The organism is Kitasatospora sp. NPDC050543, assembly GCF_044457565.1.
Classification (GTDB): domain Bacteria; phylum Actinomycetota; class Actinomycetes; order Streptomycetales; family Streptomycetaceae; genus Kitasatospora.
The window spans coordinates 234,659-285,476 of the sequence record NZ_JBITGZ010000009.1 but is presented as its reverse complement, the minus strand read 5'-3'; the positions used below and the strand labels follow the sequence as shown (position 1 = coordinate 285,476).

Sequence of the window (50,818 nt, the reverse complement as noted above, 5' to 3'; positions counted from 1 at the left end):
CCCGGACCGAACGGTCCAGGCCGGGGATGTCAACATATCTGGCGTTGACTTTTGGCACGCTGTTGAGTTCTCAAGGAACGGACACTTCCTTCGAGCCACTCTCGTGAACTCTCCGGGCGCTTCGCTCTTTCGTGTCCTCAGCCTATCAGATCCGTTTACCCGGTCTTAACCAGAGCTTTGCGTTTCCGACATTCGGAGTTCACCATCACCTCGCGGCGACCTGAGCAACGATAGCCCGTCCTGGGCGTTGCGCCTAATCGAGCCGCACCGGGGTCACCCACTCGGGCCAGCGGTGAGTCGGTTCGACCCCTCCGCACGATGGTCCCGGCTCGCCCGGATGCCGTAGAGTTCGGCGCGTCGACCAAGAGGACTAGACCACTTGCGACCGAAGGGCAGTCGCACCGCCGCTCCGACGACTCGGCACGGGCAGTTGCGGGGCCGCCGGCTTCGTGCGCTGGTATGTCAGCAGATGTCCGGAGTTGACATAATTTAGGCTTCAGCCGATGCCTGCCGCTCCCTGCGGCCGCACGGTGTACTGCGCATTTGGGAGGCTCCAACCATGACCACTGTGACGTCGCCGCTGGCCGGCCGCGCCGTTGGGCTCGCCGCCGTGCCCGACCCCGTCTTCTCCGACGCCATGGTCGGTCCCGGCACCGCGATCGACCCTGTGCGTCAGCCCACCGAGGCCGTCGCTCCGGTGGACGGTGTTGTCGTCTCCATGCACCCCCACGCGTTCGTCGTGGTGGACGCCGACGGTCACGGTGTACTGACGCACCTCGGGATCGACACGGTGCAGCTGAACGGTGAGGGCTTCGAACTCCTGGTCAACAAGGGGGACACCGTCACCCGTGGCCAGGCCGTCATCAAGTGGGACCCGGCCGCGGTCGAGGCGGCGGGCAAATCCCCGATCTCGCCGATCGTCGCGCTCGAGGCCACCGCCGACGCGCTCGGCGATGTCCGGGAGGACGGGGATGTCGCCGCCGGCGACGCCCTGTTCAGCTGGAGCTGACCGCAGCACCCCGCCAGGAGCGGCCATCACCTGCCCCGCCTGGGCGGTGACGTGACTCCTCGCCCTCCGCCCAGGCGGGCATCTCACCCGGCCGTTGTACAGATCCCATGACGGACAAGCCCCCTGCCCGGCACTCAAGGACAGACGGAACGTAGTGGTCCGCCAAGAGTCGGGTGAAAGGAATCGGAAGATGGAGAAGACTCTGCGCGGCGTCGGCGTGAGCCACGGGGTCGCGATCGGCCAGGTACGGCACATGGGGACGGCTGTCCTGGAGCCGCCGGCCACGCAGATTCCGACTGCGGACGCGCCTCGCGAGCAGGCCCGGGCCCAGGCCGCGGTGGACGCGGTGGCCGCCGACCTGATCGCGCGCGGCAACCTCGCCGGCGGCGAGGCACAGGCCGTCCTCGAGGCGCAGGCGCTGATGGCCCAGGACCCCGAGCTGATGGCCGACGTCCAACGCCGGATCACCGTCGGCAGCAGTGCCGAGCGGGGCGTCTACGACGCGTTCGCCGCGTACCGGGCACTGCTGGCATCGGCCGGTGACTACCTGGCCGGGCGGGTCGCGGACCTGGACGACGTGCGCAACCGGATCGTCGCGCGGCTGCTGGGCGTGCCGATGCCGGGTGTGCCGGACAGCGACGAACCGTACGTGCTGTTCGCCCGGGATCTCGCGCCGGCCGACACCGCGCTGCTCGACCCGACCCTGGTGCTCGGCTTCGTGACCGAGGAGGGCGGGCCGACCAGCCACAGCGCCATCCTGGCCCGGGCGATGGGTGTGCCGGCCGTGGTCGCGCTGCCGGGTGCCACGGGGGTGGCCGAGGGTGTCGTGGTGGCCGTGGACGGCAGCACCGGCGACGTGCTGGTGGAGCCGTCGCAGGAGAAGCAGGACAAGCTGCGCCGGGTCGCCGCCGAGCGCCGGGCGGCGCTGGCCTCCTCGTCCGGGCCGGGGCAGACCTCGGACGGGCACCGGGTGCCGCTGCTGGCCAACGTGGGTGGTCCGGCGGACCTGCCGGCCGCGCTGGAGAACGGTGCGGAGGGCGTAGGGCTGTTCCGTACCGAGTTCCTCTTCCTCGACGACTCGGCGAAGGCGCCGAGTGAGGAGAAGCAGGTCGAGGCGTACCGCAAGGTGCTGGAGGCGTTCCCCGAGGGCCGGGTCGTGGTCCGGGCGCTGGACGCGGGTGCCGACAAGCCGCTGGACTTCCTGACTCCGGCGGACGAGCCCAACCCCGCGCTCGGTGTGCGCGGGCTGCGGACGCTGCTGGAGAACCCCGGCGTGATGCAGACCCAGCTGCGGGCGCTGGCGAAGGCCGCCGAGGGGCTGCCGGTGCACCTTGAGGTGATGGCCCCCATGGTGGCCGACCGGCAGGACGCCAAGGCCTTCGCGGACGCCTGCCGCCAGGCGGGGTTGCAGGCGAAGTTCGGGGCGATGGTCGAGATCCCGTCGGCCGCGCTGCGGGCCCGCGCGATCCTCCAGGAGGTGGAGTTCCTGTCGCTGGGGACCAACGACCTGGCGCAGTACACCTTCGCTGCCGACCGCCAGGTCGGTGCGCTGGCGCGGCTGCAGGACCCTTGGCAGCCGGCGCTGCTGGACCTGATCGCGTTCTCCGCCGAGGCCGCCCGGGCTCTGGGCAAGAGCTGCGGCGTCTGCGGTGAAGCCGCCGCCGACCCGCTGCTCGCGTGTGTGCTGACGGGTCTGGGTGTCACCAGCCTGTCGATGGGCTCGGCGTCGATCCCCTACGTCCGCTCGGCGCTGGCCAAGTACACGCTGGCGCAGTGCCGACGGGCCGCCGAGGCCGCGCGGGCGACGGACAGCGCCGCCGAGGCGCGGGCCGCCGCGCAGCAGGTGCTCTCGGGCGAGTAGTCGCCCGGCGGGACGGGTGAGGCCGAAGGGTCTGCAGTGGAGGGGTGCTCCCACCGAGGGTTTCGGGAGCATCCCTCCTCTGTTGTGCCGGGGGTCAGCCGCGGCGGTCGCGGCCGAGCTGCTCGAAGAAGCGCAGGTGGTCGAGATTGTCGACGGAGCCCGGGTTGACGGCCTGCTCCAGCGGGGTGCCGGAGAGCAGACGCTTGACCGGGACCTCGATGCGCTTACCCGTCAGGGTGTGCGGCAGGCCGGTGACGGCGATGACCTCGTCGGGGACGTGGCGGGGGGAGAGCTGTTCGCGCAGCGAGGTGCGGATGCGGGCGCGGAGGTCGTCGTCCAGCTTCGCACCGGGGGCGAGGACGACGAAGAGCGGCATCCAGTAGCCGCCCTCGGCCTCCTCCAGGCCGATGACCAGTGATTCGGCGATCTCGGGGAGCCGCTCGACCACCTCGTAGATGTCGGAGGAGCCCATCCGGACGCCCTGACGGTTCAGCGTGGAGTCGGAACGGCCGTGGATGATCACCGTGCCGCGCTCGGTCACGGTGATCCAGTCGCCGTGGCGCCAGGTGCCCGGGTACATCTCGAAGTAGCTGTCACGGTAGCGCGCGCCGTCGGGGTCGTTCCAGAAGCCGATTGGCATGGACGGGAGCGGCTTGGTGACGACCAGCTCGCCGACCGCCTCGACCAGCGGGCGGCCCTGGACGTCCCAGGACTCGACGGCCGCGCCCAGGCAGGGGGCCTGGATCTCGCCGAGGTACACCGGGAGGGTCGGGACGCCGCCGACGAAGCAGCTGCAGACGTCCGTGCCGCCGCTGACGGAGGCGAGCCAGACGTCCTCCTTGACCTCGTCGTAGATCCAGCGGAAGCCGTCGGGTGGCAGCGGCGAGCCGGTGGTGCCGATGCAGCGGACGGCGGAGAGGTCGAGGTCGCGGCCGGGGTGGAGCTCGGCCTTGCGACTGGCGATGACGTACGCGGCGGAGGTGCCGAGCACGGTGGCGCCGGTGCGGGCGGCGACGGACCACAGGGCGCCGGTGTCGGGGTGGCCGGGGCTGCCGTCGTAGGTGACGATCGTGGATCCCACCAGGAGGCCGGCGATGAGGAAGTTCCACATCATCCAGCCGGTGGAGGTGTACCAGAGGAAGCGGTCCGCGGGGCCGAGGTCAAGGTGCAGGCCAGCCTGCTTGAGGTGCTCCAGCAGGATGCCGCCCTGGCTCTGGACGATCGCCTTGGGCAGGCCGGTGGTGCCGGACGAGTAGAGCACCCAGAGCGGGTGGTCGAAGGGCACCTGCTCGAAGACCGGCTCGACGTCGGCGGCGATGAGGTCGTCCCAGTGCAGCGCGCCGTCGGGCGCGGGCGCGCCGAGCAGCGGGACGTGGACGACGGTCCGCAGCGAGGGGAGCTCGCGGCGCAGTTCGGCGACCACGTCGGTGCGGTCGTGGTCCTTGCCGCCGTAGTGGTAGCCGTCGACGGCGAACAGGACGACCGGTTCGATCTGCTGGAGACGGTCGAGGACACTGCGGGCGCCGAAGTCGGGGGCGCAGGATGTCCAGACGGCGCCGACGGCGGCGGTGGCGAGCAGGGCGACGGCGGCCTGCGGGATGTTGGGCAGGTAGGCGCCGACGCGGTCGCCGGGGCCGACTCCCTGGGCGCGCAGGGCGGCGGCGAGGGAGCCGACCTGGCGGCGCAGCTCGGCCCAGGTGAGGGTGACCGGGCGGTCGGTGGTCTCGTCCAGGTGCAGGATGGCGGGCTGGTCGGCGTGGGGGCTCGGCGCGCCGTCGGGGGCGGGCTCGCCGTGCCGCAGGGCGTGCTCGGCGTAGTTGAGGCGGGCGCCGGGGAACCAGCGGGCGCCGGGCATGGCCTGGTCGGCGAGGACGGCCTCGGGTGCGGTGGAGAAGCGGATGTCGAACCACTCGGTGACGGCGGTCCAGAAGCGGTCGAGGTCCTCGGTGGACCAGGTGTGCAGGGCCGCGTAGCGGGCGGCGGCCTGGTCGTCGCCGGTGGTGGGCGCGAGGGGGGCGGCCGGGGCGCCGTGGTGCTCGACGGCCCAGGCCTGGAAGGCCGTGATCTGGGCGGCCGCGGCGGTGGCGGGGTGGGGCCGCCAGAGCGGCTGGTCCTGGGGTGGGGTGCTCACGTTGGTGGTCTCCCGGCCGAAGGATGGGGACGGGGAGTGCTGGTGGCGGGCCCGTCCGAGTGGCGCTGACGGTGCAGACCCTGCCATGTGATCGTCCCGTGCGCCAGGGTCTGCCTCGCGCGCGGCGTCGGTGGCGGGGTGGAGGGGGGCGGGTGCGCGGCGGGTCAGAGGTGGGCGAACTCGCCGGAGGACCATGAGCGCAGGACGCGGGCGTGGGAGGGGAAGACGAGCGGGGTCGCGGCGTCGGCGAGCTGCCAGCCGTCGGTCTCCTCGGTGGGCTCGGACGGGGGCAGGTCCGCGAGGGCGCGGGCGGGGAGGAGAGCGAAGAGGAAGAGGAAGCGACCGGCGGGGTCGGAGTCGATGGCGGCCAGGGTGACGTCGGCGGGGTCGGCGAGGATGCCCGTCTCCTCGCGCAGTTCGCGTACGGCGCCCTGCTGCCAGCTCTCGCCGTAGTCGACGTAGCCGCCGGGCATGGCGAGTTCGCCGTAGCCGGGCTCGATGGTGCGGCGGATGACGACGAGCTTCTGGCCGCCCTCGGGGAGGTCGACGGGGAGCACGGTGACCGCGACGGGCAGCGGATTGCGGTAGCTGATCTCGGCACAGCCGGGGCAGGTGCGCGGCCAGGCGACGGTGCCCGGCGGGTAGGCCGTACCGCACCAGTGGCAGTGGGAGTTCGGCCGGTTGGCCGCTCTGTCGGGCGCGTCGGTGGTCATGGGGTGGATGGTAGCGAGTTCGGGGCCGGCGGAGGGGAGCTCGGCGTTCAACGGATCTCGTCCTCGCGGGTGGGGCGCAGCAGGGCGGGGTGGAGCTGGTGGGCGTCACCGGCGCGGTAGTTGCGGGCGCGCGGGCCGCCGCGGCTGCCGCCGCGTTCGGTGGTGGTGCCGGTGCTCTCGACGAAGCCTGGGACGGAGAGGACCTTGCGGTGGAAGTTGCCGGGGTGGAGCTTCTCGTCCCAGACCGCTTCGTAGACGGCGCGCAGCTCGGGGATGGTGAAGTCGTGGCCGAGGAAGGCGGTGGCCAGCGGGCTGTACTCGATCTTGGCGCGGGCGCGGTCGAGCCCGTCGGCGAGGATGCGGGCGTGGTCGAAGGCGACTGGTGTGGGCGTGCGGGCCGCTTGGGCTCTCTCGGCGCCGTCGCCGTGGAAGCCCGGGGTGCCGGCGGCGGTGTCAGCGTCGCCAGCGTCGGCGGTGGGGTGGGCGCCGGCGCGCCCGTCGAAGCCACCCCCGTGGGTCTCGGCGGGCGCGCCGGCTGGTTCGGTGGGCCTGGGCAGGCCGTCGAGCGTGGCGACCGGGTGCCAGGCGGCCGCTGCGGCGTCGCTGCCGGCCTGCGGGTCGGGCAGGTCAGGTGCGAAGGCCAGGTAGGCGACGGAGACGACGTGCATCCTGGGGTCGCGCTCCGGGGCTCCGTAGCTGCCGAGCTGCTCCAGGTGCACCCGGCTGAGGGTGGCCTCGGCGTCGGCGGTGCCGTGCAGGCCCGTCTCTTCGGCCAGCTCGCGGGCGGCGGCCTCGTCCAGGCTCTCCTGCCCGGCGCGCAGGAATCCGCCGGGCAGGGCCCAGTACCCCTGGTATGGCGGGGCGGCCCGCTCGACGAGCAGGACGTGCAGGCTGCCGTGGCGAAGGGTCAGGGCGACCACGTCGACGGTGACCGCGACGGGTGCGTAGGCGTGCGGGTCGTACGAGGCGAGCCACTCCTGCTCGGCCGTGCTGTCCGGCGGCTGCTGCGGTGCCATGGCCCGGCTCCTCTCCATCGCTCCGTACTGCCCGCCCGGTCCGGTTCTTCTCGGGTTGAGTGCAACCTAGTACACGCCGGTGACAGCCCGCCAACGGTTTTCCGCCCGGGCCCCGGGAGGGGCGGCCGGAGGTTCTGCGGGTGCGGCGGCGGCGGACGTAGGGTGCGGCCAGACGTGATTCCCGAGGAGGCCCGATGTCCGTCGCTCCCCCGCCCGGTGGCCCGTCCGCCCGACCGGCGGACTTCGCCGCGGCGCTGGCCGCCGGGCCGCTGGTGCTGGACGGCGGCCTGTCCAACCAGCTCGCCGCGGCGGGGCACGATCTGTCGGACGAGCTCTGGTCGGCCAGGTTGCTGGCGGACGAGCCGGAGGCGCTCACGCGGGCGCATCTGGCGTACTTCGAGGCGGGCGCGCGGGTGGCGATCACCGCGAGCTATCAGGCGAGCTTCGCGGGGTTCGCCCACCGGGGCGTGGGCCGGGCGGGGGCTGCGCGGCTGTTGGGGCTGAGCGTGGAGCTGGCGCGGGAGGCCGCCGCAAGGGCGGCCGGGCCGGGGCCGCTGTGGGTGGCGGCCTCGGTGGGTCCGTACGGGGCGGTGCTGGCGGACGGCTCTGAGTACCGGGGGCGGTACGGGCTGAGCGTGGCCGAGCTGGAGGCCTTCCACCGGCCCCGGTTGGAGGCGCTGGTGGCGGCCGGCCCGGACGTGCTGGCGCTGGAGACGGTGCCGGACGCCGACGAGGGGCGGGCCCTGCTGCGGGCGGTGCGGGGTCTGGGGGTGCCGGCCTGGCTGTCGTTCAGCGTCGAGGGCGGGCGGACCCGGGCGGGGCAGCCGCTGGAGGAGGCGTTCGGGCCGGCGGCCGATGTGCCGGAGGTGCTGGCGGTCGGGGTGAACTGCTGCACGCCGGCGGATGCGGACTTGGCGGTGGCGGTGGCGGCGCGGGTGACGGGCAAGGCGGTGGTGGTGTACCCGAACAGCGGCGAGCGGTGGGATGCGCGGGCTCGCGACTGGGCCGGCGGGTCGACGTTCCGGCCGGAGCGGGTGCGCGGCTGGCTGGCGGACGGCGCCCGGCTGGTCGGCGGCTGCTGCCGGGTCGGCCCGGCCGAGATCGCCGAGCTGGCCGCCGAGGTGGCGGGCGCGCGCAGGTCGGGTGGCGCGGGCGGCGGGTCGGGTGTGGCGGGCGGCGGGTCGGGTGTGGCGGATACGGCCGGCACAAGGGGGGCATAGGGGGCGCGCGGGAGGGGTGTCCGGGGTGCGCGGGGGCACCTGAGGGGCGCACCGGGGGCGGTTCAGTGAGGGGGGAAGGTGCACACGGCCGCTCCGGCCTGGCAGACTCATGCCGTTACCACTGCGGTCGACAATGTCGACCGCCTGTCCGTGGAGGTATCCAATGCCCGGCCCGATCCAGTCGCTCTCCCGGGCCGCCGCGATCATGCGCCTGCTGGCCGGCGGTGAGCGCCGGCTGGGCCTGTCGGAGGTCGCGACGGCGCTGGACCTCGCCAAGGGCACCGCGCACGGGATCCTGCGCACGCTCCAGCAGGAGGGCTTCGTCGAGCAGGATCCGGAGAGCGGCAAGTACCAGCTGGGCGCCGAGCTGCTACGGCTGGGGCAGAGCTATCTGGACGTGCACGAGCTGCGCGCGCGGGCGCTGGTGTGGGCCGACGACCTGGCCAGGGCGTCGGGCGAGACGGTCTATCTGGGCGTGCTGCACCAGCGGGGCGTGCTGATCGTGCATCACGTCTTCCGCCCGGACGACACCCGCCAGGTGCTGGAGGTCGGCTCGATGCAGCCGCTGCACAGCACGGCGCTGGGCAAGGTGCTGCTGGCGTACGACCCGGTGGCACGCGGCGAGCTGGGCGAGGAGCCGCTGGAGGCGTACACCTCGCGCACGCTGACCGAGCTGGCGGACGTCGACGCCGAGGCGGCGCTGACCCGTGAGCGCGGCTGGGCCGGGGCGATCGAGGAGACCTGGGAGGGGGTCGCCTCGATCGGCGCGCTGATCCAGGACCGGCGGCGCAACCCGGTGGGTGCGGTGTGCATCAGCGGCGCGGTCGAGCGGGTCTGCGAGGACGGCTTCGTACGGCCCTCGCTGGTGGTCTCGGTGCGCAGCGCCGCCCGCGCGATCTCCCGCGACCTGGGCGCCGGGCGCTTCTGACGGGCCCTGCGGCCCCTGTTCCACCCTCAGTTCCCGGCGTCCGGCGCGGACAGGCGATCGCCTGTCCGCGCTTGGCGTTTTGCCCGAATTTGAGGCCATTCGGGTGCTACTTTCGCGGGAAGTTCATGATCCTCGCGAGTCATCGGTCACAGGAGTATCACCGGCCTTGACGCGGGACCGACGGGAGGGGGAAGCTTCCGCATGGCGGTCGACATTGTCGAACGGTGGCCGATAAGAATCGGTCTCCATCGCCAGGCCGCGTCCCCGGGACGGGAGGCGGCCGGCCCGTCCCGGTGTCCCCCCACCGCGACAGCACCCCCTCCCCCACCTGCTCCGGGCCATACGGACAAAGGAGTCTTTGTGTCCGCGTTCTCCAACGGCGACATCTTCGTCGGCGAAACCCTCGGCACCGCCGCCCTGATACTCCTCGGCGGTGGCGTCTGCGCCGCCGTCACGCTCAAGAAGTCCAAGGCGATCAACGCCGGCTGGCTCGCGATCACCTTCGGCTGGGGCTTCGCGGTCATGATCGCCGCCTACATGTCGGCCTCGAAGTCCGGCGCGCACCTCAACCCGGCCGTCACCCTGGCCATCGCCGTCAAGAGCGGCGAGTGGGGCAACGTCCCCCTCTACCTCGGCTCCCAGATGCTCGGCGCGATGATCGGCGCCGTCCTCGTCTGGCTCACCTACCTCGGCCAGTTCCAGGCCAACGAGGAGCCGACCCTGGGCATCTTCTCGACCGGTCCCGAGATCCGGAACCCGATCCAGAACCTGCTCACCGAGATCATCGGCACCCTGGTGCTGTGCCTGGCGATCCTCACCCAGGGCCTGAACGCCGACCTCGGCACCTCGGGCCTGGGCATCCTGATCGTCGCCTTCACGGTCGTCGGCATCGGCCTCTCGCTCGGCGGCCCGACCGGCTACGCCATCAACCCGGTCCGCGACCTGGGCCCGCGCATCGTGCACTCGCTGCTGCCGATCCCGAACAAGGGCGGCTCCGACTGGAGCTACGCCTGGATCCCGGTCGCCGGCCCCGTCATCGGCGGCCTGCTGGCCGGCGGGATCTACAACCTCGCCTTCTGAGCCCGCCACCCCGGGTTTGCCCGACGCCTGAGTGCGGGGACTGACCGAGCGTCAGGCCCGCTTCCCCACCGAATCCCTCATTCCGAGCCGAGGACCTCATGACCACGACTGGCACCGCCGCCGAGTCCACTGGCAACTACATCGCCGCGATCGACCAGGGCACCACCTCCAGCCGCTGCATCATCTTCGGTGCGGACGGCCGGATCGTCGCCGTCGACCAGCAGGAGCACAGCCAGATCTTCCCCCAGCCCGGCTGGGTCGAGCACGACGCCGCCGAGATCTGGACCCGTGTCCAGTCCGTGGTGCGCGGCGCGCTGGAGAAGGCCGGCCTGACCAAGGACGACATCCGCGCGATCGGTATCACCAACCAGCGCGAGACCACCGTCCTGTGGGACAAGAACACCGGTGAGCCCGTCCACAACGCGCTGGTGTGGCAGGACACCCGCACCGAGGGCCTGTGCCGCGAGCTCGGCCGCAACGTCGGCCAGGACCGCTTCCGCCGCGAGACCGGCCTCCCGCTGGCCAGCTACTTCGCCGGTCCGAAGATCCGCTGGCTGCTGGACAACGTCGAGGGCCTGCGCGAGCGCGCCGACGCCGGCGACATCCTCTTCGGCACCATGGACACCTGGGTCATCTGGAACCTCACCGGTGGTGTCAACGGCGGCAAGCACGTCACGGACGTCACCAACGCCAGCCGCACCATGCTGATGAACCTGCACACCCTCGCCTGGGACGAGAAGATCGCCGAATCGATGCAGGTCCCGCTGACGGTCCTGCCGGAGATCCGCTCCTCCGCCGAGGTCTACGGCACCGCCGTCGGCGACCTGGAGGGCGTGCCCGTCGCCTCCGCGCTGGGCGACCAGCAGGCGGCGCTGTTCGGCCAGACCTGCTTCAGCGAGGGCGAGGCCAAGTCCACCTACGGCACCGGCACCTTCCTGCTGCTGAACACCGGCGAGAAGGTCGTCAACTCCTACCACGGCCTGCTGACCACCGTCGGCTACCGGATCGGCGACCAGGCCCCCGTCTACGCCCTGGAAGGCTCGATCGCCGTCACCGGCTCGCTCGTGCAGTGGCTGCGCGACCAGCTCGGCATCATCTCCACCGCCGCCGAGATCGAGACCCTCGCCTCCACCGTCGAGGACAACGGCGGCGCCTACTTCGTCCCGGCGTTCTCCGGCCTCTTCGCCCCGTACTGGCGCTCCGACGCCCGCGGTGTGATCGCCGGCCTGACCCGGTACGTCACCAAGGGCCACCTGGCCCGCGCCGTTCTGGAGGCCACCGCCTGGCAGACCCGCGAGGTCGTCGACGCCATGCAGAAGGACTCCGGCGTCGAGCTGACGGCCCTCAAGGTCGACGGAGGCATGACCTCCAACAACCTGCTGATGCAGAACATCGCGGACGTCCTGGACGCCCCGGTCGAGCGGCCCTACGTGGCCGAGACGACCGCCCTCGGTGCGGCCTACGCGGCCGGCCTCGCGGTCGGATTCTGGCCGGACCTGGACACCCTGCGGGCCAACTGGCACCGCGCCGCCGAGTGGACGCCGCGCATGGACGACGCCACCCGGGAGCGCGAGTACAAGAAGTGGCTCAAGGCCGTGGAGCGCACCATGGGCTGGGTGGAGGAAGACGAGGAGAGCTGACCGTACAGCCGGTCGGGGCCAGCAGCGGCCCCGACCGGCCAGCGCTGTTTCCGGGCCCGGACCAGGGCCCGCCCGGCCCCTGACGGGGCCGTACCGCACAACCCGAGAGGAGACACGGCGCACCGCCCGCACCGGCCGCCGTAAACACACCATGGCAACCATCCCGACCCTGGGCGCCGAGCGCACCGCCGGCCGCACCGCCTCCCGTGCCGAGACCCGCGAGCTGCTGGGCAAGGCCACCTACGACCTGTTGGTGATCGGGGGCGGCATCCTCGGAACGGCCGTCGCCTGGACCGCCTCCCAGGCGGGCCTCAAGGTCGCCATGGTCGACGCGGGCGACTTCGCCGGCGCCACCTCCAGCGCCTCCTCCAAGCTGGTCCACGGCGGGCTGCGCTACCTGCAGACCGGCGCCGTGAAGCTGGTCGCGGAGAACCACAAGGAGCGCCGTGTGCTGGCCACCGACGTGGCCCCGCACCTGGTCAACCCGCTGACCTTCTTCGTCCCGGTCTACAAGGGCGGCCCGCACGGCGCCACCAAGCTCGGCGCCGGTGTCTTCCTCTACTCCGCGCTCTCCGCCTTCCGCGACGGCATGGGCCGGGTCTCCACCGCCGCCCACGCCGCCCAGCAGGTCCCCGCGCTGCGCACCGAGGGCCTGCGCTCGGTCGCCGTCTACGGCGACCACCAGATGAACGACTCCCGGGTCGCCGTGATGACCGTGCGCGCGGCCGTCGACGCCGGCGCCGTGGTGCTCAACCACGCCGAGGTCACCGGCCTGCGCTTCACCGGACGCCGGGTCACCGGTGCCGACCTCAAGGACCGCCTGGACGGCACCGAGTTCGGCGTCAACGCCCGCCTGGTACTCAACGCCACCGGCCCGTGGGTGGACCACCTGCGCCGGATGGAGGACGCCGGCGCGGCGCCCAGCATCCGCCTCTCCAAGGGCGCGCACGTCGTCGTCAAGCGCCGCTCGCCGTGGCGCGCGGCCCTGACCATCCCGATCGACAAGTACCGCGTCTCCTTCGCCATCCCGTGGGAGGACCACGTCCTGCTCGGCACCACGGACGAGGAGTACACCGGCGACCCGCAGGACGTACGCGCCACCGAGGCCGACATCGACCAGATCATGGGCGAGGCCGGCCACGCGATCCGCGACGAGCACCTCGACCGCGACCTGATCACCTACGCCTTCGCCGGCCTGCGGGTGCTGCCCGGCGGCCCCGGCGACACCTCGGCCGCCAAGCGCGAGACCGTCGTCACCGAGGGCCGCGGCGGCATGCTGTCGGTCGCCGGCGGCAAGTGGACCACCTACCGCCACATCGGCCGCACCGTGCTGGAGAAGCTCGCGCACGTGCCCGGCACCAGCCTCGGCGAGGACATGTCGCCGATCGCCGCCACCGTGCCGCTGCCGGGCGTCGGGGCGCCGAACGCCGTCGCGCACCGCCTGCTGATCGACCGTGAGCCGGGCTCCCGGATGGAGCCGCTGGTCGCCAAGCACCTGGCCAGCCACTACGGCACGCTCTCCTTCGAGATCGCCCGCATGATCGCCGAGCACCCCGAGCTGGGCGAGCCGATCCACGCCGACGGCCCGGACGTCTGGGCCCAGGTCGCCTACGCCGCCGACAGCGAGTGGGCGTACACCACGGACGACGTGCTGCGCCGCCGCACCACGATGACCGTGCGCGGCCTGGACACGCCGGAGATCCGCCAGCAGGTCGAGGACTTCCTCGCCGAGCGGGCGAAGAAGTAGCGGTAACAGAGGTAGCAGAAGCGGGCCGCGGTGACGCGGAGCTGACGGCCCGTGGGCTGTCGGGCCGAGGGGCGGGCACCCGGGTGGGGTTGCCCGCCCCTCGGCGTACCCGTGCCCGAGGAGCCCGCGTGCGCTCCGCGGGCATCGGGCGGCGGGCCCGGTGGGCGGGCGATCGCGGCTCGTCCGCCCCCACGCCCCGCCGAGCCCACCGCCCAGGCCGCCTCCCTGCGGAGCCGTACGCGATCCGGCTGCACCGCGAGGTGGCCGAGGCGATCTGCGCGGGCGATTCCGCGCACGCGGAGCTGGCGATGCGCACGATTGTCGTCGGGGCACTGGAGGAGTTGGACCGCCGGCTCGGCTGAGCCGCGCCTCCGTAGCCGACCGGGCGCGCGAGCCGGTGCCCGATTGGGGCAGATCACATGATTTGGCGACAGACCGCAGGTTTTGGACGCATAGGTCTCCGCCGAACGGGCAGGTTGTTGCGTACCGGGCGCACGAGGCACCCGGCGCGCGACCCGACTTCAACCCCGACTGCGCCTGGGGGCCGCCGATGTCCGCCGTACGCCGCCGACTGCCCGACGAGGTGCGGGCCGCCGCGATCCGGGCCTGGATGTGCCTGTCCTGCACCCTGGTCAGCCTGATGCTGGCGACACTGGCGTCCTACGCCGGGAGCTGGCTGCTGACGCCGGCTCTGATGGTGGTGGCACTGGGCGTGTTCGGCACGACCTGGAGCCTGCTGGAGATCATGATCTCCCGCCAGATCGCCGCCCAGCGAAGGCGCGGCCCCAACTCGGCCTCGCCGATGGCCGGGAGCCAGGCCGACGGGAGCCAGGCCGACGGGAGCCAGGCCACCGGCGGCCTGGGCCGGATCGCCCCGCCGCGGGGGCCGCTGCGACCAGGCGGCGAGCGGGCGGCTGCGCGGCCCACCCGGGACCTGTGGGTGTGAGCGCGGACGGCGGCCGGGCGCGGGGGCTGCGGAGTGTGAGCGGCCGTCAGCCTGACGGGCGCCCCGCCCACCATCGGGTGACGGAGACGACGTGGGAGCCGTCGCGCTGATATCTGTTCGGCCGTGATTCCTCTCCGCGTACGGGCCGCCACCGCGGCCGCGCTGCTCTCCGTCCTCGCCTGGCCGACCCCGGCACCGGCGGCCGTCCCCGCCGGCCAGGCCGGGCTGGTGCTCACCATCGAGCAGCAGCCCGGCCCGGCCGAGCGGCTCGGCGCCACACCCGACGACCCCTACGACGGCCCCGGGGGCCGGCACGGGAGCGGCAAGGGGCGGAGCCGGTCCGTCGAGCTGTTCTGCGGACCGGACGGCGGCAGCCACCCCAGGGTCGCGGAGGCCTGCGTCGCGCTCGCCGCCGCGGACGGCGATCCGGCCGGCCTGCCGCCGTCCGACGGCCTCTGCTACCAGTTGCACCGGCCGGTCATGGCGAGCGCGGCGGGCGCGTGGCGCGGCCGGCCGGTGCAGTGGGAGCGGAGGTTCGGCAACGAGTGCGCCCTGGAACTGGCCACCGGACCGGTGTTCGCGTTCTGAGCGCAGCCCGGGCGCACCGACTACCCAGACGCCCGGACGCACCGACTGCCCCGGGCCCCGGGCGACCGCCCGCCCGGCCGCCGTCAGAGTGCGACGCGCAGGTGAGTGGTCAGCCGGCCGTCGTCCTCCAGCAGATGGAACGCGACCATCGGCGGCTGGTCGAAGCTGATGTCCGGCCCGCCCTCGCAGGCCATGGCCACGGTGGACACCACCCCGGGCGCCACCAGCAGCGGCAGACCCGCGAAGGTGGTGGCGGCCGCGGTGTGCGAGTGCCCGCAGAGCAGGCCCGCGACCCGGGGGTGGCGGGCCAGCACCTCGGCGAGGCGCTCCTCGCCGAACTGGCGCATCGGGTCGACGTAGGGCAGGTGCAGCACGACCGGCGGGTGATGGAAGGCCACGAGTGCGGGCACGTCCTGCGGGCCCTCGCCGAGGCTGCGGTCGAGCCAGGCCAGCGTCTGCTCGTCCAGCAGGCCGTCGTCCCGGCCGGGGATGGAGGAGTCGCAGAGCAGCAGCGTGGCGCCGGGCAGCTGGTGCACCCGGTTGACCGGCCCGTCGGCCGGTCCGTCGGCCGGCTCGGCACCGGCCTCGGTGGTCTCCTCGCCGAGCAGGCCCCGCCGGTAGGGGGCGCGCACATCGTGGTTGCCGGGACAGGTCAGCACCGGCAGGTCCGAGGCCAGCACCTTGGCCGCCAGCTCGTACTCGGCGGGCGCGCCGTGGTCGGCGATGTCCCCGGTGACCAGGACGGCGGTCAGCGGCCCGGGCATCCGCCCGAGGTAGGCCATGACCTGCTCGGCCCGGGCCCTGGCGCGGGCGCCGCCGTCCCCCTGGTACTCCTGGCCGAGGTGGATGTCACTGAAGTGAGCGATCGTCAGCATGCGCCCTACGCTAGGCCAGTGGCCGCGCCAGGTCACCGGCGGGTGGCGGATCAGGACGTGGGGGCCTCCGCCGGGCGCTTGAACATCCGGGTGGCGGTGATCTCGCCGTGGATGGCCGGGCCGTCCGGGTCCTGCGGGGCGGGCAGGCCCGGGCGCAGGTGCTCCTCCACCGAGATGTACTTCAGCCCCGCCCGCAGGTCCGCGTCGTTGCGCAGCCGGATGACCAGCGGGAACTCGGCGAGGGCGGTGGTGTCGAAGAGGCCGGTGGTGTAGATCAGCTGGACGCCGAGCGCGTCGGCGACGGCCCGCTGGAGCTCCAGCAGGTAGGTGGCGTTGGCCCGGCCGATCGGGTTGTCGAGGAACAGCGTGCCGGCGTGCCGCAACTGGGACTGGCCACGGTCGTTGGCGCGCAGCGCGGCCATCGTGCAGTAGAGCGCGATGGCGGCGGTGAGCAGCTGGCCGCCGGAGAAGACGTCGGACATCTGGCCGACGCTGACCCGCTCGGCGCGCAGCACCGCGTCGGGCTTGAGGATCTCGACGCTGACGCCGCGCGGGCCGATGGCGGCGGCGACGCCGCGCAGCAGCAGGGACATGCCGTCGCGGCGCAGGTCGGAGTTCTTGCGGACGGCGGCGCGGGTGGCCTCGTCGATGACCTCGCCGAGCCGCTCGACCAGCAGGGTCTGGTCCGGGTCGTCGAAGCGGATGCGCAGGAACTCCTGGCCGGACCACTCCCCCAGCCCCTCGGGCAGCCGGGAGAGGCGCTGGGCGGCGCGCAGGGTGGCGAGGGAGGTCTCGACGAGTCCGCGCAGCCGGTCGATGATGCTGCCGCGGTTGCGTTCCAGCTGCTCCAGCTCGTCGGAGAGCACCCGCAGGCGCGGTGCGAAGGCGATGGCCCAGGCGGCGGCGTGGTCGGGCAGGGCGGCGGCGGGCAGCTCGCGGATCTGCTGGCGGGCGGGGGTGCGGACGGCCTCGTAGCGGGCCGCGTTGGCGTGCCGGATCAGCGCGTCGGCGGCGTCCCGGACGGCGAGTTCGGCGCCGGAGAGCTCGGCGGCGGCGGTGCGCAGGGTGCGGCGGGTCTCGGCGGCGCCGGCGCGGGCCTCGGCGAGGCTGCCGAGGTAGGGCTCGACGGGCTGCTCGGGCTCGTCCTGGTGTTCGCGCAGGCCGTCGCGGAGCTGGCCGGCACTCTCCTCGAAGTCGGCGGCGGCGCTCTGGGCGGCCTCGAAGGTGCGCTGGAGGTCGGCGTACTCGGTGCGGGCCGTCTCCAGGCGCTCGCGGCGTTCGGCGAGGCGGGTGGTGGCGGTGCGCAGCAGGGCCTGGGCGTGCTCGGGGTCGGTGGGGACGAGGTCCTCGGGCAGGTCGGTGTGCGCCTCGCCGGTGGCGGGGGCGGAGCGTTCGGCTTCGCCGCGCAGCCGGCCGAGCTGTTCGCTGGCGGCGGCGGAGCGGGCCTCGATGGTGGCGACGAGCTCCTCGGCGCGGGTGGCGGCGGCCTGGCGGGCGGGGCCGTCGGCGCCGTCGGGGCTGGCGAGCAGCTCCTCGGCGCGGGTGCGGACCTTGTTGGTGAGGCGGTCGAGTTCGGTGGCTGCGGCGGCCTCGTCGCCCTCGGCGCGGGCCTGTTCGGCGCGCAGGTCGGCGCCGACGCCGACCTTCTCGTAGAGCTGGGAGGCGGCGCGGTAGGCCTCGCGCAGGGCGGGCAGCGAGCTGGGGGTCTGCTCGCCGGGGTCGGTGAGGTCGGTGACGGACAGTTCGGCGCGTTCGGCGCGCAGGGTGCGGACGGTGCGGCGGGCGTCGTCGGCGGCGCGCTGGGCGGCGCGGCGGTCCTCGTCGCAGGTGCGAGCGCGTTCGGCGCAGACGGCCTGGCGGCGCTCGCACTCGGTGGCGTCCTCGGCGAGTTCGCGCAGGGACCTGGTCCAGTTGGCGCGTTCGCGCAGCCGGAACGCGAGGCCGGCGAGGGCGTCGGCGCGGCGGCGGGTGTGCTGGGCGGCCTCGCGGCGCTCCTCGTGCGCGGACGCGGCGGCGGCGTGGTCGCTCTCGGCCTCGGCGTGCTCGGCGCGCAGGGTGGTGAGTTCGGCGGCGGCCTGCTCGGCGTGCTCGCGGGCGGCCTCGGCGGCGGCGGCGAGTTCGGCGAGCGTGCCGGGCGGGCACTGGGCGTGCCAGGAGGCGAGGCGGGCGGCCAGGGCGCGGTCGCCGCCGAGGCGGGCGGCGAGTTCGCGGATGTGCTCCTCACGGGCGGCGGCGCGGGTGCGCAGTTCGCGGCGTTCGTCGTCGGCGGCGCTCTCGTCGTGCATGGCCGGGTTCGGCGGCACGAGGAAGAAGGCCGGCTGGCCGGTGATCGGGGCGATCAGGGCGGCGGCGGTGCCGACGGCGACGGTGGAGCGCGGCAGCAGGGCGGCGGCCTGGAGGGCCTCGCGGGCGCGGTCGAGCGAGCCTGGGTCGGTGACGACGACACCGTCGACCAGTTCGGGGCGGGCGGCGAGGATGGCGTCGTGGTCGGCGGGGTCGACGGACTGGGCGAGGTAGCGCCAGCCGGGCAGGGCGGGGATGCCGTGCTCGCCGAGGTACTCGACGGTGGCGAGGACGTCCGGGCCGGGGGGCAGCAGTCCGCCGTCGCCGAGGGCGGCGAGGATGCGGGAGTCGTCGGCGGCGGCCGTTCGCAGGTCGAAGAGGGTGCGTTCGGCGGTGGCGACGGACTGGTCGAGCAGCTCGCGCAGGGTCTCGGCGCTGCGGTCCAGTACGGCGGGGGTGAGGAAGCCGGCGGCTTCGTCGGCGCCCTCGGTGTACGGGGTGAGGGAGAGCAGTTCGGCGAGCCTGGGTTCGGCGGCGAGCAGGGCGGCGGTGCGCTGTTCGGCGGCGAGGGCGGCGCCCGCGCCCTTCCGGGCGTCGCTGGCGCGGGCGGCGGCGAGTTCGGCCCTGGCCTGGAGGGCGGCGGCCTGCCGGACTCGGGCGGCGGACTGCTCGGCGGCGGCGCGGGCCTGGTCGAGGGCAGCGGTGGCGGCCTTCTCGGCGTCGGCGGCGTTCAGGGCGGCGCGGGCCGGGTCGCCTGCCGTGCCGTCCGCCTCGTCGCCGCCGTCGATCCAGCCGGAGGCGACGGCGGCCTGGGTCTCCTGCTCGACCTCGGCGAGGCGCTGGCGCAGGTGGTCGGCCTCGCTGCGGGCCTTCTGGGCGGCGGTGGCGGCCTCGGTGGCGTCGGACTGGGCCTTGGCGCCGTCCGACTGGAGCTCGCCGGCGCGCAGTTCCTCCTGGTCGGCGCGGGTCTCGGCGGCGGTGGCGGCGCTCTCCAGGGCGCGGGCGAGCGCGCCGGCGGCCTTGGCGCGGGCGGCGAGCGCCGGGGCGGCGTCGAGTTCGGCCTCGCGGATGGCGGCGGCGACCCGGGCGACCCGGTCGGCGGCGGCGCGGTGGCGCAGGACGGCCTCGGCGGCCTGCCAGGCGGAGTGCAGGGTGCGGGCCTCGATCAGCTCGCGGCGCAGGGCGGCGGCCTCGGTGGTGGCGGCGGCGAGGCCCAGGGTGGCGTGGCGGTGGGTGAGTTCGGCGGTGATCAGGGAGTGCCGGGTGCGGTCGCTCTCGGCGGCGGTGACCGCGCTCGCGGCGGCGGCGACCTCGATGGCGAGGTCCTGGGCGCGGTCGCGTTCGGCGGCGGCGCGGGAGGTCAGGGCGTGGGCGAGGCGGCGGGTGCGGCGCTCGGCGGTGCGGTGCGTCTCGCGGACGGACTCGCGGGCGGTGGTGGCGTCGACGATGCGCTGGAGCAGGTCGAGGGAGCCGGCGGTGAAGTCGCGTTCGGCGGTGAGTTCGGCGCGGCGGCCGAGCTTGGCGGCGAAGCCGTGGACGAGGTCCGCGAGGCCGTCGGTGTCCCGGGTGTCGGTGACGGCGCGCAGCAGCAGGTCGGTGAAGTCGGAGTCGTGCTTGACCGCGAAGAGGCCGGCGGCCTCACCCTCGTCGGCGTTCATCTCGCGCTGGTAGCGGAAGAGCTCGGGGTCCAGCCCGAGCTCGCCGAGGTGCTCGTTCCAGCGGTCGTGGATGTCCTCGAAGGTCAGGCCCAGGTGCGGGTGGGCCTTGGCGGCCTCGGTGAGGGCGTCGCGGAAGCCCTTCATGGTGCGGCGCCGGCCGCGGGCGCGCTGGTCGCCGGCCAGGCTGACGCGCTCGGCGACGGGCAGCGAGTCGAGGGTCAGGCCGGGGCCGGGGCGGAAGGAGTACCAGGTCTCGGCGAACTTACGGGGGTCGGAGGAGACCTGGCGGCCGCGCCACTCGCTGACCTTGCCGACCACGATCAGCTCGCCGGTGAGGGTGTGCTGCCACTCCAGGGCGACGTGGCCGCAGTCGTCGGCGAGCAGGAACTTGCGCAGCACTCCGGAGCTGGCGCCGCCGAGGGTGTTGCGGTGGCCGGGGAGCATCACCGAGAAGATCAGCTTGAGCAGGACGGACTTGCCGCCGCCGTTCTCCAGGAAGAGCACACCGGCGGGGGCGGGCCGGCGGGGCGGGCCGTCCGGCTCCTCACCGAACAGGCCGGGCTGCTGGGGCGCCGGGTCGGGCACCGGCTCGCCGACGCCGCGCAGGTCGAGCACCGTGTCGGCGTAGCGGGCGCCGGCCGGTCCGATGGAGTACAGGCGGACCCGGTTGAGCTCGTACATGTGCGGCGGTTCTCCAGTAGCAGGCGGGGCGTTGGCGCGAAGTGGCGGGCGGCGACGGCGGACGGCGGGTGACGGCGGACGGGCCGGTGGCGCAGGCGGCCGGCCGGGCCGGGCGGTGGGGCGCTCTCGCCGGCGGCCCGGTCAGAGCGAGTGGAAGGGCAGGCCGGCGTCGGCGACCAGCTCCTCGCTCCGGTCGGCGGGCAGCAGGGTCGCGGTGCCGTCGCTGACCGCGACGATGCCGAGGTCGAGCAGCTCGGCCATGGCGGCGCTGCTCGCGAGGTCGCGGACCTGGAGCTGGTAGCGGGCGGTGGTGCGGTAGGTGCCGCCGGCGTCGTCCGAGGTCTTCTGCAGGAAGCCGGAGTCGACCAGGAAGAGGACGGCCTTGCCGACGATGCCGATGGTGGAGCCGGACAGCCGGCGGGCGTCCTTGGTGGCGCCGGTGGCGGTGCGCCGGGCCCAGACCCGCCAGGCGGCCTCCAGCCCGGGTGCGTCGCTGTGCGGGTCGGTGTTGGTGCCCTCGGCGTCGGCCTGCTCCTCCAGCCGGCGGCAGGCCTGGCGGACGAAGGAGTCGATGCCGTTGACGGTGATCCGGCCGAGGTAGCCGTCGTCGGCGAGGTCCTCGGGGCGGGGGAAGGCCATCGCGGCGACGGCCAGGTGGGCGAGGCCGTGCAGGAAGCGGTCGGTGGTCTCGGTGGCGGCGCGGCGGGCGTAGTCGCCCATCCGGACGGCGAACACGGAGTCCTCGGCGGCGGCGACGGCCATCCCCGCGCGCGGGGAGACCTCCAGGACGACCAGGCCCATGCCGGTGGCGACGGCGTCGGCGAGCCGGGCGAAGGCCTGGTCCTCGCGGTGGCGGCGGACCAGCTCCGCGTACTCGACGTCGCGCGCCGGCAGCAGCTTGGCCTGGAGACCGAAGGAGACCAGGCGGGCGGCGTCGGCGACGTCGGCCGGGGTGATCGCGGCGGGGGCGGGTTCGCTCTCGGCGGCCCAGGACAGGTCGTGGTGGGTCGTCACGGGCGGTGCTCCTCGGGGTGGTTCTGCGACCGGCGGTCCGTCAACTGCTCGCGCTGCATCAGCTCGCGTCCTTCCGGTCGGCGGCCATGCCGGCCGCGTCCAGCAGGGCGCTGCCGACGATGAGGTCGGCGCCGCCGAACTCGGCGTCCCGCAGCTGGGTGCCGTCGTCGACGGCGAAGAGCAGGCGCTCCTCACCCTGCCGGTAGGCGGTGCCGACCGGCGGGCTGGCCGCGTGCACGGCCAGCAGGGCGACCAGGTACGGGAGGTCCGGGTCCTGGCGGCGGGCCTCGGCGAGCAGGCCGGACAGCCGCCGGGGCGCGTCGGCGGGCAGGTCGAGCAGCTCCAGGGCGGCCTCCAGCTGCGTCTCGGAGAAGCGGCTGTCGTCCGGGGTGGCGACCAGGTCGGGGTCGGGCAGCTCGGCGCCGAGGTGCTCACGCTCGACCGGCGGGGTGAGCAGCAGGTCGACCAGGTCGGTGACGCGTACGGAGGTGGGCGTGCGCAGGCCGGTGCCGCGGGCGAAGAAGGCGTCGGTGGGGCGGGTGGCCTGCTCGACCGGCAGCCGGAGCAGGGGGGCGAGCAGCTGGCCGTAGAGGTCGATGCCGGTGCGCAGGCCCGGGGTGGCGAAGGCCTGCCGGTCCTGCTCGGCGCGGAACAGCGGGCCGGCCTCCAGCAGGCGGGTCTGCAGCTGGGTGTGGCGGCGGATGCAGTCCTTGACGATGTCGACGAGCTCGGCGGCGCGGCGCTTGTGCTCCTGGTCCTCGGCCTCGTCGCGGGCGCGGCGGATGTTGGTGAGGATCGCGTTCTCGTGCCGGTACCGGTCGGCGATGTGGTCGAGCGCCTCGTCGATCAGGTCGGGGATGGTCTGCATCCAGTCGACGGCGCGTACGTTACGCCGGGTGGCGTCCAGAGCGCGGCGCAGCGTCTCGGCGTACTGGACGGTGCGGTAGCGGGCCTGCTCGGCGGCGAGCTGGGCGTCGGCCAGGCGGCCGCGCCGGATCAGCACCTCCAGCTTGACCTCGGCGGCGATCTGGGCGGAGGTGACGTCCGTGTCCAGCGCCCCGACCAGGACGTTGACCGCCTCGTCGGTGGTGCGCAGGTAGACGCCGCCGTCGGGGCCGGGCACCTCCTCGATCAGCTTGAAGTCGTAGTCGCGGCGGACGTACTCGCCGTCGGCGCCGAAGGTGCCGTAGACGGCGCGGAAGCCGCGGTCGACGCTGCCGACGTTGATCAGCGACTCGAGCACCCAGCGGGCGACGCGCTCGTGCTCGACGCCGGGCCTGGCCGGGCTCTGGGCGGCGACCCTGGGCAGCAGGCGGGCGAGCACCAGGTCGCGGTCGGCGCCGGTGTCGAAGTCCATGTGGAGGGTGACGAGGTCGATCGCGGCCAGGCCGACCTCGGCCATGGCGTAGCCGCCGTACTCGCCGGCCAGGTTGACCTTGCGGCTGTCGAGGTCGTGCAGCGGGGCGGTGCAGGCCAGCGCCTTGAGCCGGCGGGCGAGGCCCTCGTCGGCGGCGGGGCCGGGCGCGGGCCGGGCGGCCCCGGCGGGCGGCCGGGGCCCGTGCTCGGTGGGCTGGTCAGCGATGACGGTCACGGTGGACAAGATTAGGGGTTCGCACCGACAAGGACCGAAACGGGCCTTCTGGGCGAACTGCGGACGGCGGCGGGCGGGGGCCGCGGGCGGGGCGGCGCGGGGTGGGCGAAGGGGTCGCAGGCGGGGTGCCGGACGGGCCGGGGGAAGGGCCGAGGGAAGGGCCGAGGGAAGGGCCGAGGGAGGTTGTCGGCGGGCGCCGGATACTGACCGGGGAACTCGAACTCTCTTGCGGCAAACCTCGTACGGCGGGCGGAGCCGTCCGCGATGATGACGATTATGATCATCAGACTCGCAAAGGCGGGACTCGCCGCCGCCCTCGCCGCAGCCACGCTCGGCACCGGCGCCGTCGCGTCCACCGGCTCGGCCTCGGCCGCCCCGGCCACCGCCGCCGTGACGGGCCCTGACGTCGCCGTTTCGCAGAGCGGCAACTACCCGATCTTCGCGCACGACAACACCGACATGAGCGTGTACTGGCGCTCGGCCGGCACGGCGGACATCACCGGTGTGACGCACCTGACGGTCGAGCTGCCGCCCGGCGTGACCACCGACGGCGCCTCCTTCTTCCCGACCCCGGCCGACTACACCTTCTCGGAGACGGTCTCCCCGGACGGGCGCCGACTCGACGCCACCTTCATCGGCACCCGGACGCCCGGACGCAGCGAGTTCATGAAGGTCTACCTCCACACCAACGGCACCACCCGCCCCACCGGAACGATCAAGGTGACGGCGGCCAACCGCGACGACGTCAACCCGGCGAACAACGTCGCCCTGTACACGCTGGGCACCGGGCCGCAGCCGCCGGTGATCCCGGCCGCGCCGAGCGTGAGCGCGACCGACGTCAGCACCGGGCCGGGCGCCGGCGGCACGTCCGTGACCCTGACCGGCAGCAGCCTCGACAACGGCACGGTGCTGTTCGGCGACACCCCGGCCGCCGCGAGCTGCGCCGGCACCTCCTGCACCGCGACCGCGCCGGGCGGCGCCGGCAGCGTCCCGGTCACCGTGGTCACGCCGGGCGGCGCCGCCAACGCGCCGGGCGCGTTCTCCTACACCGGCGCACCGCCGGCGCCGCCGGCCGCCCCGGTCGTCAGCAAGCTGTGGACCACGAGCGGCCCGGCCGCCGGCGGCACCGCGGTGACCGTCCAGGGCGCGGCGCTGACCCATGGCAGCGTGGCCTTCGGCGGTGTGCCGGCGGCGCACGTCTCCTGCGGCCCGACCTTCTGCACCGCCACCGCCCCGGCGGGCACCGGCGTCGTCGACGTCACCGTGACGACGGCGGGCGGCACCAGCGCGACCGCCGCCGCGGACCGGTACACCTACACCGCCTGACGTACCGCGGCGCGCGGCACGCGCCGCCGTCCGCCATGCCACCCCGCCGCATGCGGCACGCGGCAACGCCACCCGCGCCGTGCCCGGTCGGCCTCGCGCCGACCGGACACCGGTGCGGGTGGCGTCCTGCGTTCCGACCGCGCGACCGGCCCCGGTCCGCCGCCAGGGCCAAAATTGAACACGTTCAGTTCGACCTCTAGAGTCTTGCCCAGCAGGTGGGAGACCTCTTCACCCGCCCTGCCGTCTGGGGGTTCCACCATGAGCGGTTCGCACATCCCGGCCGAGGACGGCGCGCTGCGCACGGTCCGCCGCTGGCTCTGGATCTTCGTGGTCTGCCTGGTGCTCAGCGGCCTCACCGCGTTCCCGCTGGAGCGCGAGACCAGGTGGCTGACGGACTTCGCCGCCGGCCCGGGCGCCCCGCTGACCGACCGCTTCCCCGCCCTGCTGGAGTGGATCGAGCGCGTCCGCGACGCGATCGCCGAGACCAACGCACGCCACCCCTCGCCTACGGAACCGACTGGCTGGCCTTCGCGCACCTGGTGATCGCGGTGGCGTTCTGGGGACCGATCCAGGATCCGGTGCGCAACGTCTGGGTGATCAGGTGGGCCGTCATCGCCTGCGCCGGGATCATCCCGCTGGCACTGATCTGCGGCCCGCTGCGCGGCATACCGCTGTACTGGCGATTCATCGACATGTCGTTCGGGGTGATCGGGGTGATCCCACTGCTGATCGTGCTGCGCGGGATCCGGGCGATCGAGATGCGGGCCGCCGCGGCCTGACCGCCCACCGGGCGCCCTCCCGGGCCACGGTCGGGCCCGCAAAGCCCCGACTGGGCCCGCCGCCCGCCCGCCGCCTGCCCGGCTGGGCCAACCGGGGGAGCGCGTTCACGGGCGCGCGCACTGGGGGCCAGGGCGGCGTCGGGTCACGCGCACCGCACGTCACGCGCAGGCCCTACGATCACCCTCAAGAGCTGCTGCATGAGCTGCTGGGAGGCGGGCCGGGCGTGGCCGACGCGGTGATCGATCTCAATGCGGACCTCGGTGAGGGGTTCGGGCGCTGGACGCTGACCGATGACGAGGCCCTGCTCTCCGTGGTGACCAGCGCCAACGTCGCCTGCGGCTTCCACGCCGGCGACCCGTCGACGATGCGCCGGGTCTGCGCGCTCGCCGCCGAGCGGGGCGTACGGATCGGCGCCCAGGTCTCCTACCGCGACCTGGCCGGCTTCGGGCGCCGCGCGATGGACGTCCCGCCGGAGGAGCTGGCGGACGAGATCGCCTACCAGATCGGCGCGCTCCAGGTGTTCGCACGCGCGGCCGGCTCCCGGGTCTCCTACGTCAAACCGCACGGCGCGCTCTACAACCGGGTGGTCGCCGACTCCGAGCAGGCCGAGGCCGTGGTCGCGGGCGTGCTGCGCGCCGGGGCCATCTGCGACGGGCCGCTGCCCGTGCTCGGGCTGCCCGGCTCGCGGCTGCTCACGGTCGCCGACGGGGTCGGACTGCCGGTCGTCACCGAGGCCTTCGCCGACCGCGCGTACACCTGGGCGGGCACGCTCGTCCCTCGGCGCGACCCGGACGCCGTGGTGCACGACCCGGAGAAGGTGATCGCCCGTGCGGTGGGCATCGCGCGGGACGGGCTGGTGACGGCGATCGGCGGGGAGCCGGTGACGGTCGAGGCCCGCTCGCTCTGCGTCCACGGGGACACCCCGGGCGCGGCCCAGCTGGCCTGGCGGGTCCGTGGCGCGCTGGCCTCGGCCGGCGTTCGGGTGGAGGCCTTCACCTGAGCGCCGACCGGGCGCCCGACGACCACGGACCGGAAGGCCAAGGGCCGGAGGAATCCCCATCGGCCGACCGCACACCGGCCGGGAAGCGGCAGCGTGAAACGGGTCGGGGGCCGGAGCGGGAACCGGGGTCGGGGTCGGGCCCGGAGCTCACGGTCCGCCGGGTCGGCGGCCACGCGCTGCTCGCCGAGGCGGCCGGCCCCGCCGAGGTCGGCGCCCTCTACACGTGGCTGACCGCCCGCCGCACGGACGGCGGACTGCCCGAGCTCACCGAGATCGTCCCCGCCGCGCGGACGGTCCTGGTCGACGGCCTGCCGGACGAGGCCGCGCTCCGCACCCTCGCCTCGCTGCTCGCCGGCTGGGAGCCGACCGCGGGCGCCCGGCCCGAGGGTCCGCTGCTGGAGGTCCCGACGGTGTACGACGGCGCCGACCTGGCGGAGGTCGCGCAGCTGTGGGGCGTTTCCGCCGAGGCCGCCGTCCGTATCCACACCGAGCCCGAGTACCGCGTCGCCTTCTGCGGGTTCGCCCCGGGCTTCGGCTACCTGACCGGCCTTCCGGAGCGCTACGAGGTACCCAGGCGGGCCACCCCGCGCAGCTCCGTCCCGGCCGGGTCGGTGGCGCTGGCCGGCCCCTACACCGGGGTGTACCCGCGGTCCTCCCCCGGCGGCTGGCAGCTGCTCGGCCGCACCGCCCTCGCGCTCTGGGATCCCGGCCGGGAGCCGGCCGCCCTGCTCGCCCCCGGGGTGCGGGTCAGATTCACCGCCGTACGCGACGCCGAGGAGCGCCGATGAGCGGGCTGGAGGTGGTCCGGCCGGGCCCGCTGACCACCGTTCAGGACCTCGGCCGGCGCGGCGTCGCACACCTGGGCGTGCCCCGCGCGGGAGCCCTGGACGAACCGGCGCTGCGCGTGGCCAACCGGCTGGTCGGCAACCCCCCGGGCGCCGCGGCGCTGGAGACCACGGTCGGCGGCGTCGCGCTGCGGGCGCTCGCCCCCGCCGTGGTCGCGGTGACCGGCGCGCCGGCACCCGTCCGGGTGGCCGGGCGGGCCGCCGCGTGGGGCGCGCCGGTGGCGGTGCCGGCCGGCGCGGTGATCGAGGTCGGGGCCGCCACCCACGGCGTCCGCAGCTATCTGGCCGTCGCGGGCGGGATCGCCGTATCGCCGGTGCTGGGCAGCCGCTCGGCCGACGTCCTGTCGGGGCTCGGGCCGGCGCCACTGGCGGCGGGTGACGTGCTGCCGGTCGGGGCGCAGCCCGGCCCGTACCGCGCCGCCGACCTGGTGCCGCAGCCCGCTCCCCCGGCCGAGCTGGTCCTGCGGCTGCGGCTCGGGCCCCGGGCGGACTGGTTCGAGCCGGACGCGGTGGCCTGGCTGGCCCGCGACACCTATCGGGTGGCGCCGGCCAGCAACCGGGTGGGCCTGCGGACGGTGGGGCCGGCCGTCACCCGGGCCCGGCCCGGCGAACTGCCCAGCGAGGGCATGGTGCTCGGGGCCGTCCAGATCCCGCCGGACGGCCAGCCGGTGGTCTTCCTCGCCGACCACCCCACCACCGGTGGCTACCCGGTCGTCGGTGTCGTCCCGCAGCCGGACCTCGCCGCAGCGGCGCAGGCCCGGCCGGGCATCCCGGTGCGGTTCCTGCTGCTGCCCGCGCGGTGACGGCCGTCCGGGTCGCCCGCGGGCTCGGTCGGCGAGGACGGTGGCGACGGCCCGGGCCTGCGCCGCATCGGGGCGGGCCGGGACGGCACGGGACGGATCCGGGTCAGTGACCGTCGGCCTCCATCGCCCCGAGGAGCTTGCGCAGGATCGCGTCGAGCGCGGCGCGCTCGGCATCGGTGATCGGGGCGAGCAGCCGGGCCTCGTTGGCGGCGTGGTCGGCCATGGCGACATCGACCGCCGCCCTGCCGCTCTCGGTGAGTGCGATCCGGAAGCTGCGCCGGTCCTCCGGGTCGAGGCGCCGCTCGACCAGACCGGCCGCCTCCAGCCGGTCCAGCCGACTGGTCATACCGGCCCTGGACATCATCATCGTCGCGGCGAGCACGGACGGGATCAGCACGAACGGCGGCCCGGACCGGCGCAGCGCGGCCAGGACGTCGAACTCCCCACGCTGGAGCCCGTGCTGCTTGAACACGTCGTCGACGGCGCGACCCGCGAGCATCGCGAAGCGCCCGAGCCGACCGGCGGTACCGACCGCCGAGAGATCCAGGTCCGGCCGCTCGCGCCGCCACTGCTCCACAATCACGTCCACTTCATCCATGCCCGGAATTCTATTCGATGGGAGATAGTTAGACGCAGTACTATCAGCCGAAGACCGAGAACCCGGGGAGGGAACCCATGTCGCTGTTCGCACACCAGGCCGTCGTGGTACGCCGCGAGGAGGCCGAGACGCTCGGCCTGGGCGGCAACACCGCACACCTGCTGGCCGACTCCAGCAGCACCGCCGGCGCGCTGAGCACCCTGCGGATATCGCTGGCGCGCGGCGCGGACGGGGCGGTCCCGCACTACCACGCCGGCTCGTCCGAGCTGTTCTTCGTGCTCGACGGCCGGCTCCAGGTGCTGGCGGGCGAGGAGGTGGTCACGGCGAACGCGGGCGACCTGCTCGTGGTGCCCCCGACCATGCCGCACGCCTTCGCCGCGCCCGCGCGGTCCGGCGCGGACCTGCTCATCGTGATCACGCCGGGGGTCGAGCGCTTCGAGTACTTCCGTCTGCTGGAGCGGATCGGCCGGGGCGAGGCGACGACCGAGGAGCTGATGGCCGGCCAGGAGCGCTACGACACCCACATGCTGGACGCCCCGCTCTGGCGCGAGGCCCGCGCGACCCGGCGGGAGGCGTAGGGGCGCCCGGCCCACCGCCGACCGGTCGGCCGGAACCGACCGGCCGGCGGTGGCGGCACGGGTACGAGCGTGCGGCGCCTCAGTGGTGGTGGGCATGGACGACCGCGTGGCCCCGGCCGCGGCCGATCATCCACCGGTTGACCGGGACGGTCAGGGCGAAGGCCAGCGCGAGTGATCCGGCCAGCGAGGCCCAGAACAGCGCGCTGTCCAGGCCCGCGTCCATCGCACCGGGAACGGTGACCATCACGGTGTTGTCGATCAGCTCCATCACCAGGATCGACACGGTGTCGGCGGCGAGCGCGATCCGGACGGCCCGGCCCAGGTCGAGGCCGGCCCGCAGCACGCCGCGCATGGTCAGCGCATAGCCGAAGACGAAGGCCAACAGGACGGACAGCGCCACGGTCGCACCGTTGTGCAGGCCGAACGCCATACCGAGGATCATGCCCAGCACCTCGCCGACGGCACAGCCGGTGAGGCAGTGCAGGGTGGCCTGCGCGGCGGTCCGCCAGCCGGCGTGCTGGTGCCCGGGCCGCGGGTGACCAGCGTGCTGGTGCCGGTGCGCGGGGTGCGTCATCTCGTCCTCCAACTGAGCCGTCGCGAGGTGCCGTGAATTGCCATGAGCTGCCATGAAGCGCTGTGAACCGCCGCAAAGACGCCCCGAACCCGCTCCCGATCACCACCGATGCGAAGCGTCGCCGACACTGCGGTGAAGTACGGGTGAACCAGAACTGAAGCGCCGTTCTCGTTGATCCGTTCATCACAACGCTATACCCATAGGGGGTATTCCAGCCATGGGTCTCAGCGCCGGGGGCAAGGGAATCCGCGCCATCCGCACCCCGTAGCATCGTGCCGCGCCGGGGCCCGCGCGGCCGGTGGCCGGGGGGCGGAACCGGTCTTCCGCACGCCTCCAGCACCGACGAACAGGACCCGCTGATGCGCATCGACCGACGGATACCCGGGGCGGGTGTCCGGTGATCGAATGGTTCCACGGAGCCGTCCTCGGCCTCATCCAGGGGCTCACCGAGTTCCTGCCGATCTCCTCCAGCGCCCACCTGCGGGTGTTCTCCGCCCTGCTCGGGTGGGACGACCCGGGCGCCGCCTTCACCGCCGTCACGCAACTGGGCACCGAGTCCGCCGTCCTGATCTACTTCCGCCGCGACATCTGGGCGATCGTGAAGACCTGGACGCTCTCCCTCTTCCGCCCGGCGCTCCGCTCCGAGCAGGACGCGCGGATGGGCTGGTTCGTCATCATCGGCACCCTGCCGATCGCCCTCCTGGGCGCCGTGTTCCAGCACACCATCGAGAGCTCGCTGCGCGACCTGCGGGTGATCGGCACCACGCTCATCGTCTTCGGCCTGATCCTCGCCGTCGCGGACCGGAGCCGGGCCGTCCGGTACGCCCGGCCGATCAGCGACCTGACCCTGCCGCACGCGATCGGGTACGGGCTGGCGCAGTCGCTCGCCCTGATCCCGGGCGTCTCCCGCTCCGGCGGCACGATCAGCGCCGGCCTGCTGCTCGGCTACAGCCGGGAGGCGGCCGCCCGGTACTCGTTCCTGCTCGCCATTCCGGCCGTGCTGGCCTCGGGCACGCTCGAACTCTTCAAGATCGGTGAGGGCCCGGCGCCCGCCTGGGGTCCGACCATCCTGGCGACCCTGATCGCCTTCGTGGTCGGCTACGCGGCGATCGCCTGGTTCCTGAAGTACATCTCGACGCACAGCTTCACGCCGTTCGTGGTGTACCGGGTGCTGCTCGGGGTCCTGATCATCACCCTGGTCACCCTCGGGATCCTGGAACCCGACGCCGGCGTCCCCGCAGGCTGATGACGCGCCGCCGACGCCGCCGCTGACGGCACGATGCCCGGGATCCCCGCGCGGGGTGTCCCGGGCATCGTGCCGTCACCGGCGGGCCCAGGGCCCCGGCGGGGCGGACACCTAGCGGCTGCGCTCGCGCGAGGTCAGACGCCCGCGTACGGCGGCGTGGACCTCGGCCTCCTCGGCCGGGTCGGCGGCGAGGCGGCGCAGGCGCTCCAGCACGCGGGCGTCGCCGGTGGTGGCGACATGCCGGGCGGCGAGCTCACGGGTGCTCTCCTCGCAGTCCCAGAGGCACTCGACGGCGGGCCCCTCCGGGAAGTGCACATCGGTGGTGGCGAGCGCCTGCGCAGCGCGCCCGCGCAGCTGCGAGGACGCGGCCTCGCCGTAGATGTGGCGCAGAACGGGGACGGCTCCGGCGGCGGCCAGCCGCCCCGCGCCGTCGACCAGGGTGCCGAGCCCGGCGCCGGAGACTCCGCGCACCGACACCCAGCGGCGCAATCCGGCCACCACCAGCGGCGCGTCGCAGGGCTCACCCGCGTCCGCGAGCAGTTGGACGGCGGCCTCGCCGAGGGCGCTGTCGGCGCCACCGGTGGCAGGGTCGGCCCAGCGGCGGGCGTGGGCCAGTGCCTGCGGTCCGCGCATCCGGCCGAGCACCTCCAGGGCCGCGCGCACGATCCGGACGTCCACGTCGGCCGCGGCGGCCTCGATCAGGGCGGCGGCCTCCTCGTCCTGCTGGTCGACCAGGTACCGCAGGGCGGCCCGGCGGGCGCCGGGCAGGCCGCGGTGGGCGGCGTCCAGGACGGTCGCCCGGTCCTCGGGCCGGACGACGGCGGCCAGGCAGCGCGCCGCCGCGGCGGCCCGGCGGGCAACCGCGTCCGGCCCGTCGGGATCGGAGTCGTCCGCCCCGGTGTCGCCGGGCCGGCCGGGTACGTTCTCGCCGGCCTCGTCGGCCCAGGCGAGCACGTCGGCGGCGCTCCAGCCCGGGGTGACGCCGCTGCGGTTCAGCTGGCGCTGCCAGAGGTCGAAGGGCGACTGCTCGCTCGCGGTGGCCACTCTCGGGTGGTGCGCGGCCCACAGCCGCCAGGGCCGGGGCTCGTACGCACCGCGCACGGCGGCGCGCAGCTCGGCGTCGCCCTCCGGGCCTGGTGGGAAGCGGTCGAGGACGGCGGGGCCCAGGACCAGCAGGCCCTGGTCGTCGTCGCGCATCGCCAGCTCGTCCAGTGCCCAGGACCAGTTGGTGCCGGTGGCGGCGTACTCGCGCAGCAGCAGCAGGGCGTCGCGGCGCCCGTACGCGGCGAGGTGGCCGAGGACCGAGAGGGCGAGGCCGGTGCGGCCCTCGTCACCGTCGAGCAGGTCCTCGGGGTCGTGCAGGTGGTCCTCGATGCCGTCGAGCGGCGCTTCGAGCTCCATGTAGAGGCGTGCGTAGTAGAGGGAGCGGTTCTCGACCTGCCAGTCGGACCTCGGGTCGCTGGTGACGCACTCCTCAAGGGCGGCGATGGCCTCGGCGCGGTCGGCGGCCAGCGCATGGAGCTGCCCGTCACCGCGGCCTCGCTGGAGGAGGCCGAGGAGGCTGGCACTTGGCGCTATCACTGGCTCGAACATGAGGTCAGCATCCGTTGCGGCGGTCGTAGTGGCAACGGGATTTCCGTCGCCGGGGTGTCTTCGGTCCGTACTGCGTGGGCGCCCGGGCGCCGGAATCACCGAAGGTTACCGCCTGAGCGGCCCCTGCGCACACAGGGCGAACCGGGCGCGGCCCCGGGGCTGCGGCGTTGTCCACCGCTCGGCCCCGGGGGCCCGCCGTCCGGCTGCCCGGGGCAGGTCCGGCATATGCCGGAGGAACATGGTCGGGAGATTTGTCCAATTCCCTCACAGGTTCGGTACCGGTGTGCGACAGTCGTCTCACAGGCTGAACACGACCACCCGTGGGGTCACCGGATGATCACCCCCTCCCCGACCGTCCTTCCGGCGGGCACGACGGCAGGCGCCGGCGTCGCCGAGTGGGACCTGCTCACCGACACCGTCCACTGGTCTCCCGAGACCTACCTGCTGCTCGGCCGCGACCCGCGGCTGGGGCCGCTCACGCTGGACCGGCTCCCCGCCCGGCTGCCCGCGCGGGACCGGGCGACGCTGCGGCGGATGATGACGGACGCCCTGGTGCACGGGCGCACGCCGAGCGGCACCGTCCAGGTCCGCCACCCCGATGGCGGGCTGCGCGCCGTGCGCTGTGTGTCGGGACCCGTCCTCGACCAGGACGGCAGGGTCATCGCGCTGCGAATGCTGCTCAGCGCCGGCTGACCGGCCCGGCCGGAGCCCCTACGGGGCAGCGCGAAAGCAGCCCAGGCCGAGAGCACGGCGCAGCCCGAAAGCACGGCGCAGCCCGGACAGCAGCCGGTGAGGGCGGCATCAGGCCCAGATCAGGCCCCCGTTCCAGGCCTCGCTCGGGCCTCGCTCAAGCCTTGCTCGGGTGTCGCTCAGGCCTGGCGCGGCCGCTGCTTCGCGTCCACCAGGAGCAGCTCCCGCCGCAGTTCGTCGCGCAGCTCGTCGACCACGGGCATGCCCTGGTAGCGCGCGGTGAGGCGGTACATCTCGCGCAACCGGTCCCAGGTGCGGTGCGAGGAGGTCTGGCCGATCGCGGCCATCGCCAGCTTCGCCTGGACCTGCGCCTCGTCGAGCTCGCCGGAGAGCCAGTACACCGAGGCGAGGGTGATCCGGTCGAGCAGCGCCGAGCGCTCGCGCCCGGTCTGCGCCCGGAGCGCGATCGCGAGCTTGGCGTGGCGGGCCGCCAACGGACCGGCGCTCGGGTCGTGCTCGGCCAGCGTCCGGTAGACCAGCGCCTGCATCCCGTGCAGCTCGGCCTCGTTGAACAGCTGCATCCAGGACGGCGAAGGCTCGCCGTTGTCCTGGACGAACAGCTCCTCGGCCTCGCCGAGCACCCGTCTGGTCGCCTGCGCGCGGCCCAGCGAGGCCTGCGCCCAGGCCTCGACGGTGTGCAGCATGGCTCTGGTCCTGGGCAGCGCCTCGGTACCGCCGCTGGCCTTGGCCGCCTCCATGAGATCCAGGGCGTCGTCGGCCCGGCCCAGGTGCAGCATCTGCCGGGCGGCCCGGGAGATCGCCTCGCCGGCCCTGGGGCGGTCGTCCGCCTCCTTGGCCGCCTGAGCAGCGATCATGAAGTACTTCTGCGCCGTCGGCTCCAGGCCCACGTCGTGCGACATCCAGCCGGCCAGCACCGCGAGGTTGGCGGCGACCGTCCACAGCCGGCGGTCCACCGCAGGGGCGTGGCGGTGCGTCAGCAGGCCGCCGACCTCGTTCAACTGGCCGACCACGGCCTTGCGCTGGAGTCCGCCCCCGCGCGAGGCGTCCCAGGCCCGGAACACCTCCACCGAGCGCTCCAGGGCCTCCACCTCCTCGAACCCGACCGGGCCCGAGTCGTACACGTCCACCACCGGCCGGGCGCCGCCCTGGGTGATCACCTGCCGGGGGCCGGGCCGGGTGGCCGCGTACGCCACCGCCTCGCCACCGAGCCAGCCCTGAAGGGAGTCGGCGATCGCCGCTCCGGCCGTGAGCGCGGCTCCCGCGCCCACCAATCCACGTCGGTTGAGCATGAGGTCCATTCCCGTGAACTCGGTGAGGACCGCAGCCGTTCGATCCGGCTCCCAGGGCACCGCGGACTGCGCCGTTCCGGACCTGGTGGGCCGGTGTCGTTCCAGACCGAGGTCCTCAGTGGTGACGACACGGCCGAGCCGCTCCGTGAACACGGCCGCCAGCACCCGTGGCACCGGATCGCGGGGGATCTCCCCCTGCTCGATCCAGCGGCGCACCCGCGAGGTGTCGGTGGACAGCTGCTGCTGCCCCATCGCCGCACCCCGGCGGTTGACCAGCCGCGCGAGCTCACCCTTGGACCATCCGGTCAGGGCGAACAGGTCGGCCAGTCTGGCGTTGGGTTCCTTGCTCACGTGAAGCCCCCAGGTTCCTCGGCTGGTTCGACAGTAATGCGCTGTCATGTGCCAAGCGAGCATTCGCCATGCTTCGCCAGGGTCCGCCAGCTGGTGTGCCAGTCGCACTCCGGTGTGATGTAGAGGTGCGCCACCTCGCCCCTTGGGTCCGGGAGGCGCCCAGGACGGACCGGTGCACGTCACCGGGCCCGTCAGGGGCGCTTCCCGGACCTCACCCGAGGGGGTGGCGCGGTCGGGTGGCGCGGCTGCGCCGGGCACGGCCGACGGCAGTCGGACCGCCGCATTCCCCAGGGTGCGGACGGCTCCCCGGTGGCCGTTCGCGAGAGCACCGCTCTCCGTCCGTGCCCGGCGCCCACGCTCCACCCGCCCGCACCGAGCGGGGCAGGAGATGCGCCAGGAAGCCGCATCGCCCGCCCTCCCCCGCACCAGCGGGGGCAAGCCCGCCGACGGCAAGGAAGGGATCACCCACCCCCTATGTATTCCTCAGCGACCTCCCCCACCCCGACCGTCACTCGCACCGCGCTGCGTCCCCCCACCGCAGCCGGCAGCCGTCCCGGCCCGAAGCCCGCGCCACAGGGCCGGCCGGCCCCTCCGCGCGGCACCGACAGCCGGTCCACGGACGCGCGGGGCCAGGCCGGCCGCACGGCGCTGGGACTGCGCACCCCCGATCCCGCCCTCAACGGCGGTGCCCCGCACCGGGGGCCCGTCGCCCGGCCGGGCGTCGACCACCGGATGCTGCGCGGCCGGTCCGCCCAGCCCGCCGTCACCGAGCGGATCGACCCGGCCGCCCTCCAGACCCCGGCCGTGCGGGCCGCGCTCGGCAACATCTCGCGGATATGTCCCGCCTTCACCCCGCGCCAGGTGCTGCGCGAGGGCGGCCGCCACATCCTGGTGGCCGGAACCATCGGACGCACCCCCGTCGTCGCCAAGTGCCTCGCCCCGCAGGCGGTTCGCGGCGAGCAGTTCGACCAGCTGGTGGCCGACTTCCACCACGAGGTGGCGGTCTACCGGGCGTTCGTCCGGCACCGCCCGCCGGTGCGGCTGCCCCGGCTGGTGGCGGCCGACCACGACCGCTGCGTGCTGGTGATGGAGCGCATTCCGGGCCGGCCCGCCGCCCGCGAGCGCCACCCCGTCAACGCGCCCACGCCGGGCGAGGTACGGGCACTGCTCGCCGCCGTCCGCACCCTCAACCTGTGGCGGCCGCCCACGGACGTCTTCCACGCCCCGCTGGACTACCAGCTGGAGATCGCCCGGTTCCACTCGGTGGGCCAGCTGACCGACCGGGACGCCGGCGACCTGCGCGGGCTGATGCACGGCCTCGCGCACGCCCCGCTCCAGCTCTGTCACGGCGACGCGCTGCTCAGCAACATGCTGCTCGCGCCGTCCGGCCCGGTACTGGTCGACTGGGAGCAGGCCGGCTGGTACCTGCCCGGCTACGACCTGGCGATGCTCTGGGGCGTGCTGTCCGGGGACACCGCGGCCCGCCGCCAGATCAGCCAACTCGCCCAGTCCGGGGGCACGCTGGCCCGGGACGCGTTCCTGGTCAACCTGGTTCTGGTGCTGATGCGGGAGATCCGGCTGTACGACGTCCCCGGGGCGGGCGAGGAACAGCGCATCATGATCCGCCGTCTGTACGACGACGCCGCGCTCGCCCGCCGGGCCGTCCGCGCCGCCGTCGGCACCCGCTGAACGGAGGCGGGCCCGCCGCGGGACAGCGGCACCGAGCAGCGCAGAGAGGTACGACCACAAGAGGGACAGGTACGAGCAGGACGACGTGGGGCCGATGCCGTCGGCCGCCGAACGCCCGTCAGACGCCGCGCGGCGCCGACCGGTCGAGGGCGGCCCGGCCGGCCGCGTCGAGTACGGCCTCGTCGGCGGCGAAGTGCACCTGGCCGCTGAGCACATCACGCAGATAGCGTTCCAGGGGATGCCGCCGGCTCAGGCCGGGATTGCCGGTGAGCGAGACCGCCTGCTGGACGGCCGACACGGCGGCGCGGGTGGCGAGCAGCCGGCCGGGGCCGGTACGGGCCACGGCCTTCGGGTCGGCGCGGTCGACCCGGGGCGCCAGGCCGTCGATCAGCTCCTCGGCCCCGATCAGCAGGGCCTCGATCTCGCCCAGTGCGCCGCGGTAGCGGGGCAGCGCGGCGAGCGGTTCGGTGAGGTTGGCCGGGGTGCGCTGGTTGAGGAAGCGCACCAGCCAGTCCTGGGCCGCCCGGGCGACGCCGAGGTAGATGCTGGAGAGCGCCAGGTCGTGCCAGGCCTGGGCGAGTTCGGCTTCGGGCACGGCGCCCGAGGCACGGGTGGCGCCCGTGGCCGGAGTGTCGTCCGTGGCGGGAGTGTCGTCCGGTCGGACGGCCGGGCCGGGGGTCAGGGCGAGGGCGAGACCGGCCGGCACCCGGACCGCGTCCAGAACGACGTCGTGGCTGGCGCTGGCGCGCAGGCCGAGTTGGTCCCAGGTGGGGTCGATCTCGATGCCCGCGCTGTCCCCGCGTACCAGGAAGCTGCCGACCCGCGGCACCGGTTCGTCGGTGCGGGCCGTGACGGCCATCCAGGCCAGGGCCTCGGCTCCGGCACAGTACGTCTTTCGGCCACTCAGCAGCCAGTCGTCGCCGTCCCGTCGGGCGATGGTCGCCGGGAGCGGGCCGGGCCGGCCGGGCTCCATCCGGAGGGCACTGACGAGAGCGGGCCCGCGTCGGGATTCGGCCAGCAGGCGGCGGTATCCGGCCGTCGGCCAGACGGATGTCCGTGCCTGTTCGGCGTGCTGAAGGAGTGTGAAGGCGGTGACCACCGCCACCGAGGCGTCACCGCGTCCGAGTTGGGCGAGCACCCGGACGACGTCGGCCAGCGCGCCGCCGGGGCCGCCGTAGCGCTGATCCACCGTCAGGGTGAGCAGTCCGGCCTCGTGCACGGCTTCGATACCCTGGTAGGGGAAGGTCGCGTCGCGGTCGTGCTCCTCGGCCCGGGCGGCCAGCAGGTCGACGACCCTGGGCAGCCGGGCGAGCGCCTCGGCGACCGGCGTGGGGTCGGTCGGCCCGGCCTTGGTCGGCCCGGGTCCGGCCGGGTCGGCGGGCGACTGGTCTGCGCTGGTGCTCATGGTGCTGGTGCCTCCGGGCGGGCAGCGTGGGGCTCGGCAACTGCGGACGGCACGCCGGACGCGCGTGCGGTGATCCGGACACGACGGGCCCCGGACGTCGCCACCGCGAACGGCGGGCCCCGGATCAGGGCCGACTGGTCGGCCGGCCGCACACCGCCACGGCGGGACGAAGCCCTCTCACCTGCCCGGACACGCCTCGCCGGCGGTACGCCGCGGGCCGGAACGGCCGGTGGAGGTCCCTGCGGCCGGAGGCCGGGAGAGGGTCAGCAGTGGGAGACGGCACGACATGTCCGCGACTGTACGAAGCGTTGATCGAAACCGTCAAGCAGCGGGCGCTCCAGGTCAGCCCTGCTGGAACATGTCCGCGGGCAGCGGCTTCAGGAGCTGGTAGAGGTCGTCCGAAATCGGCCGGTCCCAGGAGGCGATGGTGACCTGGACGCCGTCGCTGCGGCCGAACTGGGAGCAGAACACCCGCTCCTCGGTGACCTTGACCTTCTTCACGATCAGCAGGTCGTCGCCGAGCATGACCGGGAAGTCCTCGGCGGAGACGAAGTCCACCGGCTCCTCGTTCTCCAGCGCCGCGAGCAGCTGCCGGACCTCGAACGGGACGCCGTCCTCGCTGTCCCTGGCCGGCGAGCCCTCGGGCAAATTCCCGATGAACATTGCCGGACCTCTGCCACCGAACAGGTCGTACCGAAGGAAGATCCCCTGGCAGGTGCCGTCCGGTGCGGCCATCATGGCGGCGCCGAAATCGCCGGGCCAGTCGCCCGGGTCCATCGCGAGCACGTCGAAGTCCGGGCCTGCGGGCTGGCCGGAGCGACGGCGGAGAAAAGACATGGCAACATCGTACGTGCCCGGCACACCACCTTCGCGGGGTGGGTCGCAGACCGGCCGGAGATCCACGCTCAGAGACCAATGTTGACTCTGAGCAACCGTCCGGGCTACGTTCGGTTCAGCACGACAGCCGTTCTGGGTTCGATCCTCCGGGGGGCGGTTTGTCGCAACGCGGCCCCACACGCGTATCCCTCCACTGTGCGCATCGTCGTGCCGATCAGCCGAGCAACCAGCTTCGCCGCGCCGCGGAGCACCGCAGCACACGACTGCAACACCCACAAACCAACAGTCCGAAGTCACAGAAGCCAGGTTCGCGGGGCCCAGGCCCGTCGCACTCGCGGACCTGCTCGGGACACCGCCGCGTGGGGGCGTGCGGGTCCCGAGCAACCGGCACCGCGTTTCGAGTCGCTCTCGGACCTCGGGGCCAACCTCCCGGCGACTGCCGGCCTCTCACGAGGCCGGGACCGGCCAACGCACCCCGGTGCGCAGGGGATTTCCGGGAGGAGCTCGGCATCACTGCCGGGCACACAGCAGGCGCCGTGTCTGGCCGCGTGGGGGCGGTGGGCACGGCGTCTGCCTGTTCTCAACAACTGTGGGCCGCGCTTGTCGAACAGTCAACAGAAATTATGACGCGTCTGCATCAAATCTTTGACCTCGGGGGATCCCGGCGGCTGCCGCCGGGATCCCGGACTCCGGTACCGGGTGAGGGCGGGTCAGGTGAGGTCGAACTCGCCGTCGCGGGCACCGAGCACGAAGGCGCGCCACTCCCCCGGCGTGAAGATCAGAGCCGGACCGTCCTGCTGCCTGCCGTCGCGCATCGCGATGTAACCCTCGACGAAGGCGATCTGCACGTCCCCGCTGCCCTGGCTGCTGGACTGCCAGACGGCCTCCGTGAGGTCCAACTGGGGCTTGCGGCCGCCCGCGAGGACCTCCGTCGTGCCGGCCGGCTCCGTGCTCGCCCCGATGTCTGCTACCACTGCTGACTCCTCCCGACGTCTACCGGATGCCAGCGTAACCATGCCGGGGCGCGGTACGAGCGCGGTTGGCGAGGACTCCTCCGACCGGGGCGACTGCGCCCGCTCCGACCCCGGGCGACGGCGGGCTGTGGTAGCGGCGAGGCCGGGCGGCGAACACACGGGCCGGGTTCAGCCCGAGCGGCCCGGCGGGCTGCCAGAGTGTGGGAGACCACCCCGTTCCACGAGCAGTACGGCGCGTTCAGCCCCGCTGGCCCGAGCACCCGGGACACCCTGGGACGCCCCCGCCCGTACGCCCGCACACCAGCAGACCCGCAGACCCGCAGACCCGCAGACCGCCGGACCCGAAGTCCGCGGACCCGATCGCCCAGGGAGCAGCCGATGAGCCGCCGGGACGGCACCCGCGCCGATGTCATCCCCATCTCCGACGCCCCGTCGGCCCACCCCCCGGCGCCGCGCACCCCACCGTCCGAAGTCACCGTGCCCAAGCCCACGCCCGGGCGCCCGCCGGGCCACGGCCGGGTCGGGGTGGTGCTGGTCTCGCACAGCCAGGAGCTGGCCGCCGCCACCGCCGAGCTGGCCCAGGCGCTGGCCGGGTCCGAGACCCCCGCGCCGGTGGCCGGCACCGGCGGGCTGGCGGACGGCCCCGGGATCAGCGCGGTGCTGATCGCCGCCGCCACCCGCCGGGTGGACCAGGGGCACGGGGTGGTGGTGCTGGCCGACCTGGGCGATGCGGTGGACACCGTACGGGCGCTGCTGGCCGCGGCGGACGAGCACGGGCTGCCCTTCCCCGTCCGGTTCGCCGACGCGCCGTTCGTGGAGGGCGCGGTCGCGGCGGTGGCCACCGCGACGGCGGGCGGCGACGTCTCGGCGGTGCTGGACGCCGCCGAGGAGGCCTACCGCCAGCGCAAGGGCTGAGCGGCGCCGGCCCTGCCGCGGTGGCGGCCGGTCCGGCCGATCCGCCCCACGCGGGGTGACCGCGCGGCTACCATCGGCACAGGGCCGGTGCAGTCGGGCTCCGGCGGTCGAGGGGGGAACCTCAGCCATGCGCGTGGTCGTCACCGGCGGAGCCGGATTCATCGGGGCCAACCTGGTCCGGGCACTGGTGGCCCGCCCTGAGGTCGACCAGGTCCGGGTGGTGGACAACCTCAGCACCGGCAGCAAGACCAACCTCGCCGGCACCGGCGCCACCCTGTACGAGGGCAGCATCCTGGACGGCGGGCTGCTCGACGAGGCCCTCGCGGGCGCCGACGCCGTGGTGCACCTGGCCGCGCTGCCGTCCGTACCCCGCTCGGTGGCGGACCCGCTGGCCAGTCACCACGCCAACGCGACCGGCACGCTGGAGGTGCTGGAGGCGGCCCGCCGGGCGGGCGGGCCCTACCTGGTGGCGGCCTCCTCGTCCTCCGTCTACGGCGCCAACCGCGAGCTGCCCAAGCGCGAGACGATGCGCACCGCGCCGATGAGCCCGTACGCCGTCGGCAAGCTGGCCACCGAGGCGTACCTGGCGGCGTACCACCACTGCTACGGGCTGGGGGTGCTGCCGCTGCGGTTCTTCAACGTGTTCGGGCCGCTCCAGCCGGCCGGGCACGCGTACGCGGCCGTGGTCCCCGCGTTCCTGGACGCCGCGCTGGCCGGCCGGCCGCTGACGGTGCACGGGGACGGCGGGCAGAGCCGGGACTTCACGTACGTCGGGACGGTCACCCGGGTGATCACCGAGGCGGTGCTCGGGCGGGTGGTGCACGCCGACCCGGTGAACCTGGCCTTCGGCACCCGCACCTCGCTGCTGGAGCTGGTCGGCGAGCTGGAGTCGGTGCTGGGCCGCCCGCTGGAGGTCACCCACACCGAGCCCCGGCCCGGCGACGTCCGCGACAGCCAGGCCGACGACTCCCGGCTGCGCGAGCTGTTCCCGGCGGTGGTGCCGGTGCCGCTGCGCGAGGGGCTGGAGCAGACGGCGCGGTGGTTCAGGACGCTCTGAGCGCCGGGGCGGACGGTCGGCCGACCGCTCGTCAGCCCCGGTGGTGCGAGGGGAGCGGGCCGGAGGTCCGGCCGGAGTACTCGAACACCGCCTCGCCCTCGCAGTCGCGGGCGAGGGTGATCCGGCGCAGTTCTGTCTCCGTCATCTCCGGCAGCGCGTCCAGGTCGAACCAGCCGACCTCCAGGGACTCGTCGTCGTTCACCCTCGCCTCGCCGCCGACCGGGCGGCAGCGGAAGCAGAGCACCAGGTACTGGGTCCGGTCGCCGTTGGGGTACTCCACCACCGGGGTGGCCGACACCGAGGTGAGCAGCTCGGGGACGACCTCCACCCCGGTCTCCTCCCGGCACTCGCGCACGGCGCCCTCGGCCGGCTCCTCACCCGGGTCGAGGATGCCGCCGACCGGGGCCCAGCGGCCGTCGTCCCTGCGACGGGCGAGCAGGACCCGGTTGTCGTCGTCGAGGACCACGGCGACCACCGCGGAGAGCCAGAGCGGACGGGTGCCGACCAGCGAGCGAAGCTCGGCCAGGAATGGGGGAATCGCCATACCCGCACCCTACGCCGGTGATCGCCCGCGCAGGGTCCGGGCGGGCGATCCGACCACCACGTGGCCGGCCGGCACGTCCCGGGTGACCACCGCCGCGGCGCCGACGAACGCGCCCGCCCCGACCGTACGGCCCTGTAGGACGACGGCGTTGCTGCCGACGGTCGAGCCGTCGGCCAGGTGCACCGCGCCGGAGACGTTGCCGCCCGGGTAGACCGTCACCCGCTCGCCCAGCACACTGTCGTGGCCCACGGTGGCGTTGTAGTGGACCTGGCTGTGCGCGCCGAGCCGGACGCCGCTGGAGACGTACGCCCCGCCCATCACCAGGCAGCCGGGGGCGAGTTCGGTCTCCGGCGCGATGATCGCCCCGGGGTGGACGAGGGTGGCCGGCCGGGCCCCGAGGCCGTCCAGCAGGGCGGCCAGCCGCTGCCGGACGGCCGGGTCGGCGATGCCCACCAGGTACCGGGTGCCGGGCGGGACGGCGGCGGGCGCGAGCAGCGGCAGACCGCGGACGGTGGCTGCCCCTGGCCCGCCGGGCCGGGCCGCCGGGTCGGCCCGGTCGTCGAGGAACCCGGCGACCCGGACGCCCGCCGCGAGGGCGGTGTCCAGGGCCTCCCGGCCGACACCACCCGCGCCGGCGATCCAGAGCGGCGGGGCGGGCTCGTTCAGGTGCACGGGCATCGGCGGTACTGGCATCGGTCCTGGCATACCGTCATCCTGCCCTCGGTGCGGCGGGCCGGAGCGGCGGACGGCCGGATGCGGCACCGGCGGGTGCCGGCGCGGGCGGGTCAGGACGCCTCCTCGACGGCCGCGCGGACGGGCTGCGCCAGGCGCGGGCCGGTGGCCTGCCGGGGCAGCACGATGGCTGGCCTGGCGGCCGGAGCGGGCGAAGGAGCCGACGCGGGGACCGCGGCAGAGGCGGGTGCAGCAGCCGGGGCCGACACGGGGGCCGGGGTCTCGGTGGGCGCCGGGAAGCCGGGGTTGACCCCACCCGCCGCCGTGATGCCGCGCGGCCGCAGCAGCACCCCGACGGTCATGGCCAGAATCCGTACGTCGAGCAGCAGCGAGCGGTGCTCGACGTACCAGAGGTCGAGTTCGATGCGCTGCGGCCAGGTGATCGAGTTCCGGCCCCTGACCTGGGCCCAGCCGGTCAGGCCGGGCCGCAGCGAGAGCCGGCCGCGCTGGCGAGGTGAGTAGTGCACGACCTGCTCGGGCAGGGTGGGCCGGGGCCCGATCACGGCCATCTCACCGCGCATCACGTTCCACAGCTGCGGCAGCTCGTCCAGACTGGTGCGGCGCAGCAGGGCGCCGAGCCGGGTGATCCGGGGCGCGTCCGGTTCGCCGGGGAACCTCGGGTCGCGCATGGTGCGGAACTTCAGGATCTCGAACTCCACGCCCCGCCGGCCGGTTCTGGTCTGCCGGAAGAGCACCGGTCCGCCCATGGTGCAGCGGATCAGCAGGGCGATCACCAGGCCCAGCGGGATCGCGATGATCCCGGCCAGGACGGTGACCGCGAGGTCCCCCCCTCGCTTCATGATGTCCATCCCCCTCGCGTGTGTGTGGTGGGCTCAGCCGACCGCCCAGGGCAGGTGTCTGGCGCGGGCGACGGCCGCGTAGGTCTCCAGCGAGACCCGGGCGACGGCGCGCTGGTCGAAGTGCGCCGTGGCGCGGCGCCGGGCTGCGGCGCCGAGCCGCTCGCGCAGGCCGGGCTCGGTGAGGAGCCGGTCCAGCGCGGTGGTGAGGGCCCGGGCGTCGCCGGGCGGGGTGAGCAGCAGGTGCTCGTCGTGGGTGCCGATCTCGCGGCAGCCGCGGATGTCACTGAGCACCATCGGCAGGCCGCCGGCGGCGGCCTCCATGGCCGACCGGGAGAAGCCCTCCCGGTAGGAGGGGAGGACGAAGACGTCCAGGGCGGCGTAGAGCTCGGGCATGTCGCTCCGGCTACCGAGGAACTCGACCCCGGTGCCCGCGCCCCCGGCGGGCGTGAGGGCGTCGGGCTTGTCCGGGTCGTCCGGGCCGATCCACAGGAACCGGGCCTTGCCGGCCAAGGCCCGGGCGGCCTGGAGGTACTCCCGGATGCCCTTCTCCGCGACCTGCCGGCCGACCCCCGCGACCAGCAGCTCCCCCTCGCCCGCGCCCAGCGCGGCCCGGATCCGGGCGCGGGCCGCCGCGCGGTCACCCGGGTCGCCCGCGAAGCGGGTCAGGTCCACGCCGTTGCCGACGACGCGGGAACGGCGGGCGGGCACCGCGCGGGACAGCGCCCGGCGGTCCTCGTCGTTCTGGTACAGCTCCGCGTGCGAGAAGCGCCCGGCGAGGGCCTCGGCGCCGAGGACGAACGCCCTTCTGCCGAACGGGTCGTGGGCCTGGGCCCAGAGGCCGTGGCAGGTGTTGACCACCACCGGCACGCCGGCGGCGCGGCCCAGGATGCGGCCGAGCACGCCGGTCTTGGGGTTGTGGGTGTGCAGGACGTCCGGGCGCAGCCGGCGCAGTGCGGCGAGCAGTTCGCGGGCCGCGGCCAGGTCGGCGCGCGGGTGCCAGGCCCGGGTGAGGGAGTGCAGCGGTTCGTGCCGGACGCCGATCGCCTCCAGCTGCCCGACGTACGGGCCGGGCGCGCTGATTCCGTAGGTCTCGAAGCCGGCGTCCAGGTCGACCTTGAGTTCGGTGGCGAGCAGCAGGTGCAGGCTCATGTCGACGGTGGTGAGGTGGGCGACCCTCAGCGGGCGGCCGCCCGGGCCCCTGAGCCGGCGGGCGGGGCCGTCGGGAGTGGGGGTGGCGGGAGTGGGGGTGGCGGGGGTTGCGGGGCCGTCGGGCGTGGCAGGGGTGGCGGATATCGGGGTGTCAGGCACGGGCGCCGACCGCCTTCGCCGTGGCGACGATCCGGGCGTACGCCCGCTCGGGCAGCAGTCGGCCGTACAGCTTGGCCCGGTAGAAGTCGATCGGGTCGCTGCGGCGGACGGGGACGCGGCGCAGCCGGACCGGGTCGGCGCCCGGCTGGTTGCGGCCGACCTCGCCGGTGGCGGCGGTGCGGAAGCGGGCGCGCAGCGCGGGCTCCATGTGCGGGACGGGCACGCCCCAGGTGTACGCGAAGTGCCGTGGGCGCAGGCCCAGGTGCTGCTCCACGTCGTCGTTGCAGGCGTCCAGCTCGGCGGTGCTGAGCAGCTGCGGGCGGGCGTGACTGCGGGTGTGGTTGGCGATGGTGCACAGGCCCGAGGCGGCCATCTCGCGCAGCTGCTCCCAGCTGAGCGCGGGCGCGCCGGCCGCCTTGGCGGTGGAGCCCTCCCAGGCCATCCGGCCGCCGACGTGGCCGCTGGTGAGGTAGACGGTGAAGGGCAGCGAGCGTTCCCTGAGCAGCGGCCAGGCGTTGTGGTACACGTCGGCGTAGCCGTCGTCGAAGGTGAGGACGGTGCTGGGGGTGCGGCGGCCGGCCTCGATCCGGTCGACGGCCTCGTCGAGGGCGACCACCCGGCCGGGCGGCAGGTCGGCGAGCAGGTCGGCCTGGGCGGTGAAGTCGGCGGTCGAGACGTCCAGCTCGTCGGCGCCGATGCCGCCGACGCGGTGGTAGATCAGTACGGTGGCGCCCTCACCCGGCGTCCGGCCGGCGGCGCGCGCCAGCTGGTGTTTGACCTGGGCGCGGACTCCCCCGGCTGCCGCGGGCGCGGCGGTGTGACGCATCGCTCCCCCCTCTGCGGCGCCCTCCCCGGCACCGTCGAATGGCCTTGCCACCGGCGGTAGTTGGCGCGCCGGACGCAATCACGGTAGGGGGAACTGTGGGGCTGCTGCCGGGGAAATGTGAAAGAAGCGAGAAGGTAGGCCGAAAATCGGTCTGTGTGACCGGTGGGCGGGCGGCTCAGCGTGGACTCCGGACGCGCCGCCCGCAGGGGGACCCGTAAGGGAGGAGAGGGGGGTGGGGCGGGGCTCGGCGGGACGGACGGGCCGGCGGCTCCCCGGGACGTCCCGGGAGGATCGCCGGCGTGCCGTCAGAGCGTCACACCACGCCGGGCGCGGAAGACGGCGAACGCGATCCGGCCGAGCAGCATCACCCCGGCGGCGAGGCAGCCGACCACCGCCATCACCCAGGCGGGGCCGTCACTCTCCGGAACCACCACGGCGACCACGATGCCCACCGCCACGCACGCCAGGCCCACGACCGCCAGCGGGATCTGGTGCCTGACCAGCGCTCCACCACTCCACAGCCGCGCCGCACCGGAGGCGGCGTGGGCCGCCGCGTGGGCCAGAGAATGATCACGTTCCGTATCTCCCATGAGACCCAAGGTACCCCGGACGGGGGCGCGGGGCAGCCCGATGAGCGCGATGACGACCGCCCCCGGAGGCGCGCCACAGGGGCCTCGCGCCCGCTCCGGAATTCAGTCGCCTCCGCGGTACAACCATCTACGGGGTGTGCGGGTCTCCACTACATTGAGCGATCCAGGAGCCGTCCACGGTGAGGGTTGGGAGTCCCCAGCCGTGGACCGGAGAACCGGGGGGCGGAGCCGCCGTTCCCCGGTAGTCGGAGGCCGGGCTCCGCCGTCCGACGGTACCGCCACGCCGCATCGGCGACCGAGGGGGAACCGTGCCGCACACCGAGTCGACGACCGTCGGAACACCGCCGGTCGAGAACCACCATGCCCACGACCGCGTCCACACCCAGGACGCGCCCGAGGCTCAGCGCACCACCACGCAGCGCAGCCGCACCACCGGACGCCACGGCGCCCCGTCGGCGCACGCCCACCCGGACGGGCCCGGCGACTGGCTCCGCTTCGCCCCCGTCCAGCCCCTGTTCCGGGCCAGGGCCGCCCAGCGGCTGGCCGTTCTCGCCTACCACGGAGTGACGGATCCGCGTTCCTTCGGCGCCCAGCTGGACCGCCTGCGGCGGCTGGCCACCCCGGTGTCGCTGGAGGCCGTGCAGCGGGCGGTGGCCGAGCAACGACCATTGCCGGCCCGCAGCGTACTGATCACCTTCGACGATGCCGACCGCAGCGTGCTCACCCACGCGCTGCCCGAACTCACCGCCCGCCGCATCCCGGCCGCCGCCTTCGTGATCTCCGAGCTGATCGGGACGGACCGGCCGTTCTGGTGGCACGAGGCGGACTTCCTCGCCCGGCACGGCGGGCGGGCCCGCTCGTTGGCCGGCGGCCACCCGGCCGGGCTGCTCCCCCGTCTCAAGGCCCTGCCCGACCCGGACCGGCGGCGCAGCCTGCACGAGCTGCGGGTCAGCGCGCGCCGCCGGCCGCCCTGCCAGGAGCAGCTCACGCCCGAGGACCTGCGCGCCCTGCGGGCCGGCGGTGTCGCGATCGGCAACCACACCCAGGGGCACCCGTGCCTGGGCCGCTGTGACGACGCCACCGTCCGGACGGAGATCACCGGCGCGCACGAGGCCCTCACCCGCTGGCTGGGCGAGCCGCCGTCCGCCTTCGCCTACCCCGACGGCGGGCACGACCCGCGGGCCGAGGCCGTGCTCTCCGAGCTCGGGTACCGCCTCGGGTTCCTCTCCGACCACCGGCTGGGCCCCCGGCTGCCCGAGCACCCGTTGCAGATCAGCCGGCTCCAGGTCGACTCGACCACCAGCACCCGCCGCTTCGACACCATCCTGTCCGGCCTGGAACCGGCGTACCGCCGCTGGCGCGGCCGGGCGGTCGCCTGAGACGCGGGGTACTCCCCCGGGCGGGCGGCACTCCTTGCGCGACGGCCCGGCGGGCCCGCCACGGGGTGCCGCCGGCGCGGGGTGCCGCCGGCGCGGGGTGCCCTCGCCGGGGTGCCGCCGGCGCGGGCCGAGCGGGCGGAGGGACGGGAGGGCCGAGGGACGCGCGGGTCAGGCCGTCGGAGCCGGGGCCGGGGCGCCGAGGCTGCGGCCCTGGGGGTAGCGCGCGGCGGCGGGCGGCAGCGCGGCGACGCGGCCGCCGTGCAGCACCGTGAGCGCCGCCGAGCCGGTGGCCTGCGGGCGGCGGCCCGCCTCGGCGATCCGGCGCAGCGCCTGGGCGGCGACCGCGTCGGCGGATCCGTACAGGGTGAGCGCCGGGTGGGAGGCCGGGGCGACGGCGGCGCGGATCCGCTCGGCCACCAGTTCGTAGTGCGTGCAGCCGAGCACGATCGCGGCCGTACCGGCCGGGGTCCGGGCGGCGGCGGCCGCGACGGCCGCGTCCACCGCGTCGTCGTCACCGCGCTCGACGGCGTCGGCCAGCCCGGGGCAGGCCACCTCCGTCACCGCCGCCGTGCCCGCGAAGTCGCGGATCAGCCCGCGCTGGTACGGGCTGCCGGTGGTGGCCGGGGTGGCCCAGATGGCGACCGGCAGGCCGGCGGCGGCCGCGGGCTTGATCGCCGGGACGGTGCCGATCACCGGCAGCTGCGGCTCCAGCTCGGCGCGCAGCGCAGCGAGCGCGTGGACGGAGGCGGTGTTGCACGCGACCACCAGTGCGTCCGGCCGGTGCGCCGCGGCCGCCCGCGCGCAGGCGAGGGCGTGCGCCGTCAGATCCTCCGGCGTACGCGGGCCCCAGGGCATGCTGTCGGGGTCGGAGGAGAGCACCAGGTCCACGTCGGGGCGGAGGTTCCGCAGCGCGGCCGCGGCCGCCAGCAGGCCGATTCCGGAGTCCATCAGTGCGATCTTCACGGGGCAAGACTCTAGTCGATCCGCCTCGCGGGCCCCTCGGTGCGGGAGACTGCCGGGGTGACAGTCCTGCTCTGGGTCTCCGCGCTCTCGCTGCTGGTCTGGCTCTGGCTGGCCTGCGGCCACGGCTTCTTCTGGCGTACCGACGTCAGGCTCCCCGAACGCCGCCCGCCGGAGCGCTGGCCCAGCGTGGCCGTCGTGGTACCGGCCCGCGACGAGGCCGAGGTGCTCCCGGTGAGCCTGCCGAGCCTGCTGGCGCAGAAGTACGCCGGGCAGGCGCGGGTGATCCTGGTCGACGACCACAGCGGCGACGGCACGGGCGCGCTGGCCGCCGCCCTGGCCACCCCGGACGGCCTGCCGCTGACCGTCACCTCGCCGCCCCCGTTGCCGTCCGGCTGGACGGGCAAGCTCTGGGCGCTGCGGCACGGCGTCGAGCTGGCCGGCGAGGTCGACTACCTGCTGCTGACCGACGCCGACATCGCGCACGGCCCGGACTCGCTCGCCGAGCTGGTCGCAGCCGCCCGCAGCGCCGATCTCGACCTGGTCTCGCAGATGGCCCGGCTGCGGGTGACCACGGGCTGGGAGCGGCTGATCGTGCCGGCGTTCGTCTACTTCTTCGCCCAGCTGTACCCGTTCCGGTGGAGCAACCGGCCGGGCGCCCGGACGGCGGCGGCCGCCGGCGGCTGCTCGCTGGTGCGCCGCGGCGCGTTGGAGCGGGCGGGCGGGGTGGCGGCGATCCGGGGCGCGGTGATCGACGACGTGACGCTGGCCCGGGCGGTGAAGTCCACCGGTGGCCGGATCTGGCTGGGCCTGGCCGAGCAGGTGGACAGCGTGCGGCCGTACCCGCGGCTGGAGCAGCTCTGGCGGATGGTCTCGCGCAGCGCGTACGCCCAGCTGCGGCACTCTCCGGTGCTGCTGCTGGGTACGGTGCTGGGCCTGGCCCTGGTGTACCTGGTGCCGCCGGTGGCGCTGACCGCCGGTCTGGTGGCCTGGCTCTCCACACCGGGCGGCCCGCCGGCGGTGGTGACGGGCACGGCTCTCACGGGAGCGGCGGCCTGGGCGCTGATGGCGGGGACGTACCTGCCGATGCTGCGCTACTACGGCCGGCCGGCCACGGCCGCGCTGCTGTTGCCGTTCACGGCGCTGCTGTACCTGCTGATGACGGTTGACTCGGCCGTCCAGCACCGGCGCGGTCGCGGGGCTGCCTGGAAAGGCCGCACGTACTGACCGGGGCTGCGCCACAATGTTCGAATGGACCGTCAGATGATCTCCCGGATCGCCCACCGCCACCATCCGATCGCCGCACCCCTCTCCGACGAGGCGGTGGCCGCGCTGCTTGCCCGAGCGACGTCCCGCGCCGATGCCGGGCGGGCGCTGGACCTGGGGTGCGGCGAGGCCGGCTGGCTGGTGCGGGCGCTGGCGGCGCGGCCGCAGTGGCAGGCGGTCGGCGTGGACCTGGACGCGCAGGCGCTGACCCGGGCGCGGGACGCGGCGGAGGCGCTCGGTGTGGTGCACCGGATCGGGCTGCACCACCAGGACGCGAGCAGCTTCAGCTCGAAGCAGCCCTTCGACCTGGTGCTGAACATCGGTGCGACGCATGTCTTCGGCGGTCTGCTGCCGACCCTGGCCGCGGTCCGCTCGCACCTGGCCCCCGGCGGGCAGGTGCTGGTCGGCGACGGCTTCTGGGAGCGTGAGCCGGGCAAGGCCGCGTTGGAGGGCCTCGGCGTGGAACGCGAGGAGTACGCGGATCTGGCCACCACCATGGACCAGGTGATCGCCGACGGCTGGACCCCCGTCCACGGCCATGTCAGCACCCTGCAGGAGTGGGACAACTACGAGCTGTCCTGGACGGGTTCGCTGGCCGAGTGGGCGGTGGAGTACCCCGGGCACCCCGACGCGCCGGCCGCCCGCGCGGCCGCGGACGCCCACCGCACCGAGTGGCTGCACGGCTACCGGGGCACCTTCGGCTTCGTCACGCTGCTGCTGCGGCGTACCGAGGACTGAGCGGAGCCCGGGTTGTGAGAGGCGGGAGTGGGGGGGGGGGGGGGGCGCCCCCCCCCCCCCCCCCCCCCCCCGCGGGGGCCCGCCCCCCCCGGGGGGGGGGGGCGCCCGGGGGCCGCCCCCGCG

The 50,818-nt window shown here is 74.6% G+C and carries 46 protein-coding genes; 25 read left to right on the top strand and 21 right to left on the bottom strand.

Annotation, left to right across the window (positions count from 1 at the left end; genetic code table 11):
• Positions 1-559 precede the first annotated feature (559 nt).
• Positions 560-1,009: a PTS glucose transporter subunit IIA gene (locus ACIBH3_RS14830; protein WP_396312337.1), complete on the top strand. Its 450-nt coding sequence runs from the start codon at positions 560-562 to the stop codon at positions 1,007-1,009.
• 190 nt (positions 1,010-1,199) lie between these two features.
• Positions 1,200-2,870, top strand: a complete 1,671-nt coding sequence (gene ptsP, locus ACIBH3_RS14825) for a phosphoenolpyruvate--protein phosphotransferase (protein ID WP_396312336.1) — start codon at positions 1,200-1,202, stop codon at positions 2,868-2,870.
• Between the two features lie 94 nt (positions 2,871-2,964).
• Here ptsP and ACIBH3_RS14820 read toward each other — a convergent pair whose 3' ends face one another.
• The 3 genes from ACIBH3_RS14820 to ACIBH3_RS14810 form a co-directional block, all read right to left on the bottom strand.
• Complete coding sequence (locus ACIBH3_RS14820) at positions 2,965-5,001, bottom strand: acetoacetate--CoA ligase (RefSeq protein ID WP_396312335.1); 2,037 nt, start codon at positions 4,999-5,001, stop codon at positions 2,965-2,967.
• 164 nt (positions 5,002-5,165) lie between these two features.
• The gene (locus tag ACIBH3_RS14815; RefSeq protein ID WP_396312334.1) at positions 5,166-5,714 is read right to left on the bottom strand and encodes an NUDIX domain-containing protein; all 549 of its coding nucleotides are present in this window, start codon (positions 5,712-5,714) and stop codon (positions 5,166-5,168) included.
• A 47-nt stretch (positions 5,715-5,761) separates the two neighbouring features.
• Positions 5,762-6,730, bottom strand: a complete 969-nt coding sequence (locus tag ACIBH3_RS14810; RefSeq protein WP_396312333.1) for an NUDIX domain-containing protein — start codon at positions 6,728-6,730, stop codon at positions 5,762-5,764.
• Positions 6,731-6,924: 194 nt separating this feature from the next.
• On the opposite strand from ACIBH3_RS14810, the gene mmuM reads away from it, so the two are divergent.
• The 8 genes from mmuM (at position 6,925) to ACIBH3_RS14770 (ending at position 14,879) form a co-directional block, all read left to right on the top strand.
• A complete protein-coding gene (gene mmuM, locus ACIBH3_RS14805; protein WP_396312332.1) occupies positions 6,925-7,950 on the top strand; it encodes a homocysteine S-methyltransferase in 1,026 nt (341 codons plus the stop codon).
• 163 nt (positions 7,951-8,113) lie between these two features.
• The gene (locus ACIBH3_RS14800; RefSeq protein WP_396312331.1) at positions 8,114-8,878 is read left to right on the top strand and encodes an IclR family transcriptional regulator; all 765 of its coding nucleotides are present in this window, start codon (positions 8,114-8,116) and stop codon (positions 8,876-8,878) included.
• Positions 8,879-9,238: 360 nt separating this feature from the next.
• Positions 9,239-9,958, top strand: coding sequence for an MIP/aquaporin family protein (locus ACIBH3_RS14795; RefSeq protein ID WP_396312330.1), 720 nt, complete (start codon positions 9,239-9,241; stop codon positions 9,956-9,958).
• A gap of 98 nt (positions 9,959-10,056) precedes the next feature.
• Positions 10,057-11,598: a glycerol kinase GlpK gene (glpK, locus tag ACIBH3_RS14790; protein ID WP_396312329.1), complete on the top strand. Its 1,542-nt coding sequence runs from the start codon at positions 10,057-10,059 to the stop codon at positions 11,596-11,598.
• 151 nt (positions 11,599-11,749) lie between these two features.
• A complete protein-coding gene (locus ACIBH3_RS14785) occupies positions 11,750-13,345 on the top strand; it encodes an FAD-dependent oxidoreductase (protein WP_396312328.1) in 1,596 nt (531 codons plus the stop codon).
• Positions 13,346-13,473: 128 nt separating this feature from the next.
• Positions 13,474-13,707 (top strand): hypothetical protein, encoded by a 234-nt coding sequence (locus ACIBH3_RS14780; RefSeq protein ID WP_396312327.1) that lies wholly within the window; start codon positions 13,474-13,476, stop codon positions 13,705-13,707.
• 188 nt (positions 13,708-13,895) lie between these two features.
• Positions 13,896-14,291 carry a hypothetical protein gene (locus ACIBH3_RS14775; protein WP_396312326.1) on the top strand — a complete coding sequence of 132 codons (396 nt, stop codon included), beginning with the start codon at positions 13,896-13,898 and terminating at the stop codon, positions 14,289-14,291.
• Between the two features lie 123 nt (positions 14,292-14,414).
• The gene (locus tag ACIBH3_RS14770) at positions 14,415-14,879 is read left to right on the top strand and encodes an SSI family serine proteinase inhibitor (protein ID WP_396312325.1); all 465 of its coding nucleotides are present in this window, start codon (positions 14,415-14,417) and stop codon (positions 14,877-14,879) included.
• Positions 14,880-14,962: 83 nt separating this feature from the next.
• On the opposite strand, the gene ACIBH3_RS14765 is transcribed toward ACIBH3_RS14770, so the two are convergent.
• The 4 genes from ACIBH3_RS14765 to ACIBH3_RS14750 all read right to left on the bottom strand — a co-directional run bounded on the left by ACIBH3_RS14765 (position 14,963) and on the right by ACIBH3_RS14750 (position 22,981).
• Positions 14,963-15,754, bottom strand: coding sequence for a metallophosphoesterase (locus ACIBH3_RS14765; protein WP_396312324.1), 792 nt, complete (start codon positions 15,752-15,754; stop codon positions 14,963-14,965).
• Positions 15,755-15,804: 50 nt separating this feature from the next.
• Positions 15,805-20,376 carry a hypothetical protein gene (locus tag ACIBH3_RS14760; RefSeq protein WP_396312323.1) on the bottom strand — a complete coding sequence of 1,524 codons (4,572 nt, stop codon included), beginning with the start codon at positions 20,374-20,376 and terminating at the stop codon, positions 15,805-15,807.
• A 141-nt stretch (positions 20,377-20,517) separates the two neighbouring features.
• Entirely contained in the window at positions 20,518-21,390 is an 873-nt protein-coding gene (locus ACIBH3_RS14755) for a hypothetical protein (RefSeq protein ID WP_396312322.1), read from the bottom strand.
• A gap of 58 nt (positions 21,391-21,448) precedes the next feature.
• Complete coding sequence (locus tag ACIBH3_RS14750; RefSeq protein ID WP_396312321.1) at positions 21,449-22,981, bottom strand: hypothetical protein; 1,533 nt, start codon at positions 22,979-22,981, stop codon at positions 21,449-21,451.
• A 276-nt stretch (positions 22,982-23,257) separates the two neighbouring features.
• Between ACIBH3_RS14750 and ACIBH3_RS14745 the strand changes: the two genes are divergently transcribed.
• The 6 genes from ACIBH3_RS14745 (at position 23,258) to ACIBH3_RS14720 (ending at position 27,735) form a co-directional block, all read left to right on the top strand.
• Positions 23,258-24,307 carry an IPT/TIG domain-containing protein gene (locus ACIBH3_RS14745; RefSeq protein WP_396312320.1) on the top strand — a complete coding sequence of 350 codons (1,050 nt, stop codon included), beginning with the start codon at positions 23,258-23,260 and terminating at the stop codon, positions 24,305-24,307.
• Between the two features lie 258 nt (positions 24,308-24,565).
• Positions 24,566-24,850, top strand: a complete 285-nt coding sequence (locus ACIBH3_RS14740; RefSeq protein WP_396312319.1) for a hypothetical protein — start codon at positions 24,566-24,568, stop codon at positions 24,848-24,850.
• Between the two features lie 5 nt (positions 24,851-24,855).
• The gene (locus ACIBH3_RS14735) at positions 24,856-25,086 is read left to right on the top strand and encodes a hypothetical protein (RefSeq protein WP_396312318.1); all 231 of its coding nucleotides are present in this window, start codon (positions 24,856-24,858) and stop codon (positions 25,084-25,086) included.
• 224 nt (positions 25,087-25,310) lie between these two features.
• On the top strand, positions 25,311-26,087 hold the full coding sequence (locus ACIBH3_RS14730) for a LamB/YcsF family protein (protein ID WP_396312317.1): 777 nt from the start codon (positions 25,311-25,313) through the stop codon (positions 26,085-26,087).
• Between the two features lie 176 nt (positions 26,088-26,263).
• A complete protein-coding gene (pxpB, locus tag ACIBH3_RS14725; RefSeq protein WP_396312346.1) occupies positions 26,264-26,875 on the top strand; it encodes a 5-oxoprolinase subunit PxpB in 612 nt (203 codons plus the stop codon).
• On the top strand, positions 26,872-27,735 hold the full coding sequence (locus tag ACIBH3_RS14720) for a biotin-dependent carboxyltransferase family protein (protein WP_396312316.1): 864 nt from the start codon (positions 26,872-26,874) through the stop codon (positions 27,733-27,735). Before pxpB ends, ACIBH3_RS14720 begins: the two co-directional genes overlap by 4 nt.
• Positions 27,736-27,838: 103 nt before the next feature.
• Here the strand turns inward: ACIBH3_RS14720 and ACIBH3_RS14715 are convergent, their stop codons facing one another.
• A complete protein-coding gene (locus ACIBH3_RS14715) occupies positions 27,839-28,333 on the bottom strand; it encodes a MarR family winged helix-turn-helix transcriptional regulator (RefSeq protein ID WP_396312315.1) in 495 nt (164 codons plus the stop codon).
• 77 nt (positions 28,334-28,410) lie between these two features.
• Between ACIBH3_RS14715 and ACIBH3_RS14710 the strand changes: the two genes are divergently transcribed.
• The gene (locus ACIBH3_RS14710) at positions 28,411-28,911 is read left to right on the top strand and encodes a cupin domain-containing protein (RefSeq protein ID WP_396312314.1); all 501 of its coding nucleotides are present in this window, start codon (positions 28,411-28,413) and stop codon (positions 28,909-28,911) included.
• A gap of 79 nt (positions 28,912-28,990) precedes the next feature.
• Here ACIBH3_RS14710 and ACIBH3_RS14705 read toward each other — a convergent pair whose 3' ends face one another.
• The gene (locus tag ACIBH3_RS14705; protein ID WP_396312313.1) at positions 28,991-29,485 is read right to left on the bottom strand and encodes a DUF4396 domain-containing protein; all 495 of its coding nucleotides are present in this window, start codon (positions 29,483-29,485) and stop codon (positions 28,991-28,993) included.
• 400 nt (positions 29,486-29,885) lie between these two features.
• Here ACIBH3_RS14705 and ACIBH3_RS14700 point away from each other — a divergent pair, with 400 nt between their 5' ends.
• Positions 29,886-30,731 (top strand): undecaprenyl-diphosphate phosphatase, encoded by an 846-nt coding sequence (locus ACIBH3_RS14700; RefSeq protein WP_396312345.1) that lies wholly within the window; start codon positions 29,886-29,888, stop codon positions 30,729-30,731.
• A gap of 111 nt (positions 30,732-30,842) precedes the next feature.
• On the opposite strand, the gene ACIBH3_RS14695 is transcribed toward ACIBH3_RS14700, so the two are convergent.
• A complete protein-coding gene (locus ACIBH3_RS14695; RefSeq protein WP_396312312.1) occupies positions 30,843-32,324 on the bottom strand; it encodes a HEAT repeat domain-containing protein in 1,482 nt (493 codons plus the stop codon).
• Between the two features lie 333 nt (positions 32,325-32,657).
• Between ACIBH3_RS14695 and ACIBH3_RS14690 the strand changes: the two genes are divergently transcribed.
• Entirely contained in the window at positions 32,658-33,017 is a 360-nt protein-coding gene (locus tag ACIBH3_RS14690; protein ID WP_396312311.1) for a PAS domain-containing protein, read from the top strand.
• A gap of 176 nt (positions 33,018-33,193) precedes the next feature.
• Here the strand turns inward: ACIBH3_RS14690 and ACIBH3_RS14685 are convergent, their stop codons facing one another.
• On the bottom strand, positions 33,194-34,675 hold the full coding sequence (locus ACIBH3_RS14685) for a hypothetical protein (protein WP_396312310.1): 1,482 nt from the start codon (positions 34,673-34,675) through the stop codon (positions 33,194-33,196).
• 474 nt (positions 34,676-35,149) lie between these two features.
• On the opposite strand from ACIBH3_RS14685, the gene ACIBH3_RS14680 reads away from it, so the two are divergent.
• Positions 35,150-36,364 (top strand): phosphotransferase, encoded by a 1,215-nt coding sequence (locus tag ACIBH3_RS14680; RefSeq protein ID WP_396312309.1) that lies wholly within the window; start codon positions 35,150-35,152, stop codon positions 36,362-36,364.
• A gap of 118 nt (positions 36,365-36,482) precedes the next feature.
• On the opposite strand, the gene ACIBH3_RS14675 is transcribed toward ACIBH3_RS14680, so the two are convergent.
• The 3 genes from ACIBH3_RS14675 to ACIBH3_RS14665 form a co-directional block, all read right to left on the bottom strand.
• Positions 36,483-37,769 carry an acyl-CoA dehydrogenase family protein gene (locus ACIBH3_RS14675; RefSeq protein WP_396312308.1) on the bottom strand — a complete coding sequence of 429 codons (1,287 nt, stop codon included), beginning with the start codon at positions 37,767-37,769 and terminating at the stop codon, positions 36,483-36,485.
• Between the two features lie 342 nt (positions 37,770-38,111).
• Positions 38,112-38,606 (bottom strand): hypothetical protein, encoded by a 495-nt coding sequence (locus ACIBH3_RS14670; RefSeq protein ID WP_396312307.1) that lies wholly within the window; start codon positions 38,604-38,606, stop codon positions 38,112-38,114.
• 710 nt (positions 38,607-39,316) lie between these two features.
• Positions 39,317-39,580 (bottom strand): DUF397 domain-containing protein, encoded by a 264-nt coding sequence (locus tag ACIBH3_RS14665; protein WP_396312306.1) that lies wholly within the window; start codon positions 39,578-39,580, stop codon positions 39,317-39,319.
• A gap of 378 nt (positions 39,581-39,958) precedes the next feature.
• On the opposite strand from ACIBH3_RS14665, the gene ACIBH3_RS14660 reads away from it, so the two are divergent.
• Both ACIBH3_RS14660 and ACIBH3_RS14655 read left to right on the top strand, forming a co-directional pair.
• A complete protein-coding gene (locus tag ACIBH3_RS14660) occupies positions 39,959-40,495 on the top strand; it encodes a PTS-dependent dihydroxyacetone kinase phosphotransferase subunit DhaM (protein WP_396312305.1) in 537 nt (178 codons plus the stop codon).
• A 127-nt stretch (positions 40,496-40,622) separates the two neighbouring features.
• Entirely contained in the window at positions 40,623-41,552 is a 930-nt protein-coding gene (locus ACIBH3_RS14655) for an NAD-dependent epimerase/dehydratase family protein (RefSeq protein ID WP_396312304.1), read from the top strand.
• Between the two features lie 31 nt (positions 41,553-41,583).
• Here ACIBH3_RS14655 and ACIBH3_RS14650 read toward each other — a convergent pair whose 3' ends face one another.
• The 6 genes from ACIBH3_RS14650 to ACIBH3_RS14625 form a co-directional block, all read right to left on the bottom strand.
• Positions 41,584-42,096 carry an NUDIX hydrolase gene (locus tag ACIBH3_RS14650; protein WP_396312303.1) on the bottom strand — a complete coding sequence of 171 codons (513 nt, stop codon included), beginning with the start codon at positions 42,094-42,096 and terminating at the stop codon, positions 41,584-41,586.
• Between the two features lie 9 nt (positions 42,097-42,105).
• Positions 42,106-42,789, bottom strand: coding sequence for a NeuD/PglB/VioB family sugar acetyltransferase (locus ACIBH3_RS14645; protein ID WP_396312302.1), 684 nt, complete (start codon positions 42,787-42,789; stop codon positions 42,106-42,108).
• A gap of 92 nt (positions 42,790-42,881) precedes the next feature.
• Positions 42,882-43,628 carry a sugar transferase gene (locus ACIBH3_RS14640; RefSeq protein ID WP_396312301.1) on the bottom strand — a complete coding sequence of 249 codons (747 nt, stop codon included), beginning with the start codon at positions 43,626-43,628 and terminating at the stop codon, positions 42,882-42,884.
• A 33-nt stretch (positions 43,629-43,661) separates the two neighbouring features.
• Entirely contained in the window at positions 43,662-44,936 is a 1,275-nt protein-coding gene (locus ACIBH3_RS14635; RefSeq protein ID WP_396312300.1) for a glycosyltransferase, read from the bottom strand.
• The gene (locus tag ACIBH3_RS14630) at positions 44,929-45,762 is read right to left on the bottom strand and encodes a polysaccharide deacetylase family protein (RefSeq protein WP_396312299.1); all 834 of its coding nucleotides are present in this window, start codon (positions 45,760-45,762) and stop codon (positions 44,929-44,931) included. The genes ACIBH3_RS14635 and ACIBH3_RS14630 overlap by 8 nt, the downstream gene beginning before the upstream one ends.
• A gap of 305 nt (positions 45,763-46,067) precedes the next feature.
• Positions 46,068-46,352, bottom strand: a complete 285-nt coding sequence (locus ACIBH3_RS14625) for a hypothetical protein (RefSeq protein ID WP_396312298.1) — start codon at positions 46,350-46,352, stop codon at positions 46,068-46,070.
• 308 nt (positions 46,353-46,660) lie between these two features.
• On the opposite strand from ACIBH3_RS14625, the gene ACIBH3_RS14620 reads away from it, so the two are divergent.
• Entirely contained in the window at positions 46,661-47,731 is a 1,071-nt protein-coding gene (locus tag ACIBH3_RS14620; RefSeq protein ID WP_396312297.1) for a polysaccharide deacetylase family protein, read from the top strand.
• Between the two features lie 168 nt (positions 47,732-47,899).
• Here ACIBH3_RS14620 and ACIBH3_RS14615 read toward each other — a convergent pair whose 3' ends face one another.
• On the bottom strand, positions 47,900-48,694 hold the full coding sequence (locus tag ACIBH3_RS14615) for a glutamate racemase (protein ID WP_396312296.1): 795 nt from the start codon (positions 48,692-48,694) through the stop codon (positions 47,900-47,902).
• Positions 48,695-48,751: 57 nt separating this feature from the next.
• On the opposite strand from ACIBH3_RS14615, the gene ACIBH3_RS14610 reads away from it, so the two are divergent.
• Together ACIBH3_RS14610 and ACIBH3_RS14605 are read left to right on the top strand one after the other, a co-directional pair.
• Positions 48,752-49,918, top strand: coding sequence for a glycosyltransferase (locus ACIBH3_RS14610; RefSeq protein WP_396312295.1), 1,167 nt, complete (start codon positions 48,752-48,754; stop codon positions 49,916-49,918).
• 24 nt (positions 49,919-49,942) lie between these two features.
• Entirely contained in the window at positions 49,943-50,695 is a 753-nt protein-coding gene (locus tag ACIBH3_RS14605; protein ID WP_396312294.1) for an SAM-dependent methyltransferase, read from the top strand.
• Positions 50,696-50,818 lie beyond the last annotated feature (123 nt).

Bases quoted from the DNA above. Each gene is read 5' to 3' on its own strand.
- ACIBH3_RS14830 (WP_396312337.1), top strand. From the start codon at position 560: ATGACCACTGTGACGTCGCCGCTGGCCGGCCGCGCCGTTGGGCTCGCC.
- ptsP (WP_396312336.1), top strand. From the start codon at position 1,200: ATGGAGAAGACTCTGCGCGGCGTCGGCGTGAGCCACGGGGTCGCGATC.
- ACIBH3_RS14815 (WP_396312334.1), bottom strand. From the start codon at position 5,714: ATGACCACCGACGCGCCCGACAGAGCGGCCAACCGGCCGAACTCCCAC.
- ACIBH3_RS14810 (WP_396312333.1), bottom strand. From the start codon at position 6,730: ATGGCACCGCAGCAGCCGCCGGACAGCACGGCCGAGCAGGAGTGGCTC.
- mmuM (WP_396312332.1), top strand. From the start codon at position 6,925: ATGTCCGTCGCTCCCCCGCCCGGTGGCCCGTCCGCCCGACCGGCGGAC.
- ACIBH3_RS14800 (WP_396312331.1), top strand. From the start codon at position 8,114: ATGCCCGGCCCGATCCAGTCGCTCTCCCGGGCCGCCGCGATCATGCGC.
- glpK (WP_396312329.1), top strand. From the start codon at position 10,057: ATGACCACGACTGGCACCGCCGCCGAGTCCACTGGCAACTACATCGCC.
- ACIBH3_RS14785 (WP_396312328.1), top strand. From the start codon at position 11,750: ATGGCAACCATCCCGACCCTGGGCGCCGAGCGCACCGCCGGCCGCACC.
- ACIBH3_RS14775 (WP_396312326.1), top strand. From the start codon at position 13,896: ATGTCCGCCGTACGCCGCCGACTGCCCGACGAGGTGCGGGCCGCCGCG.
- ACIBH3_RS14765 (WP_396312324.1), bottom strand. From the start codon at position 15,754: ATGCTGACGATCGCTCACTTCAGTGACATCCACCTCGGCCAGGAGTAC.
- ACIBH3_RS14760 (WP_396312323.1), bottom strand. From the start codon at position 20,376: ATGTACGAGCTCAACCGGGTCCGCCTGTACTCCATCGGACCGGCCGGC.
- ACIBH3_RS14745 (WP_396312320.1), top strand. From the start codon at position 23,258: ATGATCATCAGACTCGCAAAGGCGGGACTCGCCGCCGCCCTCGCCGCA.
- ACIBH3_RS14740 (WP_396312319.1), top strand. From the start codon at position 24,566: ATGAGCGGTTCGCACATCCCGGCCGAGGACGGCGCGCTGCGCACGGTC.
- ACIBH3_RS14720 (WP_396312316.1), top strand. From the start codon at position 26,872: ATGAGCGGGCTGGAGGTGGTCCGGCCGGGCCCGCTGACCACCGTTCAG.
- ACIBH3_RS14715 (WP_396312315.1), bottom strand. From the start codon at position 28,333: ATGGATGAAGTGGACGTGATTGTGGAGCAGTGGCGGCGCGAGCGGCCG.
- ACIBH3_RS14710 (WP_396312314.1), top strand. From the start codon at position 28,411: ATGTCGCTGTTCGCACACCAGGCCGTCGTGGTACGCCGCGAGGAGGCC.
- ACIBH3_RS14705 (WP_396312313.1), bottom strand. From the start codon at position 29,485: ATGACGCACCCCGCGCACCGGCACCAGCACGCTGGTCACCCGCGGCCC.
- ACIBH3_RS14695 (WP_396312312.1), bottom strand. From the start codon at position 32,324: ATGTTCGAGCCAGTGATAGCGCCAAGTGCCAGCCTCCTCGGCCTCCTC.
- ACIBH3_RS14690 (WP_396312311.1), top strand. From the start codon at position 32,658: ATGATCACCCCCTCCCCGACCGTCCTTCCGGCGGGCACGACGGCAGGC.
- ACIBH3_RS14680 (WP_396312309.1), top strand. From the start codon at position 35,150: ATGTATTCCTCAGCGACCTCCCCCACCCCGACCGTCACTCGCACCGCG.
- ACIBH3_RS14675 (WP_396312308.1), bottom strand. From the start codon at position 37,769: ATGAGCACCAGCGCAGACCAGTCGCCCGCCGACCCGGCCGGACCCGGG.
- ACIBH3_RS14670 (WP_396312307.1), bottom strand. From the start codon at position 38,606: ATGTCTTTTCTCCGCCGTCGCTCCGGCCAGCCCGCAGGCCCGGACTTC.
- ACIBH3_RS14660 (WP_396312305.1), top strand. From the start codon at position 39,959: ATGAGCCGCCGGGACGGCACCCGCGCCGATGTCATCCCCATCTCCGAC.
- ACIBH3_RS14655 (WP_396312304.1), top strand. From the start codon at position 40,623: ATGCGCGTGGTCGTCACCGGCGGAGCCGGATTCATCGGGGCCAACCTG.
- ACIBH3_RS14650 (WP_396312303.1), bottom strand. From the start codon at position 42,096: ATGGCGATTCCCCCATTCCTGGCCGAGCTTCGCTCGCTGGTCGGCACC.
- ACIBH3_RS14645 (WP_396312302.1), bottom strand. From the start codon at position 42,789: ATGCCAGTACCGCCGATGCCCGTGCACCTGAACGAGCCCGCCCCGCCG.
- ACIBH3_RS14640 (WP_396312301.1), bottom strand. From the start codon at position 43,628: ATGAAGCGAGGGGGGGACCTCGCGGTCACCGTCCTGGCCGGGATCATC.
- ACIBH3_RS14630 (WP_396312299.1), bottom strand. From the start codon at position 45,762: ATGCGTCACACCGCCGCGCCCGCGGCAGCCGGGGGAGTCCGCGCCCAG.
- ACIBH3_RS14625 (WP_396312298.1), bottom strand. From the start codon at position 46,352: ATGGGAGATACGGAACGTGATCATTCTCTGGCCCACGCGGCGGCCCAC.
- ACIBH3_RS14605 (WP_396312294.1), top strand. From the start codon at position 49,943: ATGGACCGTCAGATGATCTCCCGGATCGCCCACCGCCACCATCCGATC.